Genomic DNA, 57,671 nt, shown 5'->3' on the forward strand with positions numbered 1-57,671 from the left:
AAAAGCAAATATCAAAAGAATCGCTTCCGCTGTGGGCCTGACACATATCCAGTTACACGGAGATGAAACAGCAACATTCAGTGAATCGCTTTCCTTGCCTGTCATTAAGTCAATCAGTTTTCAAGGAAATGAAAGCTTAGAGGCATTGGCTGATTTTCCAAGTGACTTTATTTTACTCGACAGTCCCAAAGGAAAATACAGAGGCGGAAATGGAACGGTGTTTAATTGGAATGAGGTCAATCCTCACTTGATTAATAGCCAAAAAGTCATCCTAGCTGGCGGGTTGCATGCAGACAATGTTGAAGAAGCGATAAAAATTATTAGGCCATATATGGTGGATGTTAGCTCAGGGGTAGAAACCGCTGGGAAAAAGGATTTAAGAAAGATTCAAACATTTATAGAAAAAGCCAAAAGCACACCTGTAGGGAGGTAAAGGGAATGAACACATATACATTGCCAAATGAGAAAGGCCACTTCGGCATTTTCGGGGGGAGATTTGTCCCGGAAACATTAATGAAAGCAGTAATTGAACTTGGTGAAGCCTATGAAAGCGCCAAAAAGGATTCTTCCTTTCAAGCGGAAATTCGAAAATTGTTAAAAGACTATGTGGGGAGAGAAACCCCATTGTATTATGCAGATAACCTGACGAAACACGCGGGCGGGGCTAAGATTTTTCTGAAAAGAGAAGATTTAAACCATACTGGCGCCCATAAAATTAACAATGCGATTGGGCAGGCTCTACTAGCGGTACGTATGGGAAAGAAAAAAATTGTAGCTGAAACTGGTGCAGGTCAGCATGGTGTAGCAACGGCAACCGTTTGTGCCTTATTAAATCTTGATTGTATCGTGTTTATGGGTGAGGAGGACATCAAAAGACAGGCATTAAATGTTTTTCGAATGGAATTGCTGGGTGCAAAGGTCGTCAGTGTCACATCTGGTAGTGCAACATTAAAAGATGCCGTAAACGAAGCCTTAAGATACTGGGTTGAAAATGTAGATGATACCCACTATCTATTAGGATCTGTAATGGGACCACATCCATTTCCGCAAATGGTTAGAGATTTTCAAAGTGTTATTGGCAAAGAAACAAAACAACAATTCCAACTTAGCGAAGGGGCGCTACCGGATGCAGTGGTTGCCTGTATTGGCGGCGGGAGCAATGCGATGGGGATGTTCCATCCATTTATCGAGGATGAGATGGTTAGTCTTTATGGCGTGGAAGCTGCTGGACAGGGTGTTGATACAGAGTATCATGCGGCTTCCTTAACAAAGGGAAGTCCAGGTGTACTACATGGTGCACTAATGTATCTATTACAAGATCAAGATGGTCAAGTTCAAGAAGCCCATTCCATCTCGGCAGGTCTTGATTATCCAGGCGTAGGACCGGAACACAGCTATTTGCATGACATTGGTCGAGCATCATATCAATCGATTACCGATAAAGAAGCGCTAGACGCATTTCAGCTCTTATCGAAGCTTGAAGGAATCATCCCCGCATTAGAGAGTGCTCATGCAATTGCCTTTGCAGTAAAACTAGCTGCAAAAATGGATGAAACAAAAAAGATTGTTGTTTGCCTATCAGGACGCGGAGATAAAGATGTGGATACCGTGAAAACACGGCTGAGAGAGGAGAGATAAGAAATGAACCGTTTTGAAAAAACTTTTACGGCTTTAAAAGAAAATAATACAAAAGCTTTTGTTCCCTACATAATGGCCGGGGATGGTGGGCTGGAATGTTTGGTTGAACGTCTAACACTGTTGGAGAAATTTGGTGCAACTGCGATTGAAGTTGGGGTTCCGTTTTCAGACCCTGTGGCAGATGGACCAACCATTCAACGAGCTGGAATTAGGGCACTGGAAAATGGAACAACTTTAAAGGGGATTATTGCAGAACTAGAAAAAGCGCGAAAGGATGTGTCAGTTCCAATCCTCCTCATGACCTACTTAAATCCCATTTATTCCTATGGGGTAGAGGAATTTGTCCGAGATATTCGTATAGCTGGTGTGGATGGGTGTATTATTCCCGATTTGCCAATAGAAGAAGAGGAAATCATTACGTCACATCTTGAGAAAGCAGAAATTGAGTTGATTCGACTCGTAACGCTGACAACACCAATGGAGCGAATCAAAACGATTTCAAGCAAGGGCAAGGGATTTTTATACACGGTTACAATTAAGGGGATTACAGGGGCAAGAAATGAATATGATTCGGAATTGAATCAATTTTTAAAATCTGTAAAAGATGTAAGTCCGATTCCCGTCTTGGCTGGCTTCGGCATTTCAAATAAAGAACAAATAACGGACCTAACAAAATACTGTGATGGAGTTATTGTCGGCAGTAAAATTGTCGATTTATTTAACAGTCAAAATTTGTCCGAAATGGAAAAGTTGATGTCAGTCTTCAAACCAAAATCAAAGATTGTATAGGTAAAAGGTCTACTCTCGACTGCGTGAGTAGACCTTTTATATTTTAGTGTCATTTATTACTGCACAGGAGTCCTCTATAATTAAAATAATTTAATTTGCGGAATTGTTTTTTTGAAACAACTGTCCTCCATTCCGCTAATACAAATTAAATTTGCATAAAAGCAGTAATTCCCGGCTTCTTGAAAGCTAGTGATATATCCTGTATAATGGTCTTTATACTTTATTTAGAAAATAAATTCCCATGATGTTTACTTTTCTGAAACTTCCCGTTGTGGAAGTTTTGTTTGTTTTCATTAGATATGTTATTTTTCAGATAATATTACTTTTACAAGGAGCGTAGATGATATGAAGGAAATGACGGTGGAAGAACTTTTTACGACAAAGAACCCAGTAATCATTGATATACGCTCACCGATCGAGTTTAAAGATGGCACAATTCCGGGAGCAATTAATGTTCCCTTATTTACAAATGAGGAACGACAAATAATCGGAACCATTTACAAACAAGAAGGGGCGGCGATTGCGAAATGGAAGGCAATGGAAATTGTCTCGCCTAAAATTCCTGAACTCCTTCAAACAATAAAAAAATGCGTTTCAGACGATATGGAACTTATTATCCATTGCTGGCGTGGTGGAATGCGAAGTAAGGCAGTGGTTACATTTTTAGAGTTTGCCGGAATTTATTCATGGCGACTCGTAGGCGGTTATAAAGCATACCGCCACTATATTCTTGAACAATTGCCTACAATGCTTCCTAACAAAGCAGTCGTCCTCCACGGACTGACCGGTGTTGGTAAAACAGAGGTCTTAAAGATATTGAAAAAGAAGGGATATCCAATCTTAGACCTTGAAGAGATGGCGGGCCATCGCGGTTCGATATTTGGAACGATTGGTCTTGGTGACGGTCATAACCAAAAAACATTTGACTCCCTTCTATTTAAAGGTCTTCAAGAAATAAAAGATGCTGATTATTTTCTGGTTGAAGCGGAAAGCAAAAGAATTGGAAAAGCTGTCCAAACTGAAGAATTAATGGATAAAAGAATGCAAGGTATTAACATCAATCTCAACACCCCCATTAATCAACGGGTAAAGCATCTTGTCGCCGAGTATGTGCAGCCGTACAAGGAAGAACCCTGGTATTTCGAAAAGATTTTTGATGGTATTGAAAAGGTGTTAAGACGTGTTAAAGATCCAGACATTAAAAAATCGCTCATCCAAACGTTAACAGATCGTAATTATCCTGATATGATTCGAATTTTACTTGAACATTATTATGATCCACGCTACGTACATGCAAAACAAGAGTATGAAGGAGAATTCTTTGAAATATCTGCAGAACACCCTGTTGATGCAGCAGACAAAATTGCTTCAAAACTTAATGGGTTAGGCTTTCGGCCTATTAGACAGTTAAATAACCAACTTTAATTTAGATTATTTCCAATCGAGATCTTGAATAAATACATGCTGAAAGCTAAATAAAGATCATTTAGTTATTGAAAAACCGCTGAATCCTTTCAGCGGTTTTTTCATTGGGTTTTTGCTAACGATTTTTAAATGGTTTTAAACCACGCCGTTTGATTTCATCCTTTAAGATCTTAATCCATTCTTTTTCCTTGTCAGACTTTAATGCATCCCGATACGAAAAAACCAATTGCTCATTACTCATAATTTTCATTTTTTATGAATGCCTCCTTGGTAATGGATTGAATATTCAGTTTTTATAATTGTAATGGTTTACATTCCTTTTGAGAACCCAAAATTAATAAAATTTGAAAAAAGTTCAAATTTCTTAAATTAATAACAGATATTTTAAATAAAAAACTAATACTTTTGTAATTGACTCATGATATGGTTGCACAGAACCGTCCCGATTGATTATACTAGAAATTGGACATTGATCGAAAGGAACGGTGGCAACAATGATTCACCTATCATGGCGTGATCGTGAAAAAGTAAAAAAAATAAAATGCGTTCACACGGATGCAAAAAAATACCTTGTCAATAACGCCTTAACGGCTGGGAAAGTCTATGATGTGAAAAATGAAACTGAAGAATTTTATTACATTATTGACAATACTGGAAAAGTAGGCGGCTTCTACAAGGAATATTTCCAAAATGTATAGATAAACATGACTGTGGAGCATAGCCCGCAGTCTTTTTATATGGAAAAAGTGGTAAAGATACGGCAAATAAAGGGGAGAATTAAATAATGGTTAAATTGTGGAACAACCTTTTTTCGTTACAAGGGGAAAATGTAAATTTGATTCCAATCAGTATGGACCATTTAGAGGGCTTATGGGAAGCGGCTAAACCAGATGAAATATGGACGTATATGGCGACCAAGGTTCGATCAAAAAATGAAATGGAACAATTGATTAAAGCAGCATTGAAAGCTAGAGAAAATGGATCAGAATACACTTTCACCGTTGTAAATAAAGAAAATCAAGTGATTGGCAGCACCCGATTCTTAGACATATCGCCGCGACATAAAAGTGCTGAAATTGGTTCGACATGGTATCACCCAGATGTATGGCGGACAAAGGTAAATACAGAATGTAAATTCCTGTTATTAAGGCATGCCTTTGAAAATTGGAACCTCACGCGTGTTCAACTAAAAACAGACTCTCGAAATGAAAGGTCCCAGCAAGCTATTGCTAGAATTGGAGCTGTAAAGGAAGGGATATTACGAAAAGATCGGATTATTTCCGATGGATACACTAGGGACACGGTCTTTTTTAGTATTCTTTGTCATGAATGGGACAATGTAAGAACTGAGCTTAGATTGAAACTGCAGTGAAAGAGTAAGATGCCTGGTCAATTTGCCAGGCAATTTACTTCCCGTCCCACTTTATATTACTTCGCATTAGGAAACACTCTGCGGATGGTATCGGAAAACTCATCGATAAAACCTGAAACCGTTCTTCCATTCCGAATATCTCTTGAATAGGTATTCATTCGATCATAAAAATCAGGATTAACAGAAATATAAACATTGTCAATGTCTCGATCAACAGATTTAACTGCTCGAGCAATCTTTTCTTTAATAGCTGAAGTCAATTCATTACGAGCTGAAACGTCCAATTTAGCCGCAACATAAGCATTATTATCGTTTACAATGACAGTTGCGTTGTCTACTTCAGTTAAGTTGATTACTTTATCAGCAGCCTTGTCCGCTACTCTAGTATTGGTTTGATTGCTTCCAACATTGTTATTATTGCGTCCATTGGTAATAGTGTTATAATTTCTGTTGCGATCTAATTCCGGATCACTAGTATCTGCACTTGAAATAGCTGGTCCGACCTGATTAGGGTTATTAAAATTCACTCTAGTTATTTCATTTGTATTTCGTTGCCGGGTTGTTACATCACCATCGATATTATTCTTTGCACAACCTGTTAAATAAAGACTCGAAACGAGGGTGGCAATGACGAATAAGCTGTTTCTCATGTTGTATTAACACTCCCTTGTCAAACTACTACAATTAGGTTGCCATTTTTGTAAAAAACTATCCTAACCGGTCTAAGTTGATAATTATAAAAAGGAAAATGTTTAGGGGTGTGTGCTTTGATTTATTTTTTAGTTGGATTGGGCGGAGTCGTTGGAAGTTTGCTCCGCTATTTATTATCAGTTTTTGCTGTAGTGGTATGGGGGAAAGAATTTCCAATAGGAACCCTTTTAATAAATTTAACAGGTTCCTTTCTATTGGGTTTTATGACAAATCATGTTGTTAGTTCCAATAAGCTTCATCCGTATTTGTTTACCGCACTTACCACTGGTGTCATTGGTTCGTATACTACCTTTTCAACTTTTTGCTTTGAGACGGTTCATTTACTCGAAACAGGAAAATACATATTTGGCTTCCTTTATTTAATTGTTAGTTTATTTGGAGGTCTATTTTTGGCTAAGGCAGGAATGTTACTTAGTGAACAAGCAAATAAATCGAGGAGAGTAATATGATTGAGATTATATTTGTTTCAATTGGTGGTTTTTTTGGAGCGATTTGCCGCTTTGCGATTAGCAGAAACCAAACTAAAACAGGGTTTCCCTCAGCTACCCTAACAGTCAATTTCATTGGTGCTTTTTTATTGGGGTTACTCCTTGGACTGAATGTAAAAGGGTCATTATATTCCTTAATAGGTATTGGATTTATGGGGTCATTTACGACTTTTTCGACATTAATACTTGAATCGGTAAAACTTAAAAGGGAAAAAAAGAAAAAGCTTTATTACAGCTATTTGCTAAGCAGTTTCACGATAGGAATCATTCTTGCCTTTTGTGGGCTATTGTTAGGAAGCAGGATCTAAAAAAGAAGCATCAAAGGATGCTTCTTTTTCAATTTGATTATTTTTGTTTGACTTGGACTTTTGGTGTTTTTTTTATCTGATAAAGACTTTTGCTAATCATAGTTTGTACAATAAGGAATGTACCGCCTACCACCCAATAAAGAGGCAGGGCTGCCGGTGCATTAAAAGAAAACATGACAATCATTAATGGAGATAGCAATCCCATGTATTTCATTTGGTCTTGCTGTGTTGTTGGCATATTGGACTGGGAAACTTTAAACTGGAAGTAGTAAATAACCCCAGCAATGATTGTAATAATAATGTCTGGATTTCCGAGACTAAACCATAAAAACTCGTGGGTTTTAATTTCTTCTGAACCGCGAATCGCATAATAGAAGCCAGTTAGAATAGGCATTTGAATGAGCAATGGCAAACAGCCCATATTTAATGGATTTACCCCGTGCTTTTTATAAAGGCCCATCATTTCCGCTTGTAGTTCTTGCTTTTTCTTAGGATCCTTTTCAGTTTTCATCTTTGCTTGAATAACGTCCATTTCGGGTTTTAATACATCCATCTTTTCCTTCATACCCATTTGATTTTTATACTGTCTGAGCATTAACGGCATTAACGCTAGTCTGATAATTATTGTAACAATAATTATGGCCAAACCATAGTTTCCGTTAAAGAATTCAGCAACGGAATGGATAGATACAGAAAAAGGATTGACAACATAATGTTGAAAAAATCCAGTATTGTTAGTTCCTTTTTGTGTTTGAGATGAACAAGCCGATAGCAATAATGTTATTAAGCCAAGCAGTGAGAATAATAGTAGTGAAGATCGTTTTGTTTTCATATTTCCTCCTAGAATGTTGTAAATAAATTGTTAAGTATAGAGGAAGGAAATAGGCTCTTCAGTATCATCCTGAGAATATTCTTTTCTACGAAAATATATAACAATTCTTTTCAGAATATAGCTTCCATTTAAACAACTTTTCTTACGGTAAAAAGCCAATGGGTGAATAATTTCTGTTCTTGCTTGATTAGATAAGGAGCCAAGAAAAGAATATTCCACACTCCAAGCCCATAAGAATTTCAAAGTAATTCCTAAATAAATACTGACGTAAAGGGCGTTTAGTGCATTGATATCTGAAATATCTATAAGCAATTGAAACAAAAATTATCACCTCACTTAATTGTCAATGATATGAGTATATAGTAGAAATGGTAAAGAATCAATTTTATAATTGCGATTATACCATATTTTGAAGACATTACTAATTGGACTAATAAGTTCTTAAAAAACACTGATTCAGAAGTGAATCAGTGTTCAATCGGTGCCTTCCAGTGTGCTGTAATCAATTTATAAGCAAACTCGACTTTTTCCTCTGTAGGTGGTTCGACAGAGTTTAGTTGATATTCAAGTCCAAGTGCTTCCCACTTATATACGCCGAGCTTGTGATACGGCAGGATTTCAATCTTTTGGACATTTTTAAGCGTTCCGATAAATTTACCGAGTTTTTCCAGATCTTCAGGATCATCCGTAACCGTAGGGACAAGCACATGACGTACCCAAACCGGAACTTGATGGTCTGATAAAAATGTTGCAAATTCAAGAATATGATCATTGGACATACCAGTTAACTGGATATGTTTTTTTCGGTTAATATGCTTCAAATCGAGAAGGATTAAGTCAGTATACTGTAAGAGTTCTTCGAGCTGTTCAATAAAAAGCTTGGAATGGGAGAAACAGCCACCAGAAGAATCGATGGTAGTATGAACCCCTTTCTTTTTGCATTCCTTAAACAATTCTATTAAAAAAGGAATTTGCAACAGTGGTTCTCCACCGCTTACTGTAATACCGCCACCCGACGATTGAATAAAGGGGAGGTATGAGATTAGATCAACCATGATATCGGAAACAGCCATTTCTTTGCCGCTGCCGATTTCCCAAGTATCAGCATTATGGCAAAACTGGCACCTTAATAGACAGCCTTGTGTGAAAATTACATATCGGATCCCTGGTCCGTCGACTGTCCCTAATGTTTCGATTGAATGAATATTTCCGTTCATGATGATGATCCCCCTTTAATTTAATAGGAGCCCGATAAAAAGGGCTCCTGATATGGAACAAGTTCTCTGATTCCAGCGCCTAGCGGCGCTTCCGCTTTATAATGATTCGTGGAAAGTACGATTAATAACGTCTAATTGCTGTTCTTTTGTTAATTTAATAAAGTTTACTGCATAACCAGATACACGGATTGTTAATTGTGGATAAAGTTTTGGGTGTTCCATTGCATCAATTAATGTTTCTCTATTAAAGACGTTAACATTTAAGTGATGACCTGATTTGATAGCATATCCATCTAGGATGGATACTAGGTTACGCACTTGGCTTTCTTCTTCTTTACCTAAAGCTTTAGGCACGATTGAGAAGGTATTTGAAATTCCATCCATTGCATAGTTGTAAGGAAGTTTTGCCACAGAAGAAAGGGAAGCTAATGTTCCTTTTGTGTCACGTCCATGCATTGGGTTAGCACCTGGTGCAAATGGTTCTCCCATACGACGGCCATCAGGTGTGTTACCAGTTTTCTTACCATATACCACATTTGATGTAATCGTTAAGATTGAAAGTGTATGAACTGAGTCACGGTAAGTCTGGTGCTTGCGAAGCTTTTTCATAAAGGTTTTAAGAACTTCAACAGCAATCGCATCCACACGGTCATCGTTGTTTCCATATTTAGGGAAGTCTCCATTCGTTTCAAAATCAACCGCAAGACCATTTTCATCACGGATTACCTTAACTTCACCATATTTAATGGCACTAAGTGAATCTGCAACAACGGAAAGACCAGCAATACCAGTTGCTATCGTACGAAGGATCTTGCTGTCATGCAACGCCATTTCAATTCTTTCATAGCTGTACTTATCATGCATATAGTGAATTACATTTAACGTGTTAATATAAAGACCAGCAAGCCATTCCATCATAAGATCAAATTTTTGCATGACTTCTTCATAATTTAATACTTCAGAAGTAATTGGCTGATATTGTGGTCCAACTTGGATTTTTAATTTTTCATCAACACCGCCGTTAATGGAGTAAAGAAGTGCTTTTGCTAGGTTTGCACGAGCTCCGAAGAATTGCATTTGCTTACCAATTTCCATAGCGGATACACAGCAGGCAATTCCATAGTCATCGCCATATTCTGGACGCATAATATCATCGTTTTCATATTGAATGGAGCTAGTTTTGATTGACATTTTTGCACAATACTTTTTAAAGTTCTCAGGTAACTGCGGTGACCATAAAACCGTTAAGTTTGGTTCCGGTGCAGCACCTAAATTATCTAATGTATGAAGGAAACGGAAAGAGTTTTTCGTTACAAGAGAACGACCATCATTTGCCATACCGCCAATTGACTCAGTTACCCATGTAGGGTCACCGCTGAATAATTCATTATAATCTGGTGTCCGTGCAAATTTAACGAGACGAAGTTTCATAATAAAATGGTCAACAATTTCTTGTATAGCTTCTTCAGTTAATGTACCGTTTTGTAAGTCTCTTTCTACGTAAATATCTAAGAACGTTGATACACGACCAAGGCTCATCGCAGCACCATTTTGTTCCTTGATCGCTGCTAAGTAACCAAAATACACAAACTGGAATGCTTCAGCAGCATTTTTAGCAGGCTGGCTGATATCAAATCCATAGCTGTTTGCCATTTCCTTCAGTTCTTTTAACGCACGAATTTGTTCAGCGAGTTCCTCGCGAAGACGCATGTTATCTTCAGTCATTACTTTGCTTGTGTTCTTTTGATCCTTTTGCTTTTCTTGGATTAAGAAATCAACACCATAAAGGGCAACCCTACGGTAATCACCGATAATACGACCGCGGCCATATGCATCAGGAAGTCCGGTTATGATTGCAGCTTTACGTGCAAGCATCATTTCATCGGTATAGGCATCGAAGACACCTTGGTTGTGAGTTTTACGGAACTCAGTAAAGATTTTTTCAATTTCAGGGTTTAATTCGTAACCATAAGCCTCACAAGCTGCTTTCGCCATGCGAATGCCGCCAAATGGCTGCATAGAACGATTAAAAGGTTTATCAGTTTGTACACCAACTATTTTTTCAAGATTTTCATTAAGATATCCAGGACCATGAGAAGTGATAGTAGAAACGGTTTCTGTGTCCATATCCAATACTCCGCCATTTTCACGCTCTTGCTTTGTTAATTCCATTACTTGATCCCAAAGTTTAGTGGTTGCTTCAGTTGAACCAGCTAAGAACGAGTCATCTCCTTCAAAAGGAGTAAAGTTTTTTAGGATAAAATCGCGAACGTTAACTTCTTTTGACCATGCACCTTTGGTAAATCCATTCCATTGTTCCATCATATTTCACCTCATATTTTTTATAAAATCTATATAACAGTTTTTGTATTTACTTTATGAATTGAGTATAACAGATATATTGTGAAAAAAGGTACGCATATTAGTAACTAATTGTTAAGGTTTTGTGAAGTCTTATTTAAAGGGATATTTTTCATTATCCTAGGCTGATTAGTTCTGACATTTAGATTGTAAAATATAAACTGTACTATAATTATTAATGATAATAGATAAACTGTTATATAGAAAAAATCCAATAATAACAAGGTGTTAATGGTATTAATTAATAAAACAGAACTACAATTGGAATAAAAAAAGCAGGAGAAAGATCTCCTGCGTTAATCTACCACAATATAAGCAATCATTGGGCCATTTCGGGAACGGTCTGAATGAACCTCACAAATCAAACGATAGGTTCCCTCTTTTTCAAACTGGAGCGGAACAATGGTTTCTTCTCCTTTTTTCACTATCCCTTTTATTTTTGTTCCTTCTATATAAAAAGGATGCTCTTCACCGTTAATTCCATTAATAAATAACCTTACTTTTTCATTTTTTTCTAAGAAAACTGTACCAGGATCCCAGCGGTAAGCCTCCATTTCTTTTCCGTTTTTCATTTTTGTACTGAATTCCGCAGTGACCATATGAATTTCACGGATATTTGCTTTTCCTTGCTGATTAAAGACAGTTGTATCTCCAGCTTTTAACATGAACCATGCCGATAGCGAAACAAGTACAACACCAATAGCTACAAAAAATAGTAGTGTTTCTTTTTTAAATACTACAAATTTCATTTGCTTCCCCCTCGTATATTTGTCCTACTTTATTCATATGCCTATTAGGTGAGTAAACTTGTCTCTTTTTTATTATTTTTGTACTCCTTTTGATAAATAAATCTCTTTACTCTTCTTCCTCTATCGTGGTTGAACATTTAAAAAAATGTCTACAATGAGTATTAATATCCAGCAATGTGATGAAATATTTCTTTGTTTTTCCTATAGAAAAGTTTATAGTAAAATCAGGAATTAAAGAGCACTTGCGGAGACTAGGTTGAATTAGCTGAAAAATTAGGTGGTTAGCTTGTTGGGGATTCGAAAAGAAAAGATTTTAAAAATCGCTAAATTTATTTTCCCGTTGTTACTGTTAATCTTTGCAATTATTGAAATAAAAAAATTCACCCAAAACTTAAATATGCAGTTATTGAAGGATGAACTAAATCATCTTAATATCGGACTTCTTCTATTAATAATAGCAATCACCTTTGTCGCAGTTTTACCAATGTTGCTATATGATGTGATATTAGTCAGGATATTAAAATTGAAAGTCCCAATTCGGGATCTTTTGGAACAATCATTCATTGCGAATTCCTTTTCAAATTTAATCGGCTTCGGTGGATTAATAGGGGGAATGTTAAGGACGTACTTCTTTCATAAGCTCGAACAGGACAAGCGAAGGCTTTTGGGGGTTATTGCTTCTGTATCCTTATTTTATTTAACTGGGGTATCAGTTTTATCATGGATCGTTATTATAAAACATCGAAATTTTCCACTATTTGTTGATACAAGATGGCTCTATTTTGCAGTTCTTGGGGTCGGTTTATACTTACCGCTTTTTATAATCATCCATATGATTAAGTCAAATAAGGGCAGTCAGTCACTATTAAGTAAAAATATTACTTTGAAGCTTATCTTGGTTTCAATTATCGAATGGCTCGCGGTATTTTTTGCAATTTTGATCTTATGCAGGATTTTAGGGATTTCAATTACTGCAGACAGTCTATTTCCTGTCTATATTGTAGCTGCTTGTGCAGGCATCATTAGTATGATTCCAGGAGGGCTAGGGTCCTTTGATTTAGTGTTTATTTGGGGGATGCAAGAGTTATTTATTCCCGAAGAAAAAGTGCTTGTTTTGCTTTTATTTTACCGGATTGGGTATTATTTTTTACCATTCCTTTTAAGCCTTGTATTCTTTGTTAAGCTTTATTGGGAAAAATGGAACCAAACCTGGAATGATCTTCCTAAAGCTGTTATCCAAGGATTTAGTCATGTCTTGTTAACGATGCTTGTTTTTTTATCAGGTTTAATCTTGCTTTTATCTGCAAGTATCCCTGGAATTATGTCCAGACTAAAGGTAGCCCAGGAGCTTTTATCGTTTCCAATCATTAACGTATCACACCAATTATCGGTGGCTGCAGGGTTTTTGTTACTAGGATTATCTCGAGGAATTGAATATAGTGTGAAGAGAGCGTATGAGTTAACAATGTTCGCTCTAATTCTAGCGGCATTATTCTCTATTTTTAAAGGGATTGATTATGAGGAAGCGATATTTTTAATTATCGTCGCCCTTTTACTTAGGATGTCAAAAGGTCAATTTTATCGTGAGAGTTATGTACTGACTTGGGGAAAAACGATCTTTGATATTACGATTATTCTAATGATTACTGCAATGTATCTCTTAATAGGGTATGCAAACCTGCCGATCTCAAAAATAGAAATCCCTTCCAAGCTTTTGCCTTATGTTATTGTCGATTATCGGGATTTATTTACGAGTGCTGTTATAGGACTTGTCATTGCTTTATTAATACTTATGTTTGGCTATTTAATCAGCTTGCCTAAAAAGTGGTCATTGGAGAGGTCCAATGGTCGAGATAAAGAAATTATTGCACATTTAACCAAGTATCATGGAAAGGTACTTTCCCATTTAATTTTTTTACATGACAAATTAATCTTTTGGAACAGTAAAAAGAATGTTTTATTATCCTATCAACAATATGCAGACAAGTTAGTTATTCTCGGCGACCCGATTGGGGAAAAAAACGAATTATCAAATGCAATTGAGGAATTTCAAGAAATAGCCGATTTACATGGTTTTACTCCTGTTTTTTATCAGGTAAGTGACGATATGCTTCCGTATCTCCACGGCCATGGCTTTGCTTTTTTTAAATTGGGTGAAGAGGCGTTTGTTGATCTGAAGAATTTTTCCCTTTCAGGAAACAAAATGAAGGGCTTACGGACATTAAGAAATAAATTTGCTCGAGCAAACTATTCTTTTGAAGTAGTTGGTCCTCCATTTTCACCAGGGCTGGTGGAAGAACTTAGAGAAATTTCTAATGAGTGGCTTCTAGGGCGAACTGAGAAGGGTTTTTCTTTGGGGTTCTTTGATGAAGAATATTTAAATAAGGCGCCGATTGCCATTTTAAAAGATGAAAATATGCAAACACTTGGCTTTATGAGCATTATGTATGTTTACGATGACTATCAGACGATATCTGTTGATTTAATGAGATTTAGACCCAAAGTATCATCCGGTACTGTTGATTATCTCTTCCTCTGTTTATTTGATTGGGCAAAGGAACAAGGGTACGGCCGCTTTAATATGGGGATGGCCCCACTTGCGAATGTAGGATTATCAAGGTTTTCTTTTCTAGGCGAGAAAATTGCTGCGCAAATTTTCCTGCACGGACACTTTATTTATCATTTCCAAGGTCTGAGAAAATTCAAGCAGAAATATACAAACATTTGGGAGCCTAAATACTTGGCTTATCGCAGAAAATCATCATTACCATTAATAATGGCTCAAATAACTTTATTGATATCAAAAAAAAGAAATTAGAACTATTACCGGTTGGAGTTACCTGCCGGATTTTCTTTTTCCTATAGTTGAACTTTAATTTATAATTTCTATTTTGAAACTATTATTTTGCAAAACTATCTGGTAATATTAATTAGGAAATAATGTAAAAGTTGGGTGTTATCTATTGAAAAAGTTTATATCGGTAATTATTTTTATCCTACTTATTTGTTCTAACCATTTGAACACCTTTGCAGCAATAAATGGTCCGATAGAACTGAAAAGTAAGGGGGCTGTTCTGTTAGATTCAGATACAGGTGCTATTCTCTTTGCGAAAAATGCCAATCAAAGAATGTACCCTGCAAGTCTAACGAAAATAGCAACTGCAATCTATGCAATTGAAAAGGGAAACTTGGACAGTATCGTAACTGTTAGTGGTAATGCAGTTAGACAAGATGGAACAAGGGTATATTTAGATGAAGGGGAAAAGATCCCTTTAAAGAAATTGATCCAAGGCATGCTAATTAATTCCGGAAATGATGCAGCTGTAGCAATTGCGGAACATTTAGATGGAAGTGTCGAACAGTTTGCTGTTCATTTGAATGGGTATTTAAAATCAACGATTGGTGTCAAGAACACCCATTTTATCAATCCCAACGGTTTGTTTGATAAAAACCACTATACGACAGCAATGGATTTAGCAATAATAACTAATTATGCAATTAAGAATCCTATTTTTGCTGACATCTTTGGAACAAAAGTCCTCAAATGGGAGGGGCAATCTTGGAAAACGAATATCCTAACCCATCACCGTATGCTTAAAGGAGAGTTAGCTTATCCAGGAATAACTGGCGGCAAAACAGGGTATACAAGTGAGGCAAAACAAACTCTAGCTACTACAGCTAGAAATGCCAAATTAGGGTTGACAGCAGTCGTTTTAAATTCTGAACTACAAAGAGAGAAATATGATGATACAGCTCGCTTGTTTGATTATGGTTTTAAGAACTTTCAGCATTCAATATTAAAGAAAGGTGAGATTTTTAAAAAGAATAATAAAGAATTTTGTCCTGAAATGGATACCTTAGTAACAGAGGCTATTAATGGATCTACTAAAGAGGTAAATAGTGAGGGAAAACTTTCGATAAAAAATAATAACGGACAAGTTGTCCAGTTAGTAACACTAAAATATATGGAGCCAATTCCTGAGAAGGTTTCCGCTAAAAGTGAAAAAATTAGTGTGAAGAAACAACAGGTTTCCCATTTTAATGCGATATTTGGGATAGTAATTATCGCATTTGCCGGAATTTTTATTGGTGTTAGGAAGAAATTTATTAAAAAGTACTAGTTCTACTATTAAAGCCATGAAAAGGATGAAACCTTTTCATGGCTATTTTTGTGTTACATTGGTAGCAAGTAACATTAAGGATGAGATAATAATCATCGATATGACAAGGAGCCAGGCTAATTTCATGTTCCCAGATTCCATGGCTATATAAATGGCGGTGGGAGCAGTTTGTGTTTTTCCGGGAATATTTCCGGCGAACATGAAGGTTGCTCCGAATTCACCTAGTGCTCTTGCAAAACTAAGAATAAGGCCCGTAATAATTGATCTTGTAGATAATGGCAGGGTTACAAGTAAAAATACATTCAGTTCGTTTGCACCATCAACTCTTGCTGCTTCTTCTATTCCCTTATCAACAGATTGAAAACCAATCTTTACCGTTTGGTACATTAAGGGAAAAGCAACAATGGTTGAAGCAATCACTGCAGCAGAAGGTGTAAACATAATGGAACTATCAAATAGTTTATTTATTATTGATCCAACCGGACTATTCCCACCAAAAAAGAATATCAGTAAAAATCCGATCACTGTAGGGGGCAATACGATAGGAAGCAAAAGAATAATTTCAATGAGCATTTTTCCCCTAAAGAGTCCTTTTGATAGTAATCTAGCAAAAAAGATTCCAAACACAAACACCAAGGTAACAGAAATAGACGCAACCTTTAGCGATAAAATAATGGGGGACCAGAATTCACTTTGCATCAAAAAGATCAATCCAATACTTTAAAACCATATTTTTTAAATATCGCTCGTGCCGTTGGAGTTTGTAAATAATCATAAAATAGGGAAACCTCTTTCTTTTTAACAGATGACTTTATTATACCTGCAGAATAAATAATTGGTTCGTGAGATTGTTCATCAGCGACAGTAACAACCTTTACTTTATCAGAACCTTTCAGATCTGTCATATAGACGATACCAGCATCAACACTATTTGTCTCTACATAGGTAAGTACTTGGCGAACATCTTTTGTTTGAATTATTTTTGATTGTAATCTGTCCCAAATATCGAGTTTCTGCAGTGTTTGTTTTGCATACATTCCTGCTGGTACAGTTGCAGGAGTCCCTATGGCCACTTTCTTTATACCGCTTTTATTCAAATCTTTAAAATTGGTTAACGGTGCTGGTTTGCTTTTATTTGTAATTAATACGATTTGGTTGCTCAATAAATCCGTTTGTTTCTGTTCATCAATTAAGCCCTTTATTACTAGTTCTTCAAAATGATCTTTAGAGGCAGAGATGAAAATATCTGCTGGGGCCCCTTGAATAATTTGTTGTTTTAAAGCACCGGATCCTCCAAGGTTATATAGTATAGCAATTTGTTTATTTGTTTTTTCAAATTGCCTCTTAATTTCCATTAAAGCACTGTCAAGACTTACCGCTGCAGAAATTGTAATTTCAATTTTCTTAGCCTGCTTGATATCTTTTTCTGGAAGTTTAGTTGAACATGCGGGTAGAAACACCAAAATTACGATAAAAAACCATATCAAACCTTTTTTTTTCATGTAATTCGTCCTTTCAAACATCTTCATTTATAATCATTATAGCAAATTGATTTAATCATTAAAGAATAGAAACAAAAAAAAGACTAAAGTAAATCCTTTAGTCTTTGAAAAATAACCTGATTATTGTAGTCTACTTTCGACTTGTTGACATACTTCATCAGCAGACAGGCCGTTTGCGTCTATAACTGATCCTTTTGTAAAGGTATCCTGCATACCCATTACATTAGAATCTAGTCCTGTAACCACACAGCAATCACAATTCTGAGCATCCGACTCTTGCTTTAATTCGATCACATCATGTCCTTTTTCACGTAAAGCCTGTTGAACTTGTGCAAGAGATTGTTCCACACCAATTTTTGCCATACAAAACACCTCCTCCTCTAAATTATCTTGCCTAACTTTACCGTAATTATTCGGAATAAGTAGCTATAATCATCCAAAAACTAATAGGGGAGGTGTACAAAAATGGGAAAACGTAAAAAGGATCCATCGACAATCGGGTTGGCTTCCCCGCAAGTAGAAGGTCAGGGAACAACTACAACCGAAACAGGTTCACGGACTGAACCATCATCAAGAAGAAAACAGAAAAAAAGCTAATAAAACAGGCACCCACGTTACAAACCGTGGGTGCCGTCTAATTATTTATTGATACATCTGTGCAACTTGCTTCTGAATATCATCATTTTCAAGGTATTCATCATAGCTCATTTGCTTATCTACTAAGCCTTTTGGCGTTAATTCGAAAATTCGATTGGCGATTGTTTGGATAAATTGATGGTCATGGGACGCAAAAAGCAACGAACCCTTAAAGTTAATTAGACCATTATTAAGAGCCGTAATCGATTCTAAGTCTAGATGGTTAGTTGGTTCATCAAGAAGGAGGACATTCGCACCATTTAACATCATTTTAGAAAGCATACAGCGAACTTTTTCTCCCCCGGAAAGAACACTTGCTTTTTTCAGTACTTCTTCACCAGAGAAAAGCATTCTACCTAAAAATCCTCTTAAAAAGCTTTCGCTGTCATCTTTAGGTGAGAACTGACGAAGCCAATCGACAAGGTTTAAATCACTGTTCTCAAAATACTCGGAGTTATCCTTAGGGAAATAAGCCTGTGAAGTGGTAATACCCCATTTAAAGGTACCATTATCAGCTTCCATTTCACCCATTAGAATTTTAAACAGCACTGTCTTAGCTGCCTCATTTGTTCCGACAAGAGCGATTTTATCACCTTTATTGACGATAAAGCTAATGTTATCAAGAACTTTTACACCATCAATAGTTTTTGTTAAACCTTCGACTCGTAACAAATCATTCCCGATTTCACGATCTGGTGTAAATCCAACAAAAGGATACCGGCGAGATGAAGGTCTAATGTCATCAAGCGTAATCTTATCAAGTAGCTTCTTACGAGAAGTAGCCTGTTTTGATTTCGAGGCATTGGCACTAAAGCGTGCAATAAAGGCTTGTAATTCCTTGATTTTTTCTTCCTTCTTTTTATTAGCATCCGAAGTTAATCTTGAAGCTAACTGGCTTGATTCATACCAAAAATCATAGTTACCAACATAAACTTGAATTTTCCCGAAATCTAAATCGGCAATATGTGTACAAACCTTATTTAGAAAGTGACGGTCATGGGATACAACAATGACAGTATTTTCAAAGTTAATTAAGAAATCCTCGAGCCATTGAATTGCTTTGATATCTAAGTGGTTTGTAGGCTCATCGAGAAGTAAAACGTCTGGTCTGCCGAATAAAGCTTGTGCAAGCAGAACTTTTACTTTTTCTGACCCCGTGATCTCTGACATTTTCTTATAATGAAGATCTTCACCTATGCCTAGGCCTTTTAGAAGAATAGCAGCTTCTGGTTCCGCTTCCCATCCATTCAATTCAGCAAATTCACCCTCAAGCTCGGCGGCTTTCATACCATCTTCATCGGTGAAGTTTTCCTTCATATAGATTGCATCTTTTTCCTGCATCACTTGATAAAGTCTTGTATGTCCCATAATAACTGTCTTTAATACTTCGTATTCTTCATATTCAAAATGGTTTTGTTTTAACACAGCCATCCGCTCATTTGGTCCGAGCTGGACAGTTCCCGTTTGTGCTTCAATTTCACCAGATAGAATTTTTAAAAAGGTTGATTTTCCAGCACCATTTGCACCAATTAATCCGTAGCAATTACCAGGTGTAAATTTAATGTTTACATCCTCGAATAACTTCCGGTCTCCATACCTTAAACCTACGTTACTTACAGTAATCATATTTAAAACATCCTCCAAGAACAAAATATCTACTGATTATACCATTAAAATAGTAGAAGAGCGAATTCTTTCAGACGAAGTTCTTTTTAAAAGAAAAATTTTCTAAAAAAATTTCTCCGATTTCACACTTTATTCATATTTTTGTTGTAGAATTGGGATATGAAGCAAGTAAAAGAAGGTGTGAGAAATATGGCGAAGAATCAACTGACTGAACTCGTTAACAAGTTAAAAAAGGCCGGTATAAAAGCGAGTTTAACAAAACCAAAGTCTAATTACCTTTTGTCTTTACAGCAAATAAAAAAATACCCTTCATCCGTGAATTAAAGAAAAAAAGTAATAAAAAGCGATTAATCCCAAGTGGACTAATCGCTTTTTTGTTTAGTCTAATTTATCCATTACTGTGTCATAAACTTCTTTTTTATTAAAGTCTTTTCCCATTAGAAACTTGTCGATGTATTTATTGTTTTCATCAACCAGAAAGGTAAAGGTTGAATGGATGAATTGACCATTGCCAGGATCTTTAAATTGAAATTGCATCGCATCCGCAACCTTTTTCATTTCTTGGCGGTCCCTTTTTATGTTTTGCTTGTCTCCTGTTAAGAATAACCATTGTTTGTTATTCTCTATCTCAAACCCCTGCATATAACTAGTTAATATCTCGGGAGTATCTCGATATGGATCGATGGTAATTGTTAAAAATTCAATATCCTTACCAAAAACGCCAATCTTTTCAAAATCTTTTTTCAAGTCAATCATTTTTTCGGTGGTTGTTGGACAAATATCAGGACAATGAGTGTAGATGAATTCAACAAGCTTTAATTTGGTATGATCCTTACCAAAATTATATGATTCCCCGTTTTGGTCTATCAAGGTAACTTCTGCAGGTATTTTCGCATTTGCATCGCGAATGAGAAAGAAAGAAATTCCTGCTGCAATCCCAATAAACACAGTAAGACTGCATATTAAATAGATCTTTTTCATATGTATCCCTCCTACCATAAAGATAATGAAGTTATTCGAAAAAAGATATGGATATTTTGTGAACAAAAGTTAGTGCAAATTAAAAGTGATTCCTTTATACTGTAGTATTATTGATTATATTTTTAAAAAATTTAGAATATTGCCGATTGTACTTTTTTATTCCAGAGAAAAGGAGGGGGATTTAGTGAAAAAAGTACTGACTTTTTCTAGTCAAATATTGATATTAATTGTGATTTATCAGATTGGAAATCAAATTGTACGAATTCTTCATTTGCAAATACCAGGAAATGTTATAGGTATACTACTCCTTTTAGTTTTACTCTGGACAGGTGTAATAAAAGTCGAACAAATAGATGTAGCGTCCACATGGTTATTAAAACATTTAAGCTTTTTTTTCATTCCTATTGCCGTAGGATTAATGACATTGGGGCCAATCTTCATACATAAGGGCGTCATTATCTTATTTGTCCTTGTAACAAGTACTTTTATTGGACTTTTATCGGCAGGTAAAGCCACCCAATCAGTGATAATGAAAAAAGAAAAGGTGAAAGTGAATTATCATGATCACAGTTTATAGTATTTTCCTAACAATTGCTGTCTATAAACTATCTCGTGGGTTTGGCCAAAAGTATTCCTCCCCTTTAACGAGCCCAGTATTCCTAAGTACATTCATCATTATTATCCTGCTAGTAGGATCACATATTACTTATCGTGAATATATTCCTGCTAAAAAAATTATGACTTACCTGCTCGGGCCAGCAACAGTAGCCTTAGCAGTGCCAATCTATAAAAATCGGAATTTGATTGCAAAGTATAGAGTTGCTGCTTGTGTTGGACTTTTAATTGGGTCATTTACAACGATTACCACTGCCCTAGTTATTGCTAAATGCTTCTATTTCTCTAAAATGCTACTTCTTTCGTTAACGATAAAGTCAGTTACGGTCCCAGTTGCAACAGAAATAGGGAAAATAATAAAAGCTAACGTATCACTCATCGTTGCTTTTGTTATTCTTACTGGAATGATTGGAGCTATGTTTGGTCCAAAGCTTCTGACTATGTTTAAAATTCATCATCCTTTTGCTCGAGGCTTATCAATCGGGACGATAGCACATGGAATTGGCACAGCTGAAGCAGTCAAAGAGGGAGAAATCCAAGGAGCTGTTGCTGGAGCAGCAATGGGAATTGCCGCCTTATTAATTTCGTTTATCGTACCATATCTAATTCCTTATTTCATATAGAAAAACTAAAGCCTTCCATTTAACAGGAAGGCTTTAGTTTTTTCATAATTCAAATAGAAAAAATCTCTACTTTTCTTTTTTATTATCATGGTACATTTCTGCAAGTAGCTTCTTGACTTCATTATAACTTAAGCCTGATTGGCTATTTAACCTCTTAACTTCTTCGATATCCGTTCCAACAATTGTGTATTGGTTTTTATTTGTAAACATTATTTTTCCAACTCCTATGGAATTTATGGAAATGAAAAGCCACTTTTTTGTGCATACTAATAAAAAAGGAGGCGGTTCCCATTTTTTACGGTAAAAGAGCTAAAGAAGAAGAAATTGAAACAATCTTGGTTGATACTGAAATCTATTCTTGTATAGATGAAGCGTGTATAGGTTGGATGAGGAAAGATTTTGTGGCAGATGACTTACTCTGCCCAATGTGTGGCAATGAAATGTTACAGGAAATGAGAGAACTTCCGCAAATTTAAGAATTTATATATTTGTAAAGACTGTCATAGATAAATGACAGTCTTTTCTTATTCACCAAAATCAAAAAAATGTGTATCATATGCCTTTTTTGCTGCATCAGAGCTGCTAAAAAGTGCATCATCCTCTTCAAGGTCAAGAAATTTCTCATTAAGATATAACGCTAAGTTATCAGGGTTATTTGGATGTTGGACAATTTCGGCGGCTTTAATATTTGCGGCAGTTAGAAAAGTAGGATTCCGATAAATAATATAAACTTCATCACCCAGTTTAGCATTAGCTATATCAATCATCCCCATATAATTTAACCGCCTTTCTAAAGATTTTCATTTTGCTGTTGAATCTCATCTCCGCTAATTAACGTGTTGGCTTCTTCAAGATTTCTAAGTTTATCCACTGAATCACCTGAAACAGTTTTCGTACGACCAGCAAAAGTTTCTTTTAGAGGGTCTCTGGTTTGTTCTGTTCGAGAATCATCCTTTTTAAACATTCAATTCAACTCCTTATCTAAAGGGTTTGCTTCTCTAAAAAGGTTTATGCCTTCCTAATTCTCTCCAAAACGGAAATAAATTGAATACAGTAGATATCATTAATGAGTTAATATCAAAAAAACTCTCCAAAAATGGAGAGTTTTTTTGAACTATTCCTCTTTTTTAGCTAAACAGCGGTCACATTCCATAAAGTAACTTTCTGCTTGTTCCTCCATGTGCTGACCACACTCTGAACATTCCTTTTTTTGCAAAGTACGAAAAAACTCAACTGGACTCATTAACATAATAAAAATCCCCCTTTATTAATACAGTTTATTTGAATCACTCTTGTTATAGTACAGTATAGCCGAAATAAATAAAAATGTGTAGACTTTTTATAAAAAAAATCTGCCATTTTAAAAAAATAAGTCTTTTATCACAAGAATTAATTTATTCCTTTTTTCTTGTTTTAATATGAAGGTTATTTTTCGGTTAAAGTAAAGGGAAATTGACAATCTTCGATATTTGCTGCTTCCATAACATTACGATTTACATTACAATCATAGTAGAAAAGCAATATAGAAGTGGGGAGATGCTGGTAAATGAATGCAATGATCGGGACTTTTCAACCTTATTACATTATTATTGCCATTGGTTTAACCATCATGGCATCATATACAGCATTAGATATGTTTACCTTAATTAAGTCGTCTGAAAAAAATAAGAGGCTCCTATTTTTGGGTGGAACATTATCTATGGGAATCGGGATTTGGATCATGAACTTTATCGGACTCATTTCAGCAGATACAAATCGGTTCGCAAGTTATCAAATTCCACTTACGATTCTTTCAATGGCTATTGGGATTGCTTTTACAGGAATGGCTTTCCTTTCATTTTATGGAAAACAAATTAAATATTATCATTTAATCGTGGGCAGTGTATTTCTAACCTTTGCAGTAATTGCAATACAGGTAATCGGATTATATGCAATGAATGTAAATATTAAATTTAATTTCCTCTTGCTTGTTTTTTCAGGACTTTTAATCTTTGGTTCCTTTTTATTTTCTTTATGGATTCTTTTTTCTTCAAAAAGTTATACCCAAAGTAATCAGGTTTGGGTAAAACCAATTAGTGCAATCATTATGTCATTAGCAATTATCGAAGGTCATTTTCTTTTAAGGAGAGCCTCATTTACGACACCAAAAGTTCTTGGGGGATCAAGCGCTGATAGTCCATTTATTATTTATTTGGTACTTTTCGTATCAGTATTAATAATCGGTGGACTTATTTTATCTAGTACATTAATTAGTAAACAATTAATGACGACGGATACAAACTTAAAAGACATCAAAGCTGCACTGGATGCTTCAACCATTGTTGCGATTACAAACCCAGTAGGAACAATAATTTTTGTAAACGATAAATTTGAAGAAATTTCTAAATATAAAAAGGAAGAGATTATCGGTCAGAACCATAGAATATTAAATTCTGGCTATCATTCTAAAGAGTTTTTCAAAGACCTATGGCGTACGATACAAGCTGGACAAATATGGCGCGGGGAAATTCGTAATAAAGCAAAGGATGGGACGTTTTATTGGGTCGATACTACAATTGTTCCTTTTTTGAATAAAAAAGGTAAACCTGTCCAATATATTGCAATACGATCAGATATTTCTGACCGCAAAAAGGCGGAAGAGCATCTTAAGGATACAATTAAAGAGAATATTGATATAAAATTTGCACTTGATCAATCCTCAATTGTCGCATTTACAGATGCGAAAGGAATCATCACCAGTGTAAATCACAAGTTCTGTGAGATATCTAAATATAATCGAGAAGAAATCCTGGGGAAAGACCACAATATTCTAAATTCTGGTTACCACTCAAAGGACTTTTTCAAAAATCTTTGGAAAACTATCGGATCTGGAAATGTCTGGAAGGGCGAGATTAGAAATAAAGCTAAGGATGGAACTTATTATTGGGTGGACACAACCATTGTTCCATTTATTAATGGTCAAGGAAAGCCATACCAATACCTTGCAATTCGCAATGATATAACAGAGCGGAAGAAAACAGAAGAGGTCCTCCATCGCCAGGATAAGCTCGCGGCTGTAGGACAATTGGCTGCAGGTGTTGCTCATGAAATCCGTAATCCACTAACATCGATGAAAGGGTACGCGGAATTCTTGCAGTTAGACGAAAAAGATCCGGAGCGAATGGAGTTTTTGAGTATCATTCTAGATGAAATTGAACGGGTTAATACGATTGTTGAGGACTTTATGGTATTGGCAAAACCAAAGGCAGTGGAGTTGGAAGAAAAAAATGTTGTTCCTGTTATTAAGAATGTCGTCTCTTTGCTAGAATTCGAAGCGAGAAAGAAAAATGTTCGTTTGACCTTTGATTGTAATCATGAAATTATTCAAATTGAATGTGATGAGAATCGCTTAAAGCAGGTATTTCTGAATTTCATTAAAAACGGAATTGAAGCTATGCCTAATGGTGGCGAATTACATGTTAAAACAAACATACATGATAATAATGTCCAAATATCTATTCAAGACACAGGAGTAGGAATATCCAAAGAAAAATTAAAGAAACTAGGGGAACCTTTTTACACAACCAAGAAGAATGGTAACGGCCTAGGCTTAATGGTTAGTTTCAAAATTATTGAAAGCCATAATGGTGAGGTGTTTGTGGAAAGTGAACTTAATAAAGGAACAACCTTTAATATCTTATTACCGGCAAAAATTGCCTGAATGCGGGGGATCTGATCTCTCGTTTTTTTATTTCCAAAATTTTCATTCAAGAAAAAGACAAATATTCTTTGAAAAAGAAATCCACATTCTTTTTAAATAGATTAATATGGTAATAGAGGTATTAATGTTTTTATAGAGGAGTGAAAATGGTGGGAGAAGCAAATTTTGTAAAAACGATCTGCGGTTACTGTGGTACTGGATGTGGCTTAGTCCTTGAAGTAAAAGACAACAAAATCATGAAAATTCGCGGTGACAAGGAAGCTCCAGTGAACAAAGGGCAAACATGTGTAAAAGGCGCATTTGCCTATGAATACGTACATGCAAAAAATAGATTAACATCTCCACTAATCCGAAAAGCAGGAAAGCTAGTTGAAACCACTTGGGATGAAGCATATCAATTCATTGCTAGTCAATTAACCAACATAAAAACTACGTGGGGTCCAGACTCGATATCCATGTTCGCTTGCGCGAGAAATACAAACGAATCCAATTTTGTAACTCAAAAATTTATGAGGGCGGTCATTAATAGTAACAATATTGATGGCTGTAACCGTACTTGACACGCCTCTAGCGTTGCCGGTCTGGCAACTGTTTTTGGAAGCGGTTCACCGACTAATACACTAGATGATATTGATCGAGCAGAAGTGTTACTTTTGATGGGTTCAAATACAACAGAGGCACACCCCATTATTGCAAATCGTATGAAAAAAGCTGCAAAATCTGGTTTGAAAATAATTGTCATAGATCCAAGGAAAATAGATATGGTAAAATCCACACATCGCCATTTGCAATTAAATGTGGGCTCAGATATTGCTCTTATCAATGCTTTCATTAGAGTCATCTTAAAAGAAGGTTTATACAGTCCGGAGTTTGTCCAACAGGTTACGCTTGATTTCGAGAAGTTAGAAAAGCAAGTCGAGCCTTTTACGCTGGAATACGCTGCATCGATTACCGGTTTAAATGCAGAAGACATTGCTGCAACTGCAAGAGAGTACGCCACCTCAAATGGTTCAATGATTGCGTACACGCTCGGGATTACGGAGCATCACTGTGGTGTAAATAATGTATTTGATATAGCAAACCTTGCGTTATTAACTGGGAATATCGGTAAACCAGGCTCTGGTGTCATGCCGCTTCGAGGTCAGAATAATGTTCAAGGTGCGGGTGATATGGGCTGTTTGCCAAACCAATTAACAGGTGGAATGAGCATAGCAAATAGTGATTCCCGGGCGCGGTTTGAAAAGGAATGGAATGTTGAACTAAACCCAAGAGTGGGTGACACACAAACGAGAACTTTTGATCGGATCGAGACGGGTGAATTAAAGGCACTTTATGTCATTGGTGAAAACCCGCTCCTTGCTGATGTTCATATGAATCATACACAAACATTGTTTGAAAAGCTTGATTTATTAATTGTTCAAGATATTTTCTTAACGGAAACAGCAAAAATGGCTGATGTTGTATTACCAGCACGTTCATGGGGCGAGGTGGATGGGACATATACCAACACCGACCGGAGAGTTCAAAGGGTTCGCAAAGCGGTAGAACCACACCCTAATGTGAAAGAAGACTGGGAAATCCTATGTGATCTTTCTACGATTATGGGCTATCCTATTCACTATAACAACAGCGAAGAAATCTGGGATGAAGTTAGAAAACTAGCTTGGGAGATGTACGGGGGCATATCGTATGAAAGACTTGAAAAAGAGTATGGTATTCATTATCCTTGCCCAGATGAAAACCATCCAGGAACACTTATTTTACACGAGAGGTTCCACCAAATGGAGTCGACATCAACAAAGTCAGCATTTGTACCGGTAGATTATACTGCACCATTGGAACTCCCTGATGCTGAATATCCATTTACACTAACAACAGGAAGACGTTATGAATCTTACAATACACATTCTCAGACGCGTCATTATGCTGCTGGAGTTAAATTAAAACAAACAGAAGAGACTGTTGATATTCATCCAAACGATGCTGCAGCTTTAGGTATAACAGATGGTGAAGTGGTACAGGTTCGCTCGAGAAGAGGAGAACTACTAGTAAAGGCGAAGATTACCGAACAAGTAGTCCCAGGGCTCGTTTTTATGAGCTTCCACTGGAGTGAAACACCGACCAATGTCTTAACCTTAAATGAGTTTGATCCTATTTCAGGAACAGCCGAATATAAGGCTTGTGCGGTTGCGATATCTAGGATATAGAGAATTTTTAAATCAACGCAGTTTAATGACTGCGTTTTTTTAATTGGCTAAGTTAAAGCTCATTGTTAATTTTGGCACATGTTGATTGGAGTGGAAAGCTGCGCGCCTGGAGCGCAAATCAACAGCCAAGTTTAATATCGCCTTTTAAAAAACAAGTCGGAATTATCCGACTTGTTGTGTAAATGATTTAGCTGCTGTAGCTTTTCTTTGATAGAAATACCAGTTGAGTCCAAATGCCACTACATAAAAAGCAATAAAGAAGTAAAAAGCTGTAACAGGAGTGCCCGTCGCCTTAACTGACCACCCGAAAAGTTTAGGAATAAAGAATGAACCATAGGCTGCAAATGCCGCTGAAAACCCAATTACAGGTGCTGCTTCTTTAGGAATAAAAAGGTTCGGAATCATTTGGAAAGTCGAGCCTGAACCAATACCAGATGCAACGAACAGAATTAAGAAGGATAATAAGAATCCAGCAAATTGTTTTCCATTTAGGAAATAAATAACCCCTGCAGCGCCAATTCCCATGATGACTAAAACATAGGAAGTTACCTTTGCACCCCCAAGTTTGTCTCCCATCCAACCACCAACAGGTCTTGAAGCTGCGGCCACTAATGCACCAAGAAAGGCAAGTGATATATGTTCAGGGAATTGTGATCTTAATAAAAGCGGAAATGCCGCTGAATAACCAATGAATGAACCAAAAGTCGCTACATATAGGGCTGTCATAATCCAAGTATGTTTCCGTTTTACAATCACAAATTGTTCCGAAACTGATTGCTTTGCACCTGGTACATTATCCATTTTAAACATTGCTAAAACTGTCAAGATGACAATAGGAATCACCCAAATAAATGCGGCGTTTTGTAACCAAACTTCCTGACCATTTGCCAAAACTTGTTTACCGCCTACTAATGCAAAAGTTCCTGAGGTAACTATTAATGGTGTAACGAATTGAACGACAGATACACCCATGTTTCCTAAACCGCCATTAATACCAAGTACTGTCCCTTTTTCCTTTTTCGGAAAGAAGAAGCTAATATTTGCTGACGAAGATGAGAAGTTACCGCCGCCAAGTCCGCAAAGGGCTGCAAGCAATAACATGATAGAAAATGGTGTTTCCGGATTTTGAACCGCAAAGCCAATACCAATCGCTGGAATTGCTAAGATTGCTGTTGAAATTACCGTCCAGTTTTTTCCGCCAATGGAGCCGACAGCAAATGTGTAAACAAAACGAAGTGTCGCACCAACAAGGCCAGGAACTGCTGCAAGTGTAAATAATTGTTCTTCGGTGAAATGGAAACCGATGTCGTTAAGTCTAACGGCAACGACTGACCATATCTGCCAAACGATAAATGCGATCATCAATGATGGTACTGATATCCACAGATTTCGTCGTGCATGTTTTTTTCCTTCTGCGTTCCAGAATTTTTCGTCTTCTGGATTCCAATAATTAATTCTGGCCATAATATTTCCTCCTAATTAGTGATCAAATTTTAATTTTTATAAAGTAAGAGTTGTTTGTGTAATTACTATAAAACAGATGGTAACATGAATTTTGTGACGTACGTCACAAAAACAGTGAACGAACTGTGAACTCAAGGAAGTTGACAAAAAGTTGTAATAAATTGCCCAAGATTATAAAACAAAAGAGACCTTCCTCCGGGAAGATCTCCTTTTGTTCTGCCTTTTTTAGGATTTTTCGTTATCTTCATAGAACATACCTACAAAGTTTTTTGTTTCACCTGCGTCATCTCTAATGGCTGTAATAGTTAGCCATTCTCTGTAAATTTCATTGTTTTTGCGTTTGTTCCAAATATAACCTTCCCAAACCCCGTCTGTTTTTAAACTAAACCACATTTTTTTGTAAAACTCGTTGTCATGTTCACCGGATTGAAGAACACTTGGGGTTTTACCGATTACCTCTGCTTGACTATAGCCAGTGATTTTTGTGAATGCGGGATTAACGCTTTGAATAATGCCATTAACATCGGTTACACAAATACCATCTAAGGCATGGTTTACAATCTTTGCAGAAATATCCAACTTATCTTGATAATATAGCCATACTACGATAACCAGACTTGCTAAGGAAAATTCAGATAGGGACATAAACCCAATCGCATAATGACCAGTCCAATCAAAGAGAATCGTGAGAATGATTGGCGGGAAAAAACCACCCAGTCCTCCCATGGCAGAAACAATTCCATTCACAATACCCGCTTGATTGGAAAAATATAAAGGGACTAGTTTAAAGATAGCGCCATTTCCAATTCCCGCAAAGAAAGCAACTAATAAGCAACCAAAGGAATATATCGGCAGTGATGGAGTAAATGACAAAAGAAATCCTGCAAAAGTTAGGCTAAAGAAAACAGCCATTAAAATAAGAAAAGGATTAACTTTATCGCCTAACCATCCACCTATGGGTCTAAAAAAGGTTGCCAAAGCAATAAAACCTGCTGTCCGGAGTCCTGCATCGACTTTATCTAATTCAAAGTGATTAACTAAAAACGATGGTAAATAAATGGTGAAAGCAACGAAGGAACCAAACGTGATAAAATAAAATAAACTTAGAAACCAAAGTTTTGGATTTTTATATACCCCTTTGATTTGTTCGAGTAAGGAAATGTTAACTTTTCGTTCCTTTTTGTCCCCAAATATAAAGTTTAAAATAGCAAAGATTAATACAACTATCAGGAAGATTTTAATGGTGTTTCTCCATCCATAGGTGGTAGCAAGTACGGGTGCGGAAAAGGAAGTGATTGCCGTACCAATATTTCCAGCCCCGTAAATTCCGTTAATAAACCCATGCTTTGTTTTTTCATAATACTTGGGAAGAGTGGTAACACCGATGGAAAAGACAGCACCGCCAATCCCTAGTAAAAATCCTCCTAAGATTAATGTTAATAAGGAATTAGCATAGCTTAACAACGCAATTGGAATGAGCAGTATAATAAAGCTGATTGTAAATAAAATTCGAGCGCCATAGCGATTGGTCCAGTAGCCAATCGGAATTCGAAGAAGTGAACCGAGGATAACAGGGACCGCCGTAGTCCAAGCAATTTGAGATGAAGTAAGTTGGATATCTACTTTAATAAACGGCATTAGTGATGATATCAGTACCCAAACCATAAAACCTGCTACCAGACTTCCAGTTTGTATAATTAGTTGTTTTGACCCTTGTTTCATAACAATCCCCCTTCAATTCCCATGCTAATTAATTATTTCCTCCAAAAAGTCGTTATATATTTAGAAAGAGTGTTTATGAACATGGAAAATTTTACTTCTTGTATTATAGAACAACATATAGTCAATCAACAGTGAGTTATGACACACATTTGACACACTCATGGTAAAAAATTTTTTAAGGTGTACCAATTCACATTTTTAATTTACATGTTTTGTTCGTAATTGTATATTTTTCCTGTATTATAGATTTACAATATTTAAAAATAGAGGCATGAACAAGGAGAAAAAAATTAAGATCAAAGATAACACATGATTATTAATTGTTTGTTAAAAATAACATTAAAGTAGTAAGGGAGAAAACTATGCTGCGCAAAAAAATATATCTAGATCCTCCAAAAATTCTTGTTCTAGGTTTTGGTTTGATCATATTACTAGGAACCTTTCTACTAACCATGCCTGTTTCGACTACAAATGGGCAAGGTTTGTCATTTTTAAACGCCCTGTTCACTGCAACCTCTGCAACATGCGTAACAGGTTTAGTTGTCGTAGATACCGGGACCACATTTTCGATATTCGGTCAAGTGGTTATTTTATGTATGATTCAAGTCGGTGGACTTGGATTTATGACGTTTGCAACGTTTTTTGCCTTCCTATTAGGGAAAAAAATATCTTTAAAAGAAAGGCTTCTACTTCAAGAATCATTAAATAATTTATCAATGGAGGGGATTGTACGGCTAGTAAGACGAATTTTAATTTTTACAGCGGTGATTGAAATACTTGGTGCTGTGCTTTTATCTATCCGTTTTTCCTTTGACATGCCGATAGGAAAAGCGATTTATTATGGGATTTTCCATTCGATTTCCAACTTTAACAATGCGGGATTTGACTTAATGGGGGAGTTTCATAGTTTAACGAGTTATGTTGACGATCCAACCGTTACGTTGACCGTTAGTGTATTAATTATCTTAGGTGGTCTTGGCTTTATCGTTATGAACGAACTATTTGAATATCGTGTTTCAAAACGGCTATCATTACATACAAAGATTGTCTTAATGGCGAGCAGCGTTTTAATAGTAGTAGGTACAGCTGGTATATTCCTGCTTGAATATTCCAATGGATTAACCCTAAAACCATTGTCGTTTTCAGGGAAAATCCTTGGGTCATTATTCCAATCTGTTACGGCAAGAACAGCAGGGGCTAACACATTAAGTATTGGTGATCTAACGCAATCATCATTATTATTAATTGTGTTACTCATGTTTGTTGGTGCATCGCCTGGGTCGACAGGCGGGGGGATCAAAACAACCACTTTTACAACGCTCATTGGAGCTGTTTGGTCACAAATTCGAGGGAAAGAGGATGTTATTTTTTACCGTCAGCGGATTGAATATGAAACGATTTATAAAGCATTAACCGTCACATTTAGCGGGTTATTTCTCGTCATGCTAATGACGCTCATTCTAACCATTTCCGAACACGGACAAGATTTTTTAACAATAGTATTTGAGGTAACTTCTGCCTTTGCAACAGTCGGGCTATCGATGGGATTGACACCTGAATTATCACCACTTGGCAAGGTATTGATAATTTTTACTATGTTTGCTGGCAGGGTAGGACCATTAACTATTGCTTATGCGGTGACAATTCGCAGAAAACCTGATGCATTCCGGTATCCGAAGGGAAAAATCACGATTGGGTAGTTTTTTACACCAAGGAGGTACAAGGAAACAATGGCTAATCAATATGCAGTGATTGGATTAGGTAGGTTTGGACTAAGTATTGCCAATAAGTTATATGAATCTGGGCAGGAAGTGCTTGGAGTCGATGTGAATGAGGAACGAGTTGAAGAATCCCATCCATTCGTTACTCATTCCGTGATTGCCGATTCAACAGAAGCTGAGGCATTAAAATCGATTGGGATCCGTAATTTTGATACAGTTATTGTAGCAATCGGAAACGATATTCAGGCAAGTATCCTATCTGTTTTATTATTGAAGGAACTTGGTGTAAAAAAGGTGATTGCCAAAGCATTAAATAAACTACATGGTCAAGTATTAAAAAAGGTTGGGGCAGACTGGGTCGTCTTTCCTGAGCGAGATATGGGAATTCGAGTCGCCCATCAGCTGTTATCACCTAATGTCTTAAATTTTATTGAGATATCGAAGGATTATAGTGTAGAGGAAGTAAAAATCCCCGATAGGATGATTGAGAAAACCTTAAGGGAACTAGATTTAAGGGCAAAGTTTAATTTGAGCGTCATCGCGATTCGGCATGAAGATGAAATTAACATTTCACCATCTCCTGATGAAAAAATTAATTACGGTGATGTACTAGTAGTAATCGGTGAAAACCGAGATTTGGAAAAATTCGCTAATTTAGAATAAGAAACAAACCCCTGGTTAATAAGACTAGGGGTTTGAATGATTTTTTGTTAATGGGATAGGAGAGATGAGAGATGAACTTTCAAGAAAAAGATACATTAGATGAACGAATAGAGTTTATGAGAATACTTTCAAAACAATTCCTATTACGAGCACCTCAGGTAGATATAGAAGGTAGTTTCCCGTATGCAAATATTCAGGATCTGAAAAATACAGGTTACACGGCATTAACTGTTCCTTCAAGGCATGGTGGAGAGGATATCTCGCTTTATGAACTAATTCGACTCCAAGAAACGATTGCACAAGGTGACGGGGCAACAGCACTTTCGATTGGATGGCATATGGGAATTATTATGAATCTAAATGAAAAAAGCTCTTGGGATGAGTCGATCTTGAAGTATCTTTGTAAACAAGTGAAAAATGGAGCATTAATAAATAGTGCTCAAAGTGAACCGAAGACTGGAAGTCCTACACGAGGCGGCAGACCGGAAACCACAGCAGAAAAAAGTCAGAATGGCTGGGTTATTAAAGGGAGAAAAACATTTACTACCATGTCCCCCGTCCTAGATTACTTTATAGTTAGTGCAACAATCAAAGAAACCAATGATGTGGCCAATTTTCTACTCCCACGATCCACAAAAGGATTGGTTATTGAGGAAACTTGGGACAGTATCGCGTTAAGAGGAACAGGGAGTCATGACTTAATTTTGGATAATTGTTTGGTAGATGATTTTTATCTTGTGGAAAAGTTTAGTTCGAACGGAAAAAGAGCGAATGGATGGCTACTTCATATTCCAGCATGTTATCTGGGCATAGCAAAAGCGGCCCAAAGATATGCTATTCAATTTGCTAAAGAATATTCTCCGAATAGTATTGTCGGTCCAATTATCGATTTACCAAATGTTCAGCAAAAACTTGGAGAGATTGAGTTGAAATTAATGCAGTCCGAGCATTTCTTATATGGGGTTGCAAAACAGTGGGATCATTCAAACGATCAAGCTAGGGAAAAAATGGGGGCTGCTTTAGGTGCAGCAAAATTAACAGTTACCAATAATGCAATCGAAGTTGTTGATTTAGCAATGAGAATCGTAGGTGCAAAAAGTCTTTCATTGAAAAATCCGTTACAGCGGTATTATCGAGATGTAAGGGCAGGCCTTCATAATCCACCAATGGATGACATGACGATACAATTACTCGCCAGGGATAGTATTTTAAATCACTAACAAAATTTAGAACTTATTTTTTTATGTTATTTTTCCGCCATATTGGAAACCTTAACATAAAGGAGTGAGGAATAATGCCTAGAGGTAAAGAATTAGAACAACTTCCAATGTCGAATATCGCACCAGGTGCAGGAAAAGATGCAAGTCTGAACAATAGAGAAAGTCTTGGGGGTATTGTCCAAGGAGAACAGCCAGAACCAAGTGATATAGAAAAAGAGAATGAAGATATGATGTAAGGCAGGAATTCAATCCTGCCTTTTAAGTTGTAAAAAAAGACGATCTTTTCAATGAAAAGATCGTCTGAAAAAATTATTCCTCGATAAGTTCTCCAATTTCAACAACTGAACGTTCTTCCAAAGGGCCTCGTAAATGTACTGTTGCTGTATGTCCATCTTCATTTAATTGGTCAATCCAAACCGATGTACCATTATATTTTACTTCTATATCAGCAGATGATGACAAAATTTGTTTTACACGGTTAATATTCATTATATTCACTCCTATAAAAATAGTCATTTAATGATCTTCATTTCATTCCAATAAAATACATTCGCAACCGTTTTCTTCTATTATATAATTGGCATTAAAAATTCTTAAGGGTAGTTGATATGTATACCATTGGTAGTTCCTGGCTCGTCATCATCACCCAAGCTATTAAGATAATTTTCAAGCTCGACTTGGAGATCTTTTGGAGCACCAGGCTTTAAATGCCAATTTCCTGGTTCATCAACAAAATATGGGCTTTTTGTAAATTCAGGCCTAATTCTGGGCATCGTATTCTCCTTTTAAATTTTTTCTACATTCCTCTGTGTATATGCTATCCAATCTTTAAGGAGTTCATTCAAGTAATCTTTCTCCTTACCGTCTGTTAAAGATAAGTCCATATTCATATTGCTCCTTCATACGTTCAGGTTTATGATATGTAGAAATGATGTCTCGAGGATTGTTCTGACTAAGATATAATTTATGGAAGAATAGAAAATCTAACAAAAAAAAATTTGAAACTAATTAAAACTTCTTTCGTCTTATATTATTGAAGATTGAAAACAGTCATGTCCCAAAGAGAACGGACATAAAAATAAAAGGTATATCTCAATTTTTAAGAACTGACCAAGCTGTTGAAGGCAATGATTTTGCTTGCCCAAGATGGCGGGGGAAAGTGTAGAATGTTGTAGAAAAGTATAGATAATAATAGCAAGATTTATGTTTTTATTTTTTAAAGAAATGTGATATAGTGAGTGAGGTTCGTTTACCGAAGCTTAATTGGTAAGTGAGAGGAGAATTTAAAGATGAATAAAATTAGACTACCAAAAACATTAACCAATAGTCATATTACATTCTTTATAGCAGCTGTTTTATTATTTTGGATCAAAACCTATGCTGCATATCAAATTGAATTTAACTTAGGTATTGAAAATAGCCTACAGAAGTTTTTGCTTTTAATAAATCCATTAAGTTCAGCACTTTTCTTCTTTGGATTTGCCATGCTTTTTAAAAAGCATTCAAAATTGATAATGATATTAACCAATTTTTTATTATCATTCTTATTGTATGCAAATATTGCCTATTATCGCTTTTTTAATGATTTCATTACGGTTCCGGTTCTAATGCAAACCAAAACAAACGCTGGTCAACTTGGTGACAGTGCACTTTCATTAATGTCTCCGTTTGACATTTTTTATTTTACAGATATGTTTATTTTAATCGCGTTAGCATTAACCGTGTTCAAAAAAGTTACGGTAACGAATAGAAAGACCTTTAAGATTGTTCTATTATTTTCAATTACTACTTTTCTATTTAATTTAGGTTTAGCAGAAAAGGATCGTCCGCAGTTACTTTCACGGTCATTTGACCGCAATTATTTAGTAAAATACCTTGGAGCGTATAACTTTACCATTTATGACGTCATCCAAAATATAAAATCATCGAGTCAGCGGGCTTTAGCGGATAGCAGTGATATTACAGATGTTGAGAACTATCGTAAAGCAAACTATGCTGCACCAAATCCAAAATATTTTGGTAAAGCAAAAGGTATGAACGTAGTTTATATTTCGATGGAATCCTTTCAAAGCTTTATGATTGATTATAAAATGCCTAACGGACAAGAAGTAACACCATTTTTGAATTCATTAGCACATGACAATAATACCTTCTATTTTGATAATTTCTATCATCAAACAGGACAAGGGAAAACATCGGATGCCGAATTTCTAATGGAAAATTCTTTATATCCAATGGCACAAGGTGCTGTTTTTGTTAACAAAGCCCAAAACACATATCAAGCTATGCCTTCTATTCTAAAAGGACAGGGATATAGTTCTGCTGTGTTTCACGGGAACTATAAGACGTTCTGGAATCGAAATGTTATCTATAAAGCATTTGGATACGATCAATTCTTTGATGCAGAATACTACAGCATGTCAGATGAAAATACAAAAAACTATGGTATGAAAGATAAACCTTTCTTTAAAGAATCTATTCCATTACTTGAAAGCTTAAAGCAGCCGTTCTATACAAAGTTCATTTCACTATCTAATCATTTTCCATTTGAAATGGATCCAGAAGATACTGATTTTCCTGCTGGGGATTATGGTGATACAGTTGTAAACCAATATTTCCAATCAGCAAACTATATGGATCAGGCATTTGAGCAATTCTTTAATGATTTAAAAGCTAATGGTATGTATGACAATACAATAATTGTAATGTATGGTGACCATTACGGAATATCTGAGAACCATAATGATGCAATGGCGAAGGTTATGGGTGTGGACGAAATTACACCTGCAATCAATGCAAAATTACAGCGTGTACCATTATTTATTCACGTACCTGGTGTAAAGGGTGGAATTCAACACCAAGTTGGCGGGGAAGTCGATGTCCGTCCAACAGTTCTCCATTTATTAGGTATTGATACGAAAGATTATATGGAATTTGGTTCAGATTTACTTTCTAAACAACACCGTAATTGGGCATTATTCAGAAACGGTGACTTTGTAACATCTGAGGCTATCCAAATAAATGAAAAATGTTACTCATCTTTAACAGGTGAGTTATTAGAAGACAGTACTATATGTAAGGATGTAGATAGCAAAGTTAATACAGAGCTAAATATGTCCGACGAAATAGTTTACAAAGATCTGCTGCGGTTCTATAAGCCAGAAGGATATACACCGATCAATCCTAACGATTATGAATATCTAGGACCAAAAGTTGACAAAGTAACAGAGGAAAAGTAACAAGGTCAAAGAGAGAGGAGCATTAACTTCTCTCTTTTTATTTTGTTACAATAGATAAAGTAAATAATTTAAAGGGGCACTATCTATGAACAACAGAATTCTCCAATTGATAATATCGTTTATCGTAATTATTCCTTTCATGCTCTCAGGGTGTTCTAGTAGCGAACCGTCTAAGCAGAAAAGTGACTCTAAAACTTCCTCTGTTGTAAAAAACAATGAAGTTCATACGAATGAAACAAGCGATTCAAAGACACCTTCACTCTCTCAAACAGAAGTACCTCAATCGAAAACCGGTAATAAGAAATTACTTCCCGCAACTATCGTCAAGAATGTCGATGGTGATACTATTAATGTTAACCTTAATGGGAAGCTAGAAAAGGTAAGAATGCTCTGTGTGGATACACCTGAGACACATCATCCCCGCTTAGGGGTACAGCCATTTGGACCAGAAGCCTCCGAGTATACAAAGGAAATTCTCTCCGTTGGTACTAAAGTTGAAATTGAACCTGGAATTGGAGACGGACGTGATAAATATGGGCGCCTACTTGCCTATATTTATGTTAATGGAAAAATGTTTAATGAAATGCTGTTGGAAAAAGGCCTTGCTCGTGTGGCCTATATTTATGCTCCGAACACCCAATATGTTGATGAATTTTATGCGATTCAAAAGAAAGCACAAGAAAAAGGTGTAGGAATCTGGTCGATTGAAAATTATGCTCAAGAGGATGGGTATAATACTGAAAATGTCAAAGAAACGGAAGAAAAAGGTACAAATTCAAAAGCATCTTCAGGGAACAACTATCAAAATAACCCAAGTGATGATCAAGAATCAAACTTAGATTGCAAAGGGAAGATCAAAGGGAATGCAAATTCTCATATCTATCATGTACCCGGCGGTAGTTTTTACGACTCCACCACCGACAACATTGTTTGGTTTTGTTCAGAAAAAGAAGCGCAGGATGAAGGGTACAGAAAGTCAAAACGCTAATATCATATGTTTAAAAGAAGCGGCGGGCCTTCAAATGCCTTCTGTTTTTTTTTATAAAAGGCTCTGTTAAAGGTAAATGTTGATATTTGAAACTTTTCCGAGATGTTAGTATAATCAATATAAGAACAAACATTCGGGAGGTGGAAAGTATGAGCAAAGCATTTAGCAACCTATTAAGATACATAGACAAACTACCACATACGCAAAAAGAACAAGTGTATCAATGGGTTAAACGCTATGTTCAGCCTTCTTCCTCTGTTGGTGGTCGGCTCATCAATGAAATGCGAGAAACCCGCTTTAAAGAGGGATTTGAATGCCCTCATTGTGCATCTGAACACGTTGTTAGGTTCGGAAAGTATAATGGTCGCCAACGCTACCGTTGTAAATGCTGTAATAAGACCTTTACTGAAACAACAAATACTGTATTGTATCGTACTCGAAAAGGAGACGAATGGATTACATTTGTTGACTGTATGTTTAAATGCTACTCCCTACGAAAATCGGCTGAAATCGTAGGGGTTACTTGGGTTACACTTTATTATTGGAGGCACAAATTGTTGAGTGCCTTAAAACAAATGGACTTTGAGCAATTTGAAGGTATCGTAGAGGTTTACGAGACCTATTTCCTATACTCTGAAAAAGGTAAGCGTGGAGGCAAGTCTAAACACAGGGGTATTAGCCACGGTGGTTCTTGTTTGTAGATAGTCGTTGTAACGAAAGCACAAAACACAATATAAAAGATTTTCTATTTTCGTCATTTGTATTTGAAATGACCGATACTTATGACAGTTTACGCTTATCTGTTTTCAACAATAAATAAATGAAAGGTAAATTAAATATGCCTATAATTAAACACGATATTTTTATTAATGCACCTATCAATGTTTGTTTTGACCTTGCGAGAAACGTAGATGTACACACAAAAACAACAAGTAAAACAAAGGAAAGAGCGATTGATGGTGTTACAGTTGGACTGATGGAAAATGGCGATACAGTCACTTGGGAAGCCACCCATCTTGGAGTAAAACAAAAATTAACTGCTAAGATAATAGAGATGGAAAAACCATATAAATTTAAAGATGTCATGGTAAAGGGAGCATTCCACTCATTTACACATACACACGAATTTATAGAAAGTGGCACAGGGACTATTATGAAAGATACCTTTTCTTATAAATCTCCTTTTGGAATTCTTGGAGTAATTGCTGATAGATTATTTTTAGAAAAATATATGAGAAATTTCATTGTAAATCGTGCAAAAGAGTTAAAAAGGATAGCTGAAAAAAAGTAATGGAACCACTTCATTATTTTTTTGAGAAAAATCAACATTAAAATTTAACAGAGCTTTATAAAAAAATAGCCATGTACCATTTGTTATCATATAATAAATGAAAAATATTATTATGAAAAAGTTGGGAGAGATCGCATGAGAGACGTTACCTTATTGAATATATTTGAACATCATATTGCCCAAAAATATTTGAACCGTTCTGGTCTTGCCCATGCGATTGCTGTAGCCTACCATGCCTTTCAATTAGGGAAGGAGCATCAACTGGATGTTGACATTGCTGCAAAAGCGGGGCTCCTCCATGACATGGGGCATTATACATGGTATAAAAATGGAAAATGGGATTATGACTTATACAAGCAAAATGACATTCACCCAATTAAAGGGGCTGAGAGGGCTCACAAGCTCCTGATTCGTCTTGGTGAAAATCCAATCAAAGCTAAGACGATAGCACTCGCCATTTTATTTCATACTGACTCCTTTCTACCATCAAACGATATTGTCCGGACACCATTACAACAAATTGTTAAATGGGCCGATGAAAAGGATGAGGAAGAAGGCGGCATGCACCATTACAGAACCATTGAATATGAACGTGCAAAACAAAGCATAATCCGCCTAGACGAATGGATCGACAAAAAAGGTGAATAAAGATAAGGCGGTGCAAATGCACCGCCTTTGTTTAATTAAATTACTTCCTAGTAAAGCCTTCTTCTTGCAAAAACGCCTCTGCTTCCTCATAGGTATCAAAGGTAGCATCAAGATTTAACCCAAAATAGATATTCCAGGATTCATTTTCTTCAACTAGAATCAGGACATTATTTTCACTATCCACCCAACGCTCCTCTTTTGAATTTCCAATAATAGCTTCTTCAGCAGCCGTTTTTTCGACTGATGATAGGGATTGAATCGATTGTTTTAACAATTTACGGAGTTGGTCTTCGGAGAAATCACGGATATTGACCATTCCTTTTTCATCCGTATCATAATTGTCCAGCTGTCCAGCATAAACAAATCCATTCCCATTTGGGTGTAAATGATAAACAATGTTTTTCTTATCAGAGATACTGCCTTCGAACTGAAAATTGACTCGTCCAAGTGAAACATTCTTTCGTTCCAACTCTGAAAATGATTCGATAATTGTTAATTTTTCATTATATGTAAGCATAGTTTCCTCCGTCTATTTAAGTAAATCCTCTTACATCATACAGATATTTTACCCAAACGTAAAATCTTTAAAAAAAGTGTTGCAGAGTTCATGTTTTTTTGAGAATATATTGAAAATATTGTGTAATGGTGTAAAATTACACTATAGAGGAAAATTTTGTATGATTGCCATTTTGGTATGATTGTGGGGAGATTTCATGGATTCGAATATGAGAGAAGAACAGAGGAAAATTTTTAGAAAAGAGTTATTCACTTTACGTGAAGAAGGGTACCTTTCTGAGGCAATTGTCGACACCGTAGCAAGGGCACATTCTCAATATCATATGGAATTATTAGAAATGGAGGCAAAACCCCCATCCACTGAAAATAATACGCCAATTAAAAAAGCTGCACCGCCAAAACCGCAAAAAGTGAAAAAAACGTTAACACCAGAAGAAATCCGTGAAAGGAATATTACCTGGTTATTAAACATTGGGGTAATCTTTTTATTAATAGGTGGATTGTTTGTTGCGACGAGCAATTGGGAATCATTGACAAGTTTCATGAAAAGTGGATCAATAGCAATTGTTGCCCTATTATTTTACGGTATTGCTTTTTTAACGAAGAAAATATTAAAAATTGAAAAGACGGCCTTTGCCTTCATTGTTCTTGGAAGTTTGTTTTTGCCAATTTTTATCCTATCGCTTGGATGGTTTGGGTTATTAGGACCATATTTATCAATATCAGGGGAGGGAAGTTATCTACTCGGAACGCTCGGGAGTTTGCTGCCAATTATTGTTTACTATTTATTTGCAAAGAACTTAGTTTCTAGATTATTTGTTTGGTTTACCTATGTCTCAATAAGCATAGGATCTGCCTTTCTCTTAGCCAGCTTCCATCTAAAAAATGATTTCTTTTACCTAGGTTTAATGGTTTTTAATGCTATTTTTATTTTTGTATATCATCAGTTAAAACAAAAGGATTCATTCAAATTATTTACGAATGAATTTATTTCGTACGTCCAAGTAAATCTTGTTCTTTGTACCTTATTTATGCTTTTTTTATACGATAATGAGGTCTTATACAGCTTCAACCTGCTGTTAACAGCGATTATTTATTTATCAATGATGTATGTGAGCGGTCGAAAAGAATATCATTTCATTTTTAGCGTCATGATCGTTTATGGTGCCTATCAGTTAATTGAGCATAGCTTCCTCGATAGTTTTGGGGAGATTGTATATGCTTTAATCGGATTTGGGATTGTATTCGTTCCAAAGGCTTTGGATGATAAATTCACATTAAATAAAGCCTTCCGATATACAAGTGCTGTTATCTCAGGTTTAGCGTTTATTTACATTAGCCTGGAGGGAATTCTCCTTCGTGCAGGCAATCCATCGATTGTGCTTATGCTTGCTTATTTTATCATTGCAGTTAACTTTATCTATTTATCCTCTCAGGGTTCTGGTCGATTATTTCCGTATTTAAGCGCAGTTTTTGCAGCTTCTGGCATTTATGAAACGATTGCATTAGTAAGCCAGCCTTTCGATAGGGTCAATTTTTCTCTTCAGTTGTCTTTATCAGGTTTTATCCTATATTTTGGGTTAGGCATTGCGCTACTTTCAAAGTACGTAAAGGTCATTCAGACTGCCTCCAGAGATGTCGGCTTATCGATAATGGTGCTGGCAATTTTGTCTGCAATTTCTTGGTTATTATGGTGGGAACTAGGCGTTATGTTATTACTATTGGTGGTTGCTGCCTTTCTACTGTATAAGAAGGAAACACGGATTTATCTTCAGGGGGCCGCTTTATGGAGTATTCCTAGTTTACTTGGTCTTTCCATCGTAGCTTTTGGAGAAGAAATTAATACAAATTTTTCTGTTTATCTTAATGAATATGGTTATGCAATAAATTTTGCGGCTGGGGCAATCATGGTTTTATTATTTAGTTTTGTATGGAAAAAAGTTGGGGAAAAGGAATTAGGTATTATATCGTTATACACCTCACAAGTACTCTATACATTTGCCATTTTCCATGCTTTGCTAAGTCCGATTAACCATTTATGGGTTCAGCCGCTTGTTTTGTTGGTTGGAATCGGTATGTATTTTTATTTATATAAAAAAGTTGGTACAAAGTGGGTCCCTTTTATTGTAAGTATCTCAGTACTGCTTACGTATTTTTCGGTTATTCAAGCTACTACGCTTAAATTTTCTTTAAGTTATACAATTAATTCACTAATTGCTTCAACAAGTGCAGTGGTTATGCTTCTAATCGCTTATCTCAGTCAGAAAAATGACTTGAATCTTTCCATTGCCTTTGCCTGGGTTGGACACAGCATTTATCCACTAGCGCTATTCTTCACATGGTTTGCATATCAGTCAGACTCGATTTATAGCTTTATCTTGGCAGTGTTTGTATATGCTTTTAGTACAAAGTTTACTAAGGTAGAATGGAAGATAAAAGTTTTTCTTTATGGGAGCTTTACGTCCTTCTACTTTATTGTTTCAACTGGGTTAGATCAATTAATCAATCGATATTTTGGAAACTATGAATTCCCAATCACTAGCGGTTTCATTCTTCTATTTGCATTTTTCGCTAAGGATGAATTTAAGAAACGGACAGCTTATTATTTCGTCCCATTTTCAACAATCGGAATTGTGTTTACATTAATTACCTATCCGTTTGATTTGCTGCCGTATCTTGTTACGCTTGCCTATATTGTTGGGACACTTTTTTATATGCATAAAATCAAATGGGATCTTCTAGGGGTCATCCCATTATTCTTAGCATTTATTGCAACGATTGAATACTCTTCTCTTAGTGAATTAGATGAACTTGATAAAATGCTTCTGTCTGGTGGCTTAGGGATTGTTCTGTTGATTATTGGCCAATTCGTTTATAAAAAGCTAGTTGAATATGGACCGAATATTCAGCAAACAAAATTCGATGGATTTACGCAAGTTTCAGTCATGTTTTTCGTTCTTATGTACAGTTTCGAGAATCAATACATCTGGTGTCAGGCACTGCCAGGATTGCTTATTTCAGCTTCCTTTTTGCTGCAAAGGAAAAGGGTGCCTGCAAGGTTCTCTGTCCTTTTGACAATACTTGGTGGAGCCTATTTGTTACAACCATACTATTCCATAATGGCTATGCTTCATATTCCGTCATTATGGGAACGTGAAGTGATTGTCCTTCCGTTTATAATTCTAATCATTTTCATTCGACGTTGTTTAAAGAGAAGATATTCTGATATAACGAAGGCTGTTCAATGGGGAGTCCTAATAATCGTATCCCTATTATTGATCCAAGATGGCTTAGCAAGCAACACGATTTATGACGCAATTATTTTAGGAACACTCTCATTGTTAGCGATGATGGCAGGTATGTTCCTGCAAATTAAATCCTATTTCTTTGTTGGGGCAGGTGTATTATTATTAAATGTCTTCCTGCAAACTAGACCATACTGGGGGAATATGCCATGGTGGTTCTATTTATTAATTGCTGGTCTTATCTTGATAACCGTAGCAAGCTTTAATGAATGGAATAAGCAAAAAGTAAATAAAGGTGAATCGACCTTTATCACCAGTTTCAAGGATAAAGTAATTGATAAAATGAAAAAGTGGGACTAACCGTGGAAAGACCGCCTGCAATTAATTCTCATTGAATAAAAACATAAAGTTTGTTATAATAGTAATAATTAAATAAATCATTTATTGTTTTTGGAGGAGCCTGTCACCAAGGGATATCTATGTCCCGTGGTTGACAGGCTTTTTTTGTTTTCTACCAAAAAGGGTCTGATTTTTATAAAGCAGACCCTTTAATTTTTTACAAGGAAAGGTGATTGGATGGAATTAATTTTTGAATTAGCGATTATTTTATTTGCATCTAAAATTGCTGGGGATATTTGCGTTAAATTGGGTCAGCCCTCGGTTCTAGGGAAGTTGTTAATAGGGGTCATTTTAGGTCCAGCTGTATTAGGCCTCGTTTCAGATACGAAAACATTGGCGGACCTAAGCCAAATTGGTGTCATCTTGTTAATGTTTATAGCAGGTATGGAGACTGATTTAAATGAATTTAAACGAACGTGGAAGGCATCAACCTTTGTTGGAATCAGTGGAATCATTGTTCCTTTAGTTTCAGGTTACTTAGCAGGAATTTTGATGAATATGACAACATTTGAAGCCTTATTTTTAGGATTATTACTTTCTGCAACAAGTGTAAGTATTTCCGTTCAAGCACTTAAAGAGTTAAATAAGATGAAATCTAAAGAAGGGACCGCGATTTTAGGGGCTGCCGTCATTGATGATGTTCTTGTGATTATCGCCCTGGCCTTTTTAATGAGTATGGCCGGTGGAGAAGTTAATTTAAGCATGATGATTATTAAAAAGGTCCTCTTTTTCTTGAGTGCTATTTTAGTAGCTTGGAAGGTGGTTCCATGGGTTTTAAAGAAATTTGCCCCATTAAAAGTCACAGAGCCGCTCGTCACGGGTGCATTGATCATTTGCTTCATGTTTGCCTATGTAGCCGAGATAACAGGTGTTGCGGCGATTATAGGGGCGTACATCGCTGGGGTAGCTATTAGTCAAACAGAATATAAATTTAAAATATTTGAGAAAGTGGAAACAATCAGCTATTCCATTTTTGTACCTATATTTTTTACCTCGATAGGGGTAGCAGTTAGCTTTGACGGAATATCGAAAAATTTCGGGCTAATTATCGGTTTTAGCATCCTAGCCATTTTAACCAAGTTAATCGGTGCTGCAATGGGAGCAAAAATAGCTCATTTTTCCTGGAAGAGTTCACTTGGAATTGGAGCTGCTATGGTTTCACGTGGAGAGGTTGCCTTAATTATTGCCTCGATTGGTATGGAGTCAAAATTAATCAGTCAGGAATTATTTGCTGTTTTAGTGGTAGTAGTACTAGTTACTACCATCGTTACACCCCCAATGATGAAGTATTTTTTCAGTGAAGGTAATAAACAAACAGAAATCAAAAAAACAGTATTTAGTAAAGTGGAAATTTAGTTAATAAAATCCAGCCAAATCATATTGGCTGGATTTTTGGGGTATTATGAAACTTATTTTAATGTTTTTTCATTCAATTGCTTCCCCACATTTTTATGCCAATGATTCCTTTTTATGAAAAATTAGTGAAATATATCATACTTTCACAATTTATCAACAAATAAGTACTAGTACTTTTCATATTTTTTTGATTGATTGAGAAAGTACCCCCATTATTTTGATGGAATAGTCGAATAATCTTTCAAACAAAAAACTTACTAAATTCAGGAGGTTAGAAATGGGAACCGTGATCATTGATATCGACAAATTACTAGAAGCAACGTCAAATCTAACATCTGAGAAAAGCAACAATAAAATGAAAAAGGTTGAAATTGACCTCTTACTTGAAAATACCCGTGATTGGTAAAAATAATATTATCAAGATAGTTTTCTAGAATGCCTTCCATTAAAAAGAAGGCATTTTTTGTTGTTTAAATAGAAAATGAAGGTTTTTAATAATGTCAAGATTTCCTATTAAATTATGCTGCTTTAAAGCGAAAAAATATTTTACGCATTTCTATTGCTTTTCGTGCAAAAAAATACTAGAATAATTTTTAATATATTAAATTTTATGAAAATTAGTATTTTATTATTTAAGGGGGATTTAGCTAGATGAAAAAAAAAGTTAAAGTATTGTCGATTGCCTTAGCAGGGATGATGTTGCTTGCAGGCTGCGGAAGTAAAGACAAAGCAGGGGGGGCTGAAAAAGAAGGAGCGGATAAGGAGTTCAAAGTTGGAATTACCCAGTTTGCCCCACACCCATCTCTAGACGCTGCGACAGAAGGCTTTAAAAAAGCCTTAAAGGATAAAGGGATTAAGGTAAGCTATGATGAACAAAATGCTCAGGCAGATATGAACAACACTCAAACAATTGCTAATAATTTTGTCGGTGACAAAGTGGATTTAATTTTTGCTAATGCCACTCCAAGTGCAACGGCAGCATTGAATGCAACAAAGGATATTCCGATTATCTTTACATCGGTGACAGATCCTGTGGGAGCAGGTTTGGTAGAGGCTTTTGATAAACCAGGGAAAAACATTACAGGTACAACCGATAACCATCCAGAAGCAACGAAAAAAACAATTAGCTTTATTACAGACGAAGTGAAAGCAAAAAATATTGGTGTGATCTATAACTCTGGTGAACAAAATTCAGTGGTTCAGGTGAAAGAAGTTAAGAAAATTGCTGAAGAGAAGGGTGCTAAACTTGTTGAAGTATCTGTTTCAACTACAGCAGAAGTGAAGCAGGCAGCTGAATCATTAGTTGGACGTGTTGATGCGATTTATGTTCCAACTGACAATACCGTAGTTACTGCTCTTGATACGGTTATTGCCGTTGCAAACAGCAAAAAAATTCCACTTTTCGTTGGTGAACTTGATTCCATGAAAAAAGGAGCCGTTGCTGCCAGCGGGTTCAGCTATTTCGATCTTGGCTATCAATCTGGTTTAATGGCTGCTGATATTTTAAGCGGGAAGAAGAAGGTATCTGAAATTCCAGTAGAACTTCCAAACAGCTTAAAGCTTGTCATTAATACCAAGGCTGCTGAAGCTCAAGGCTTAACAGTAAATGATGCTTGGAAAAGTTTAGGCGAGTTTTTCGAAGGTAAATAAAATTATATTTTTCATGAATGGAGCCTTCATTTGAAGGCTCCATCCATGAACCAAACATTAGCTTGAAATAGGTTATTGCATCTTAGAGCAGGCTTAATGATTTAAAGAAAGGATGATCTCAATGTTTACAGCCATATTTGGATCATTTGAAGCAGGTATTATCTATGCGATTATGGCACTTGGCGTCTATCTTTCCTTTCGTATTCTGGATTTTCCAGATTTAACGGTGGATGGGAGTTTTGTGACGGGGGCAGCAATTTCTGCTGTAATGATTGCGAATGGAACCGATCCATTTTTAGCAACAATCATGGCGTTATTCGCCGGTTTTGCAGCTGGATGTATGACAGGTCTTCTCCATACATTTGGAAAGATTAATAACTTGCTTTCCGGAATTTTAATGATGATTGCACTTTATTCAATAAATCTTCGAATCATGGGACGCTCAAATATCCCATTATTAAATACAGATACAGCTTTTACGAAAATTAGTGGATTTTTTGAAAAGACAGGAATTGATTCATTTTTCAATAACATTCTCTCCATGGTGGGGCTTGGCGACAGCTTGCCGGAAACATGGGGAATTCTTATTTTTATGATTATCGTAACATTTGTGATTAAATTCTTTACCGATCTATTTTTGAAAACCGAAATTGGGCTTGCCGTCAGGGCTACGGGAGATAATAAACGGATGATTCGCAGCCTTTCTGCTAATACCAACCTCCTTGTTGTGCTTGGCTTAGGTCTTTCAAATGCTCTTGTAGCTTTCTCAGGTGCTCTGATTGCCCAGCAAGGTGGATTTGCAGATGTGGGTATGGGGATTGGGATGATTGTGATTGGTCTAGCCTCCGTTATTATTGGTGAAGCCTTATTTGGTACAAAAACGATTGCTAGGACCACTCTCGCTGTTATTGGCGGATCGATTATTTATCGAATTGTTGTTACTTTAGCATTACGGGTAGATTTCTTGGACCCTGGTGATATGAAGCTGATTACTGCTCTCATTGTTATTCTTGCTCTTACGACTCCAAAGATTATTGAAAGTTCCAAAGAGAGAAAGCGGAAAGCCCGCAGAAGATCTGAAAGATCAAACATCATGCAGACTTCTGGCCATGCGAAGGGGGACAATCATGTTACAATTAAATCAGATTCATAAAATATTTAATGAAGGGACACCTGATGAAAAAATCGCCATTGATCATGTGAACCTAACCCTTCAGCCTGGTGATTTCGTAACGGTAATTGGCAGTAACGGGGCGGGGAAATCAACCTTAATGAATATCATTTCAGGTGTGTTAATCCCGGATATAGGGGAAGTACAGATAGGCGGAAAAAATGTCACAAATATGTCAGAGTTTAAACGGTCAAAAATGATCGGACGTGTTTTTCAGGATCCAATGGCCGGTACGGCTCCAAGTATGACGATTGAGGAAAATCTTGCCATGGCTTATTCTCGGAATAAAATGAGAACACTTCGACAAGGAGTTACAAAAAAGCGACGTGATTATTTTCGTGAGGTATTGGAATCCCTGCATCTGGGCCTCGAGAACCGCCTAAGTGCAAAGGTAGGCTTGTTATCCGGGGGAGAACGTCAAGCACTATCCCTGTTAATGGCTACCTTCACAGAGCCTTCCATCCTCCTTCTTGATGAACATACGGCAGCACTTGATCCATCAAGAGCGGAATTAATTACGAACTTAACGAGAGAAATTGTAGACAAATATAAACTGACCACATTAATGGTTACTCATAACATGCAGCAAGCCATTGACTTAGGCAATCGATTAATCATGATGGATAAGGGCCAAATTATTTTAGAGGTCAATGAGGAAAATAAGAAGCAATTAACAATTGAAGGTTTACTGATGGAGTTTAAAAGGATACGTGGGGTACAAATGTCAAGTGACCGTGCCATTCTTTCCTAATAGGAAAAAATTTTTTTTGAGTGTCTATTGTAGATTTGCTTTTATAAAAAGTATTTCCAATATCATTAAAGGAGAAACTGCCTGTTTTGGGTAAGTTTCTTTTTGTATTTTGGGAAATAATTCGAGGATATCTAAATTACTTTAGTACAAAAAAGCGTTATTGCTTTACCTCCCATCCTTGAAAGGACAAGATTCTTTCATTTAGAATTAATTCAGAATATTATTACTTTTAAACTAATGGGGGTTTCTAAATGAAAGAAAATAGAGTAAGGGCAGACCAATTAGTTGATGATTTTTTCCCCGTTCGAGATGTTGATTATATTGAAATTTACACAGGGAATGCCAAGCAAGCATGTCACTTTTTTTGCACTGCCTTTGGTTTTCACCCAGTAGCTTACGCTGGTCTTGAAACTGGTAATCGTGAAACCGCTTCCTATTGTTTAAAGCAACGGAATATTCGCCTCGTCCTAACAGGCTCCTATACCGAAGACAGTGAAGTTTCCCAATTTGTAAAAAAACACGGTGACGGTGTGAAGGACATAGCCCTGTTAGTCGATAATGTCGAGAAAGCTTTTGAGGAGGCAGTGAAAAGAGGAGCCATTGTGATTGCTGCCCCATCTGAAATCAAGGATGAAACAGGTGTGATTAAAAAAGCCGTTCTTGGTACATATGGGGATACCATCCATACGTTAATTGAACGGAAAAATTATCAAGGGGCATTTTTACCCGGGTATGTCGCATACTCGGCGCCACTTCCTATTAAAGATGCCGGGTTAATTGGGATCGATCATGTAGTGGGTAACGTGGAGAGGATGGAGGAGTGGGTCGAATATTACGCTAAGGTAATGGGCTTTAAGGAAATGAAACATTTCTCTGACAAGGACATCACGACGGAATACTCAGCTCTAATGTCAAAGGTTATGCATAACGGAGGGCGGATTAAATTCCCAATCAATGAACCGGCAGTCGGAAAACGTAAATCACAAATACAGGAATATCTAGAATTCTACAATGGTCCGGGTGTCCAGCATTTGGCGATATTAACGGAAGATATTGTATCAACCGTCGCTATTTTAAAGGAGAATGGGGTAGAATTCCTGAATACTCCACCAGCATATTATGAATCCTTAGGTGAACGCATCGGTAAAATTGATGAAGAAATTGAAAAGCTTCGAGAACTAAATATTTTAGTAGACCGTGATGATGAGGGGTATTTACTGCAAATTTTTACAAAACCAATTGTAGACCGTCCGACATTATTTGTTGAAATTATTCAACGAAAAGGGGCACGTGGTTTTGGTGAAGGAAACTTTAAAGCTTTATTTGAGTCAATTGAACGGGAGCAGGAAAGACGAGGAAATCTCTAATATAAAGAGCAAGGTTTTAAAGGACAAAAGTATAGAGCGGAGTAGGAAAAGGGAGAGGTAATTACTCCCTTTTTTTAAAAGTTAACCTGTAAGGGGTGAATATGTTATGGAGATCTCGCCGAAAACACTGGAATGGAGAGAGGCATATAAACTATTAGTTGGTTCGATCCTTCCCCGTCCAATTGCTTTTGTTTCGACCATAGATGGAAATGGGGTAGCTAATGCAGCACCATTTAGTTTTTTTACTGCGATTAGTGCGGACCCCATGCTTATCTGTTTTTCACCGATGAGAAGAGGAACGGATGGGGCTAAGAAAGATACACTTGTAAATATTGAAAGCACAGGTCAATTTGTCATTAATATTGTAAGTAATAGCATGGCTGAGCAAATGAATGACTGTGCGATCGAATTCAACCCGGATATCGACGAAATAGCAGAGGTGGGTTTAACGAAGGAACCAAGTTTAAAGGTGGGTGTACCGCGTATTAAGGAATCACTCGTTCATTTAGAATGTGAATTAGAGCAAGTATTACATTTTGGTAATAAGCCCGGTGCAGGGAGCCTTGTAATAGGAAAAGTAGTTCATGTCCATGTGACCGATGAACTATTTGATAAAGGGAGAATAGATACGGCCAAGCTGAACCCAATTGGACGGATGGCTGGGAACATCTTTACTGACCCGTTAGCTAAAATGTTTGAAATGGATCGAAAAAAGTAGAAAAGGTGAGTGTCGTGAAATTTGTAACTTTTGAAAAAAAGGATGGGACAATCCGAGCAGGCTGGTTACTTGACCAACACTATGCCGTTGATATGTATGAGGCATCAGGCGGGGTGCTGCCAAGTAATCTATTAGCTTTTCTTGAAAATAGTGACGCCCATCTGGAAACAGTGGCTAGTTTAATCCCATTTACAAAGGGACAAAAAGGCGTTTATCCATTGAGTCAACTTTGTTTAAAGGCACCACTACCTATTCCTAGGAGTTTTCGTGATTTTTATGCATTTGAGCAGCATGTGAAAACAGCGAGGGAGAATAGGGGCCTCGAGATGGTTCCAGAATGGTACGATATCCCTGTCTTTTACTTTTCCAATCATCTTGCAATTAAGGGACCAGGAGAGGAAATAATCCAGCCTGTAAATTGTAACTGGCTTGATTATGAGCTGGAGATCGCATGCATTATTGGCAAAGAAGGCAGAAATATTTCCGCAGATGAGGCAGATGAGTATATTTTTGGCTATTGTATTTTAAATGATTGGAGCGCAAGAGACCTACAAAGGAAGGAAATGAAGGTTGGACTGGGGCCCGCAAAAGGGAAGGATTTCTCGACATCGATTGGACCGTGGATTGTCACAAAAGACGAGTTAGAACCATTTAAATTAGGGAAGGGCTTCAATCTTTCGATGAAAGCCCGTGTTAATGGGGCTCTCCTTTCCAAGGGGAATATGAAAGACTTATATTATTCATTTGCTGAAATGATTGAGAGGGCTTCTGCTGGCGTGACTTTATACCCTGGAGAGATGATTGGTTCAGGTACAGTTGGTTCTGGATGTATTCTTGAGCTTGGAGAGAAGGTTCATCGCTGGCTAATACCAGGTGATCAAGTCGAACTAGAGATTGATTATCTTGGAGTGTTACAGAATGGGATAATCGCTGAAGAGAGGTGAGAAGATGTATTACCGTCAAATGGGTAAGATTCCGCACAAACGGCATACGATGTTTAAAAAGGAAGATGGGAGTCTTTATAGGGAGCAAGTTATGGGCACTCGTGGTTTCTCAGGAACACAATCGATTTTATATCATCAATATATGCCGACAGAAGTGGTGAGGGCAGAAGTGGTAGGAAATTACTTGCCCGTATATGAAGACCAACAGGAGCTCAAACATCGTCATTTTTTTACAAGTAAAGTACCAACCAAAGGAGATGCCCTGAAATCGCGGGAATATATCTTGGGAAATCAGGATTTATTAATTGGAACAGCCAATGTGACAATGCCGATGCCAAGTTTTTATCGGAACGGTGATGGAGATGAAATGCTTTTTATCCACTACGGCTCAGGAAAATTAGAAACGATGTTCGGGACTCTGTCATATCGGCCGGGCGATTATGTGATTATTCCGATTGGTACCATATACCGTGTCATACCGAATATAAATGAGGAGACAAAAATGCTTTTTATTGAATCCTTCAGCCAAATAACAACTCCTAGACGGTACCGAAATGAATATGGTCAACTTTTAGAGCATAGCCCATTTTGTGAAAGAGACCTTCGTGGACCGGAAGAATTGACGACATTTGATGAAAAGGGTGAATTTGAGGTTTTAACGAAATCAAGAGGGAAGTTATCCTCACATATCATTGGACATCATCCACTTGATGTAGTTGGCTGGGATGGGTATTTATATCCATGGGCCTTTAACATCGAGGATTTTGAACCAATCACAGGAAGAGTTCATCAGCCGCCTCCCGTCCATCAAACCTTTGAAGGTAATAATTTTGTCATTTGCTCATTCGTCCCGAGGCTGTATGATTATCATCCAGAATCGATTCCTGCTCCCTATTATCATAGTAACGTTAACAGTGACGAACTCCTTTATTATGTGGAAGGAAATTTTATGAGTCGTAAAGGAGTACAGGAGGGCTCGATCACGCTTCATCCAGGCGGGATCCCACATGGACCTCATCCTGGGAAAACGGAAGCGAGTATTGGAAAAAAGGAAACACTTGAACTGGCCGTTATGATCGATACCTTTCATCCACTAAAAATCGTAAAAACCGCACAAAAAATAGAAGATGCTAACTATATGTATTCTTGGTATGAAAAGAAGGATTAATGATTTTTCCAGAACAATCCAACGTATTTCTAGTTGGATTGTTTTTTCAATCTAAGGTAAAAAGTGGTATGGTAGTAATAAGAAAAAACTGTAAATGAATAGAGGTGAAATCATGGAACTGGAATCAATAGTAACTAAATTAAAAAGTCATACTCCTAAAATTCTTGGAAGTGAGAAATTTTCAAAATATGCTGTCATGGTACCACTCATAGAAAAAGAGGATGGGATTCACGTGTTGTTAGAGGTTCGTTCCCTAGAACTAAGGAGGCAGCCTGGAGAAATATGTTTTCCAGGGGGGAGAATTGACGCACAGGATATCGATGAAAAAGATGCAGCTATCCGAGAAACGGTTGAGGAATTAGGAATTAACAAAGAGCAACTTGCAGACATTAACCCACTAGATTATATGATTTCACCATTTGGAATGATTATCTATCCTTTTGTTGGATACATTAAACATCCGAATAGGATCGTTCCAAATCCATCGGAAGTCGGGGAGATTTTTACTGTACCACTATCTTTTTTTATAAATAATGAGCCAGAGATATATTATATTGAATTTAGGCCAGAACCTGAAGCGAATTTTCCCTTTGACCTAATTGCCGGCGGGGAGAATTATAATTGGCGGACTCGAGGGGTCGAGGAATATTTCTACCGGTATCAAGGAAAAGTAATTTGGGGATTAACCGCTAAGATTCTTTCCCATTTTATTGAACTTATTCGTTAGTATCTATAAGAGCATATCCTTGGTTATTTTAAGAAACAATGATTATAGTTATATTGCAGCTTGAAATTCAAGGATAAGGAGTTTTTTTTATGAAAATCGTAGCAATCGTTGGCAGTAATAGAAAGCAATCAATTAATAGAAAGCTGGTAGAATTACTGAAGGAACGTTATCTCGAAAAAGTTGAAATTGAGATATTACCGATCGAAGACCTTCCAATGTACAACCAGGATGATGAGTTAACACCAGCAGAAGTTGTGATCCAAATCAAAAAAATAGTGGCAGCAAGTGATGGTGTATTAATTGCCACTCCAGAATATAATCATGCCATTCCTGCATTTTTGAAAAATGCACTTGATTGGTTTTCGCGAGTGGATAAAGTAATGATGAAAAAACCAGTAATGATTGTTGGCGCCACACCAGGTGTTCTTGGAACGGTAAGAGCACAGGTTAATCTTAGACAAATATTAGCTGCTATGGGAGCATTAACGCTTCCTGGAAATGAAGTATTTATCAATGCTGTCCATGAAAAAGTGGATGAAGCCGGGAAATTAACACATGAACCTACACTTGGATTCCTAGATACTGTGATGAATAACTTTATCGATTGGGTAGAAAAAACAAAACATTTGTAAACGAACATCTAAAACAGTGGATTTCAAGCCGGAATTCACTGTTTTTTATCTTTTTGTCCACATGTAGAGGACAAATGTCTTTCTCTAAAAGAAAAAACTTGATTATTTTCTGAATATCGTTAAAATTAAAATTATATTTTTAGATATTAGGGAGATGTAGGGATGAAGGTCGTAAAGTTTGGCGGGTCCTCGTTAGCATCCGGAAAACAAATTGAGAAGGTATTTAAGATAGTTGTTTCAGATTCCGAGCGGAAGGTAGTTGTAGTATCTGCGCCAGGAAAAAGGTTTTCGGAAGATAACAAGGTAACTGATTTATTAATTGAATGTGGAGAGTTATGTTTGCAAAATAAAAATCCAAGGGAAAAGTTTGATGCAGTCATCGATAGATATTCCACTATCGCCGAAGAATTATCCCTACCTTTAGAAATTATTAACGAAATTCATGACGATTTAACAAAGAGGTTGAGTAGCGACAAAACAAAACCGGATCGTTTTCTGGATTTATTAAAAGCGAGCGGTGAGGATAATCACGCCAAATTGGTAGCGGCTTATTTCCAGGAGCAGGGGGTTGAGGCCTATTATGTTGACCCTAAAGAAGCCGGTCTCCTCGTCAGTGATGAGCCTGGCAATGCTCAAGCACTACCAGAAGCCTATAGTCAGTTATATTCGCTGCACGAGCGTTCTGGGATTTTAATTTTCCCTGGATTCTTTGGATATAGCAAACAAGGAGAGGTTTTTACCTTTTCGCGAAGTGGATCCGATATTACTGGATCAATCCTTGCAAATGCTCTGAAAGCCGACTTATATGAGAACTTTACGGATGTAGATGCTGTTTATTCCGTGAACCCTTCTATTGTAAAGGAGCCGAAGGAAATAAAGGAATTAACCTACCGGGAAATGCGCGAGCTTTCATATGCAGGATTTACTGTTTTACATGATGAAGCACTTGTTCCAGCATTCAGAGCGGGAATACCTGTTCAAATCAAAAATACCAACAATCCAAGTGCACCAGGAACAAGGATTGTTTATGAGCGCGACAATACGAATGGGCCTGTTATTGGAATTGCAAGTGATCAAGGTTTTTGTAGTATTTATGTAAGCAAATACTTAATGAATAGAGAGATAGGTTTTGGCCGCAAGCTTTTAAGTATCTTAGAGGACTTCGGACTATCCTATGAACATACGCCGTCTGGAATTGATGATGTTTCCGTTATCCTGCGTGAAAATCAAATGGATGCGGAAACGGAGAAGGCGATTAAAGAACGGATTGAAACTGAATTACACGCCGATCAAGTAAAATTTGAACATAGTCTAGCTCTCATTATGGTTGTCGGTGAGGGCATGCGCCACAATGTAGGAACAATGGCAAGAGCCTCCAAAGCATTGGCGAAAGCTCGTATTAATATCGAGATGATTAACCAAGGTTCATCTGAGGTCAGCATGATGTTTGGGGTTAAAGTAGTAGATGAAAAAAGAGCGGTTCAAGCTCTTTATGAGGAATTTTTTGTCGCAGTTACGGTTTAATTTTAAGTGTAGAAAAAGGTACGTCAAAAACGACGTACCTTTTTTAACTTAATCCTTGTTCGAATCCCAGCCCACATTGCAATAACCAGTCCGCCAATTGTATCAGCAATTAAATCCGTCATCGTATCTTTATTTCCGCCGCCTTGTAAGGTCATATCAAAAATTTGGTCAGAGCTAAATTCATAAATTTCCCATAATACTCCACCGAGTGCTGCGAAGGATAACGTAAATAAAAACACAAACCATGGCGATATTTTATCCCCCGCATTTCTATGGATCAATCGTTCATATAAAGCAATTCCAGAAAAAGCGAGAATGGCTCCACTGACCACATGCATAAAGGTGTCCCACCAACCGAGTCCATACCAGCCTAATATGGAACCGAGATATTGTGAACCGACTAAGAAAATTAAATAAGAAATGACAATAGGCAAATTGAATTGGAGCTTAGTAAATAAGGCCAATAATAACGGGACTGCTCCACAAACAATTCCTCCAATGGCAACTGTTCCTTTAAAGGTTACATCGTTTGAAAAGTAGTAGACGGCTAATGCTGCCATAAAAATGACATAGATTAAACTGAAAATGATGACAAGCTTTCGATTCATAAATTTCCTCCTCTCATACTTTAGGCTTTCGCACAAAG

60 protein-coding genes and 1 pseudogene (2 of these 61 running past the window's edge) are annotated in these 57,671 nt (G+C 36.6%); 38 read left to right on the forward strand and 23 right to left on the reverse strand.

The features are described from left to right. From ACSU6B_RS13090 to mnmH, 4 genes are all read left to right on the forward strand, one after another. Positions 1 to 433 carry the 3' portion of a phosphoribosylanthranilate isomerase gene (locus tag ACSU6B_RS13090; RefSeq protein ID WP_410885786.1) on the forward strand. It extends 185 nt beyond the left edge of the window, so the window shows 433 of its 618 coding nt (coding positions 186-618); its start codon lies off the left edge, out of view; it ends in the stop codon at positions 431 to 433. A 5-nt stretch (positions 434 to 438) separates the two neighbouring features. Next, positions 439 to 1,638, forward strand: coding sequence for a tryptophan synthase subunit beta (gene trpB, locus ACSU6B_RS13095; protein WP_214998348.1), 1,200 nt, complete (start codon positions 439 to 441; stop codon positions 1,636 to 1,638). A 3-nt stretch (positions 1,639 to 1,641) separates the two neighbouring features. Next, complete coding sequence (gene trpA / locus ACSU6B_RS13100; protein ID WP_410885788.1) at positions 1,642 to 2,427, forward strand: tryptophan synthase subunit alpha; 786 nt, start codon at positions 1,642 to 1,644, stop codon at positions 2,425 to 2,427. A gap of 345 nt (positions 2,428 to 2,772) precedes the next feature. Next, positions 2,773 to 3,852, forward strand: a complete 1,080-nt coding sequence (gene mnmH, locus ACSU6B_RS13105) for a tRNA 2-selenouridine(34) synthase MnmH (protein WP_410885790.1) — start codon at positions 2,773 to 2,775, stop codon at positions 3,850 to 3,852. A gap of 115 nt (positions 3,853 to 3,967) precedes the next feature. Here mnmH and sda read toward each other — a convergent pair whose 3' ends face one another. Beyond that, the gene (gene sda, locus ACSU6B_RS13110; RefSeq protein WP_066256632.1) at positions 3,968 to 4,102 is read right to left on the reverse strand and encodes a sporulation histidine kinase inhibitor Sda; all 135 of its coding nucleotides are present in this window, start codon (positions 4,100 to 4,102) and stop codon (positions 3,968 to 3,970) included. A 244-nt stretch (positions 4,103 to 4,346) separates the two neighbouring features. Here sda and ACSU6B_RS13115 point away from each other — a divergent pair, with 244 nt between their 5' ends. Both ACSU6B_RS13115 and ACSU6B_RS13120 read left to right on the forward strand, forming a co-directional pair. Then, positions 4,347 to 4,550 carry a DUF6501 family protein gene (locus ACSU6B_RS13115; RefSeq protein ID WP_410885792.1) on the forward strand — a complete coding sequence of 68 codons (204 nt, stop codon included), beginning with the start codon at positions 4,347 to 4,349 and terminating at the stop codon, positions 4,548 to 4,550. 86 nt (positions 4,551 to 4,636) lie between these two features. Then, the gene (locus tag ACSU6B_RS13120) at positions 4,637 to 5,224 is read left to right on the forward strand and encodes a GNAT family N-acetyltransferase (RefSeq protein ID WP_410885794.1); all 588 of its coding nucleotides are present in this window, start codon (positions 4,637 to 4,639) and stop codon (positions 5,222 to 5,224) included. 56 nt (positions 5,225 to 5,280) lie between these two features. On the opposite strand, the gene ACSU6B_RS13125 is transcribed toward ACSU6B_RS13120, so the two are convergent. Further along, positions 5,281 to 5,874 (reverse strand): YhcN/YlaJ family sporulation lipoprotein, encoded by a 594-nt coding sequence (locus tag ACSU6B_RS13125; protein ID WP_410885796.1) that lies wholly within the window; start codon positions 5,872 to 5,874, stop codon positions 5,281 to 5,283. A gap of 117 nt (positions 5,875 to 5,991) precedes the next feature. Here ACSU6B_RS13125 and crcB point away from each other — a divergent pair, with 117 nt between their 5' ends. Both crcB and ACSU6B_RS13135 read left to right on the forward strand, forming a co-directional pair. Further along, the gene (gene crcB, locus ACSU6B_RS13130) at positions 5,992 to 6,384 is read left to right on the forward strand and encodes a fluoride efflux transporter CrcB (protein ID WP_168244774.1); all 393 of its coding nucleotides are present in this window, start codon (positions 5,992 to 5,994) and stop codon (positions 6,382 to 6,384) included. Beyond that, positions 6,381 to 6,731 carry a fluoride efflux transporter FluC gene (locus tag ACSU6B_RS13135; RefSeq protein ID WP_410885798.1) on the forward strand — a complete coding sequence of 117 codons (351 nt, stop codon included), beginning with the start codon at positions 6,381 to 6,383 and terminating at the stop codon, positions 6,729 to 6,731. The genes crcB and ACSU6B_RS13135 overlap by 4 nt, the downstream gene beginning before the upstream one ends. Before the next feature lie 37 nt (positions 6,732 to 6,768). Here the strand turns inward: ACSU6B_RS13135 and yidC are convergent, their stop codons facing one another. The 5 genes from yidC to ACSU6B_RS13160 all read right to left on the reverse strand — a co-directional run bounded on the left by yidC (position 6,769) and on the right by ACSU6B_RS13160 (position 11,890). Then, entirely contained in the window at positions 6,769 to 7,563 is a 795-nt protein-coding gene (gene yidC, locus ACSU6B_RS13140; protein WP_410885800.1) for a membrane protein insertase YidC, read from the reverse strand. Between the two features lie 30 nt (positions 7,564 to 7,593). Beyond that, positions 7,594 to 7,884, reverse strand: coding sequence for a hypothetical protein (locus ACSU6B_RS13145; RefSeq protein ID WP_088088624.1), 291 nt, complete (start codon positions 7,882 to 7,884; stop codon positions 7,594 to 7,596). A 146-nt stretch (positions 7,885 to 8,030) separates the two neighbouring features. Then, positions 8,031 to 8,780, reverse strand: a complete 750-nt coding sequence (pflA, locus tag ACSU6B_RS13150) for a pyruvate formate-lyase-activating protein (protein WP_410885802.1) — start codon at positions 8,778 to 8,780, stop codon at positions 8,031 to 8,033. 96 nt (positions 8,781 to 8,876) lie between these two features. Beyond that, a complete protein-coding gene (gene pflB, locus ACSU6B_RS13155) occupies positions 8,877 to 11,102 on the reverse strand; it encodes a formate C-acetyltransferase (protein ID WP_410885941.1) in 2,226 nt (741 codons plus the stop codon). 335 nt (positions 11,103 to 11,437) lie between these two features. Further along, complete coding sequence (locus ACSU6B_RS13160) at positions 11,438 to 11,890, reverse strand: cupredoxin domain-containing protein (RefSeq protein ID WP_214998357.1); 453 nt, start codon at positions 11,888 to 11,890, stop codon at positions 11,438 to 11,440. Positions 11,891 to 12,179: 289 nt separating this feature from the next. Between ACSU6B_RS13160 and mprF the strand changes: the two genes are divergently transcribed. Both mprF and ACSU6B_RS13170 read left to right on the forward strand, forming a co-directional pair. Next, the gene (gene mprF, locus ACSU6B_RS13165) at positions 12,180 to 14,708 is read left to right on the forward strand and encodes a bifunctional lysylphosphatidylglycerol flippase/synthetase MprF (RefSeq protein ID WP_410885804.1); all 2,529 of its coding nucleotides are present in this window, start codon (positions 12,180 to 12,182) and stop codon (positions 14,706 to 14,708) included. Positions 14,709 to 14,853: 145 nt separating this feature from the next. Continuing rightward, positions 14,854 to 16,011, forward strand: a complete 1,158-nt coding sequence (locus ACSU6B_RS13170; RefSeq protein ID WP_410885807.1) for a D-alanyl-D-alanine carboxypeptidase family protein — start codon at positions 14,854 to 14,856, stop codon at positions 16,009 to 16,011. A gap of 42 nt (positions 16,012 to 16,053) precedes the next feature. Here ACSU6B_RS13170 and modB read toward each other — a convergent pair whose 3' ends face one another. The 3 genes from modB to ACSU6B_RS13185 form a co-directional block, all read right to left on the reverse strand. Then, positions 16,054 to 16,710, reverse strand: coding sequence for a molybdate ABC transporter permease subunit (gene modB, locus ACSU6B_RS13175; protein WP_410885943.1), 657 nt, complete (start codon positions 16,708 to 16,710; stop codon positions 16,054 to 16,056). An 8-nt stretch (positions 16,711 to 16,718) separates the two neighbouring features. After that, the gene (modA, locus tag ACSU6B_RS13180) at positions 16,719 to 17,513 is read right to left on the reverse strand and encodes a molybdate ABC transporter substrate-binding protein (protein WP_410885809.1); all 795 of its coding nucleotides are present in this window, start codon (positions 17,511 to 17,513) and stop codon (positions 16,719 to 16,721) included. A gap of 120 nt (positions 17,514 to 17,633) precedes the next feature. Next, on the reverse strand, positions 17,634 to 17,876 hold the full coding sequence (locus ACSU6B_RS13185; protein ID WP_026563751.1) for a YkuS family protein: 243 nt from the start codon (positions 17,874 to 17,876) through the stop codon (positions 17,634 to 17,636). A gap of 102 nt (positions 17,877 to 17,978) precedes the next feature. Between ACSU6B_RS13185 and ACSU6B_RS13190 the strand changes: the two genes are divergently transcribed. Next, complete coding sequence (locus tag ACSU6B_RS13190) at positions 17,979 to 18,110, forward strand: YuzL family protein (protein WP_168244763.1); 132 nt, start codon at positions 17,979 to 17,981, stop codon at positions 18,108 to 18,110. Positions 18,111 to 18,155: 45 nt separating this feature from the next. Here the strand turns inward: ACSU6B_RS13190 and ACSU6B_RS13195 are convergent, their stop codons facing one another. Both ACSU6B_RS13195 and ACSU6B_RS13200 read right to left on the reverse strand, forming a co-directional pair. Continuing rightward, entirely contained in the window at positions 18,156 to 19,775 is a 1,620-nt protein-coding gene (locus tag ACSU6B_RS13195) for an ABC-F family ATP-binding cassette domain-containing protein (protein ID WP_410885811.1), read from the reverse strand. Between the two features lie 378 nt (positions 19,776 to 20,153). Further along, positions 20,154 to 20,756, reverse strand: coding sequence for an SCO family protein (locus tag ACSU6B_RS13200; protein WP_410885813.1), 603 nt, complete (start codon positions 20,754 to 20,756; stop codon positions 20,154 to 20,156). A gap of 184 nt (positions 20,757 to 20,940) precedes the next feature. On the opposite strand from ACSU6B_RS13200, the gene ACSU6B_RS13205 reads away from it, so the two are divergent. Together ACSU6B_RS13205 and ACSU6B_RS13210 are read left to right on the forward strand one after the other, a co-directional pair. Next, positions 20,941 to 21,333, forward strand: a complete 393-nt coding sequence (locus ACSU6B_RS13205) for a CidA/LrgA family protein (protein WP_214998365.1) — start codon at positions 20,941 to 20,943, stop codon at positions 21,331 to 21,333. Next, positions 21,317 to 21,994 carry an LrgB family protein gene (locus tag ACSU6B_RS13210; protein WP_214712620.1) on the forward strand — a complete coding sequence of 226 codons (678 nt, stop codon included), beginning with the start codon at positions 21,317 to 21,319 and terminating at the stop codon, positions 21,992 to 21,994. Before ACSU6B_RS13205 ends, ACSU6B_RS13210 begins: the two co-directional genes overlap by 17 nt. Before the next feature lie 66 nt (positions 21,995 to 22,060). Here ACSU6B_RS13210 and ACSU6B_RS13215 read toward each other — a convergent pair whose 3' ends face one another. Then, complete coding sequence (locus tag ACSU6B_RS13215) at positions 22,061 to 22,204, reverse strand: hypothetical protein (protein ID WP_410885815.1); 144 nt, start codon at positions 22,202 to 22,204, stop codon at positions 22,061 to 22,063. A gap of 47 nt (positions 22,205 to 22,251) precedes the next feature. Here ACSU6B_RS13215 and ACSU6B_RS13220 point away from each other — a divergent pair, with 47 nt between their 5' ends. Then, positions 22,252 to 22,470, forward strand: a complete 219-nt coding sequence (locus tag ACSU6B_RS13220) for a cold-inducible protein YdjO-related protein (protein WP_251032777.1) — start codon at positions 22,252 to 22,254, stop codon at positions 22,468 to 22,470. 48 nt (positions 22,471 to 22,518) lie between these two features. Here the strand turns inward: ACSU6B_RS13220 and ACSU6B_RS13225 are convergent, their stop codons facing one another. From ACSU6B_RS13225 to yhfH, 3 genes are all read right to left on the reverse strand, one after another. Next, complete coding sequence (locus ACSU6B_RS13225; protein ID WP_410885818.1) at positions 22,519 to 22,767, reverse strand: transcriptional regulator SplA domain-containing protein; 249 nt, start codon at positions 22,765 to 22,767, stop codon at positions 22,519 to 22,521. 17 nt (positions 22,768 to 22,784) lie between these two features. Next, positions 22,785 to 22,958: a hypothetical protein gene (locus ACSU6B_RS13230; protein WP_214998369.1), complete on the reverse strand. Its 174-nt coding sequence runs from the start codon at positions 22,956 to 22,958 to the stop codon at positions 22,785 to 22,787. Between the two features lie 150 nt (positions 22,959 to 23,108). Continuing rightward, complete coding sequence (yhfH, locus tag ACSU6B_RS13235; protein WP_088088609.1) at positions 23,109 to 23,243, reverse strand: protein YhfH; 135 nt, start codon at positions 23,241 to 23,243, stop codon at positions 23,109 to 23,111. 297 nt (positions 23,244 to 23,540) lie between these two features. On the opposite strand from yhfH, the gene ACSU6B_RS13240 reads away from it, so the two are divergent. Both ACSU6B_RS13240 and fdhF read left to right on the forward strand, forming a co-directional pair. Next, entirely contained in the window at positions 23,541 to 25,694 is a 2,154-nt protein-coding gene (locus tag ACSU6B_RS13240; RefSeq protein ID WP_410885820.1) for a PAS domain S-box protein, read from the forward strand. Positions 25,695 to 25,840: 146 nt separating this feature from the next. Next, positions 25,841 to 27,901: a formate dehydrogenase subunit alpha gene (gene fdhF / locus ACSU6B_RS13245; RefSeq protein WP_410885822.1), complete on the forward strand. Its 2,061-nt coding sequence runs from the start codon at positions 25,841 to 25,843 to the stop codon at positions 27,899 to 27,901. A gap of 162 nt (positions 27,902 to 28,063) precedes the next feature. Here fdhF and ACSU6B_RS13250 read toward each other — a convergent pair whose 3' ends face one another. Continuing rightward, a complete protein-coding gene (locus ACSU6B_RS13250; protein ID WP_410885824.1) occupies positions 28,064 to 29,365 on the reverse strand; it encodes an MFS transporter in 1,302 nt (433 codons plus the stop codon). Positions 29,366 to 29,590: 225 nt separating this feature from the next. After that, positions 29,591 to 31,087 carry an MFS transporter gene (locus ACSU6B_RS13255; protein WP_410885826.1) on the reverse strand — a complete coding sequence of 499 codons (1,497 nt, stop codon included), beginning with the start codon at positions 31,085 to 31,087 and terminating at the stop codon, positions 29,591 to 29,593. A gap of 362 nt (positions 31,088 to 31,449) precedes the next feature. Here ACSU6B_RS13255 and ACSU6B_RS13260 point away from each other — a divergent pair, with 362 nt between their 5' ends. The 4 genes from ACSU6B_RS13260 to ACSU6B_RS13275 all read left to right on the forward strand — a co-directional run bounded on the left by ACSU6B_RS13260 (position 31,450) and on the right by ACSU6B_RS13275 (position 34,927). Beyond that, positions 31,450 to 32,787 (forward strand): TrkH family potassium uptake protein, encoded by a 1,338-nt coding sequence (locus ACSU6B_RS13260; protein ID WP_410885828.1) that lies wholly within the window; start codon positions 31,450 to 31,452, stop codon positions 32,785 to 32,787. Between the two features lie 30 nt (positions 32,788 to 32,817). Next, positions 32,818 to 33,471, forward strand: coding sequence for a potassium channel family protein (locus ACSU6B_RS13265; protein WP_214998375.1), 654 nt, complete (start codon positions 32,818 to 32,820; stop codon positions 33,469 to 33,471). Between the two features lie 71 nt (positions 33,472 to 33,542). Continuing rightward, positions 33,543 to 34,691: an acyl-CoA dehydrogenase family protein gene (locus ACSU6B_RS13270; RefSeq protein WP_410885830.1), complete on the forward strand. Its 1,149-nt coding sequence runs from the start codon at positions 33,543 to 33,545 to the stop codon at positions 34,689 to 34,691. A gap of 74 nt (positions 34,692 to 34,765) precedes the next feature. After that, entirely contained in the window at positions 34,766 to 34,927 is a 162-nt protein-coding gene (locus tag ACSU6B_RS13275; RefSeq protein WP_410885832.1) for a hypothetical protein, read from the forward strand. Positions 34,928 to 35,000: 73 nt separating this feature from the next. Here the strand turns inward: ACSU6B_RS13275 and ACSU6B_RS13280 are convergent, their stop codons facing one another. Then, the gene (locus ACSU6B_RS13280; RefSeq protein WP_214712142.1) at positions 35,001 to 35,180 is read right to left on the reverse strand and encodes an H-type small acid-soluble spore protein; all 180 of its coding nucleotides are present in this window, start codon (positions 35,178 to 35,180) and stop codon (positions 35,001 to 35,003) included. A gap of 104 nt (positions 35,181 to 35,284) precedes the next feature. Beyond that, a complete protein-coding gene (locus ACSU6B_RS13285) occupies positions 35,285 to 35,464 on the reverse strand; it encodes a hypothetical protein (protein WP_410885834.1) in 180 nt (59 codons plus the stop codon). 516 nt (positions 35,465 to 35,980) lie between these two features. On the opposite strand from ACSU6B_RS13285, the gene ACSU6B_RS13290 reads away from it, so the two are divergent. From ACSU6B_RS13290 to ACSU6B_RS13310, 5 genes and pseudogenes are all read left to right on the forward strand, one after another. Further along, entirely contained in the window at positions 35,981 to 37,930 is a 1,950-nt protein-coding gene (locus tag ACSU6B_RS13290) for an LTA synthase family protein (RefSeq protein ID WP_410885836.1), read from the forward strand. An 85-nt stretch (positions 37,931 to 38,015) separates the two neighbouring features. Further along, entirely contained in the window at positions 38,016 to 38,918 is a 903-nt protein-coding gene (locus ACSU6B_RS13295; RefSeq protein WP_410885838.1) for a thermonuclease family protein, read from the forward strand. 149 nt (positions 38,919 to 39,067) lie between these two features. Beyond that, positions 39,068 to 39,738 (forward strand): annotated as a pseudogene (locus ACSU6B_RS13300) (transposase). 18 nt (positions 39,739 to 39,756) lie between these two features. After that, entirely contained in the window at positions 39,757 to 40,209 is a 453-nt protein-coding gene (locus ACSU6B_RS13305) for an SRPBCC family protein (RefSeq protein WP_410885840.1), read from the forward strand. 135 nt (positions 40,210 to 40,344) lie between these two features. Further along, complete coding sequence (locus tag ACSU6B_RS13310) at positions 40,345 to 40,857, forward strand: HD domain-containing protein (RefSeq protein WP_088088594.1); 513 nt, start codon at positions 40,345 to 40,347, stop codon at positions 40,855 to 40,857. A 40-nt stretch (positions 40,858 to 40,897) separates the two neighbouring features. On the opposite strand, the gene ACSU6B_RS13315 is transcribed toward ACSU6B_RS13310, so the two are convergent. Continuing rightward, complete coding sequence (locus ACSU6B_RS13315; RefSeq protein ID WP_410885842.1) at positions 40,898 to 41,374, reverse strand: hypothetical protein; 477 nt, start codon at positions 41,372 to 41,374, stop codon at positions 40,898 to 40,900. Between the two features lie 196 nt (positions 41,375 to 41,570). On the opposite strand from ACSU6B_RS13315, the gene ACSU6B_RS13320 reads away from it, so the two are divergent. The 13 genes from ACSU6B_RS13320 (at position 41,571) to ACSU6B_RS13380 (ending at position 57,025) form a co-directional block, all read left to right on the forward strand. Then, positions 41,571 to 44,978, forward strand: a complete 3,408-nt coding sequence (locus tag ACSU6B_RS13320) for a hypothetical protein (RefSeq protein WP_410885844.1) — start codon at positions 41,571 to 41,573, stop codon at positions 44,976 to 44,978. Between the two features lie 216 nt (positions 44,979 to 45,194). After that, a complete protein-coding gene (locus tag ACSU6B_RS13325) occupies positions 45,195 to 46,373 on the forward strand; it encodes a cation:proton antiporter (protein ID WP_410885846.1) in 1,179 nt (392 codons plus the stop codon). Positions 46,374 to 46,650: 277 nt separating this feature from the next. Further along, positions 46,651 to 46,779, forward strand: a complete 129-nt coding sequence (locus tag ACSU6B_RS13330) for a hypothetical protein (RefSeq protein ID WP_256942446.1) — start codon at positions 46,651 to 46,653, stop codon at positions 46,777 to 46,779. Between the two features lie 245 nt (positions 46,780 to 47,024). Continuing rightward, entirely contained in the window at positions 47,025 to 48,023 is a 999-nt protein-coding gene (locus ACSU6B_RS13335) for an ABC transporter substrate-binding protein (protein WP_410885848.1), read from the forward strand. A gap of 121 nt (positions 48,024 to 48,144) precedes the next feature. Then, on the forward strand, positions 48,145 to 49,176 hold the full coding sequence (locus ACSU6B_RS13340; protein ID WP_168244739.1) for an ABC transporter permease: 1,032 nt from the start codon (positions 48,145 to 48,147) through the stop codon (positions 49,174 to 49,176). Further along, the gene (locus tag ACSU6B_RS13345) at positions 49,151 to 49,945 is read left to right on the forward strand and encodes an ABC transporter ATP-binding protein (RefSeq protein WP_214998386.1); all 795 of its coding nucleotides are present in this window, start codon (positions 49,151 to 49,153) and stop codon (positions 49,943 to 49,945) included. Before ACSU6B_RS13340 ends, ACSU6B_RS13345 begins: the two co-directional genes overlap by 26 nt. Positions 49,946 to 50,196: 251 nt before the next feature. Next, a complete protein-coding gene (gene hppD, locus ACSU6B_RS13350; RefSeq protein WP_410885851.1) occupies positions 50,197 to 51,312 on the forward strand; it encodes a 4-hydroxyphenylpyruvate dioxygenase in 1,116 nt (371 codons plus the stop codon). A 106-nt stretch (positions 51,313 to 51,418) separates the two neighbouring features. Next, positions 51,419 to 52,030 carry a flavin reductase family protein gene (locus ACSU6B_RS13355; protein WP_410885853.1) on the forward strand — a complete coding sequence of 204 codons (612 nt, stop codon included), beginning with the start codon at positions 51,419 to 51,421 and terminating at the stop codon, positions 52,028 to 52,030. A 14-nt stretch (positions 52,031 to 52,044) separates the two neighbouring features. After that, positions 52,045 to 52,974, forward strand: a complete 930-nt coding sequence (locus ACSU6B_RS13360; RefSeq protein WP_410885855.1) for a fumarylacetoacetate hydrolase family protein — start codon at positions 52,045 to 52,047, stop codon at positions 52,972 to 52,974. Positions 52,975 to 52,978: 4 nt separating this feature from the next. Continuing rightward, on the forward strand, positions 52,979 to 54,142 hold the full coding sequence (locus tag ACSU6B_RS13365) for a homogentisate 1,2-dioxygenase (RefSeq protein WP_410885857.1): 1,164 nt from the start codon (positions 52,979 to 52,981) through the stop codon (positions 54,140 to 54,142). Positions 54,143 to 54,254: 112 nt separating this feature from the next. Continuing rightward, complete coding sequence (locus ACSU6B_RS13370; protein WP_410885859.1) at positions 54,255 to 54,869, forward strand: NUDIX hydrolase; 615 nt, start codon at positions 54,255 to 54,257, stop codon at positions 54,867 to 54,869. 89 nt (positions 54,870 to 54,958) lie between these two features. Then, positions 54,959 to 55,501 carry an NADPH-dependent FMN reductase gene (locus tag ACSU6B_RS13375; protein WP_410885861.1) on the forward strand — a complete coding sequence of 181 codons (543 nt, stop codon included), beginning with the start codon at positions 54,959 to 54,961 and terminating at the stop codon, positions 55,499 to 55,501. Positions 55,502 to 55,663: 162 nt separating this feature from the next. Further along, positions 55,664 to 57,025 carry an aspartate kinase gene (locus ACSU6B_RS13380; RefSeq protein ID WP_410885863.1) on the forward strand — a complete coding sequence of 454 codons (1,362 nt, stop codon included), beginning with the start codon at positions 55,664 to 55,666 and terminating at the stop codon, positions 57,023 to 57,025. A gap of 23 nt (positions 57,026 to 57,048) precedes the next feature. On the opposite strand, the gene ACSU6B_RS13385 is transcribed toward ACSU6B_RS13380, so the two are convergent. Both ACSU6B_RS13385 and ACSU6B_RS13390 read right to left on the reverse strand, forming a co-directional pair. Continuing rightward, the gene (locus ACSU6B_RS13385; protein ID WP_214998393.1) at positions 57,049 to 57,633 is read right to left on the reverse strand and encodes a hypothetical protein; all 585 of its coding nucleotides are present in this window, start codon (positions 57,631 to 57,633) and stop codon (positions 57,049 to 57,051) included. Positions 57,634 to 57,646: 13 nt separating this feature from the next. Beyond that, positions 57,647 to 57,671, reverse strand: the 3' portion of a protein-coding gene (locus ACSU6B_RS13390; protein ID WP_410885865.1) for a membrane-spanning protein. Its footprint extends 542 nt past the window's final position; only the last 25 of its 567 coding nucleotides appear in the window; its start codon lies beyond the right edge, outside the window; it ends in the stop codon at positions 57,647 to 57,649.

It is taken from the genome of Neobacillus sp. C211 (genome assembly GCF_051842875.1).
Taxonomy (GTDB): domain Bacteria; phylum Bacillota; class Bacilli; order Bacillales; family Cytobacillaceae; genus Neobacillus.

Bases quoted from the DNA above. Each gene is read 5' to 3' on its own strand.
- pflA (WP_410885802.1), bottom strand. From the start codon at position 8,780: ATGAACGGAAATATTCATTCAATCGAAACATTAGGGACAGTCGACGGA.
- ACSU6B_RS13200 (WP_410885813.1), bottom strand. From the start codon at position 20,756: ATGAAAAAGATCTATTTAATATGCAGTCTTACTGTGTTTATTGGGATT.
- ACSU6B_RS13370 (WP_410885859.1), top strand. From the start codon at position 54,255: ATGGAACTGGAATCAATAGTAACTAAATTAAAAAGTCATACTCCTAAA.
- yidC (WP_410885800.1), bottom strand. From the start codon at position 7,563: ATGAAAACAAAACGATCTTCACTACTATTATTCTCACTGCTTGGCTTA.
- ACSU6B_RS13195 (WP_410885811.1), bottom strand. From the start codon at position 19,775: ATGATTACTGTAAGTAACGTAGGTTTAAGGTATGGAGACCGGAAGTTA.
- ACSU6B_RS13250 (WP_410885824.1), bottom strand. From the start codon at position 29,365: ATGGCCAGAATTAATTATTGGAATCCAGAAGACGAAAAATTCTGGAAC.
- ACSU6B_RS13380 (WP_410885863.1), top strand. From the start codon at position 55,664: ATGAAGGTCGTAAAGTTTGGCGGGTCCTCGTTAGCATCCGGAAAACAA.
- modA (WP_410885809.1), bottom strand. From the start codon at position 17,513: ATGAAAAAAAAAGGTTTGATATGGTTTTTTATCGTAATTTTGGTGTTT.
- ACSU6B_RS13275 (WP_410885832.1), top strand. From the start codon at position 34,766: ATGCCTAGAGGTAAAGAATTAGAACAACTTCCAATGTCGAATATCGCA.
- ACSU6B_RS13325 (WP_410885846.1), top strand. From the start codon at position 45,195: ATGGAATTAATTTTTGAATTAGCGATTATTTTATTTGCATCTAAAATT.
- trpA (WP_410885788.1), top strand. From the start codon at position 1,642: ATGAACCGTTTTGAAAAAACTTTTACGGCTTTAAAAGAAAATAATACA.
- ACSU6B_RS13185 (WP_026563751.1), bottom strand. From the start codon at position 17,876: ATGGCAAAAATTGGTGTGGAACAATCTCTTGCACAAGTTCAACAGGCT.
- ACSU6B_RS13305 (WP_410885840.1), top strand. From the start codon at position 39,757: ATGCCTATAATTAAACACGATATTTTTATTAATGCACCTATCAATGTT.
- ACSU6B_RS13225 (WP_410885818.1), bottom strand. From the start codon at position 22,767: ATGGGGATGATTGATATAGCTAATGCTAAACTGGGTGATGAAGTTTAT.
- ACSU6B_RS13385 (WP_214998393.1), bottom strand. From the start codon at position 57,633: ATGAATCGAAAGCTTGTCATCATTTTCAGTTTAATCTATGTCATTTTT.
- ACSU6B_RS13125 (WP_410885796.1), bottom strand. From the start codon at position 5,874: ATGAGAAACAGCTTATTCGTCATTGCCACCCTCGTTTCGAGTCTTTAT.
- mnmH (WP_410885790.1), top strand. From the start codon at position 2,773: ATGAAGGAAATGACGGTGGAAGAACTTTTTACGACAAAGAACCCAGTA.
- ACSU6B_RS13240 (WP_410885820.1), top strand. From the start codon at position 23,541: ATGAATGCAATGATCGGGACTTTTCAACCTTATTACATTATTATTGCC.
- ACSU6B_RS13230 (WP_214998369.1), bottom strand. From the start codon at position 22,958: ATGTTTAAAAAGGATGATTCTCGAACAGAACAAACCAGAGACCCTCTA.
- ACSU6B_RS13345 (WP_214998386.1), top strand. From the start codon at position 49,151: ATGTTACAATTAAATCAGATTCATAAAATATTTAATGAAGGGACACCT.
- ACSU6B_RS13335 (WP_410885848.1), top strand. From the start codon at position 47,025: ATGAAAAAAAAAGTTAAAGTATTGTCGATTGCCTTAGCAGGGATGATG.
- ACSU6B_RS13255 (WP_410885826.1), bottom strand. From the start codon at position 31,087: ATGAAACAAGGGTCAAAACAACTAATTATACAAACTGGAAGTCTGGTA.
- ACSU6B_RS13210 (WP_214712620.1), top strand. From the start codon at position 21,317: ATGATCACAGTTTATAGTATTTTCCTAACAATTGCTGTCTATAAACTA.
- hppD (WP_410885851.1), top strand. From the start codon at position 50,197: ATGAAAGAAAATAGAGTAAGGGCAGACCAATTAGTTGATGATTTTTTC.
- ACSU6B_RS13285 (WP_410885834.1), bottom strand. From the start codon at position 35,464: ATGCCCAGAATTAGGCCTGAATTTACAAAAAGCCCATATTTTGTTGAT.
- ACSU6B_RS13160 (WP_214998357.1), bottom strand. From the start codon at position 11,890: ATGAAATTTGTAGTATTTAAAAAAGAAACACTACTATTTTTTGTAGCT.
- ACSU6B_RS13320 (WP_410885844.1), top strand. From the start codon at position 41,571: ATGGATTCGAATATGAGAGAAGAACAGAGGAAAATTTTTAGAAAAGAG.
- ACSU6B_RS13120 (WP_410885794.1), top strand. From the start codon at position 4,637: ATGGTTAAATTGTGGAACAACCTTTTTTCGTTACAAGGGGAAAATGTA.
- ACSU6B_RS13330 (WP_256942446.1), top strand. From the start codon at position 46,651: ATGGGAACCGTGATCATTGATATCGACAAATTACTAGAAGCAACGTCA.
- ACSU6B_RS13290 (WP_410885836.1), top strand. From the start codon at position 35,981: ATGAATAAAATTAGACTACCAAAAACATTAACCAATAGTCATATTACA.
- ACSU6B_RS13265 (WP_214998375.1), top strand. From the start codon at position 32,818: ATGGCTAATCAATATGCAGTGATTGGATTAGGTAGGTTTGGACTAAGT.
- ACSU6B_RS13295 (WP_410885838.1), top strand. From the start codon at position 38,016: ATGAACAACAGAATTCTCCAATTGATAATATCGTTTATCGTAATTATT.
- trpB (WP_214998348.1), top strand. From the start codon at position 439: ATGAACACATATACATTGCCAAATGAGAAAGGCCACTTCGGCATTTTC.
- ACSU6B_RS13355 (WP_410885853.1), top strand. From the start codon at position 51,419: ATGGAGATCTCGCCGAAAACACTGGAATGGAGAGAGGCATATAAACTA.
- ACSU6B_RS13365 (WP_410885857.1), top strand. From the start codon at position 52,979: ATGTATTACCGTCAAATGGGTAAGATTCCGCACAAACGGCATACGATG.
- modB (WP_410885943.1), bottom strand. From the start codon at position 16,710: ATGCAAAGTGAATTCTGGTCCCCCATTATTTTATCGCTAAAGGTTGCG.
- ACSU6B_RS13115 (WP_410885792.1), top strand. From the start codon at position 4,347: ATGATTCACCTATCATGGCGTGATCGTGAAAAAGTAAAAAAAATAAAA.
- ACSU6B_RS13280 (WP_214712142.1), bottom strand. From the start codon at position 35,180: ATGAATATTAACCGTGTAAAACAAATTTTGTCATCATCTGCTGATATA.
- ACSU6B_RS13310 (WP_088088594.1), top strand. From the start codon at position 40,345: ATGAGAGACGTTACCTTATTGAATATATTTGAACATCATATTGCCCAA.
- ACSU6B_RS13135 (WP_410885798.1), top strand. From the start codon at position 6,381: ATGATTGAGATTATATTTGTTTCAATTGGTGGTTTTTTTGGAGCGATT.
- sda (WP_066256632.1), bottom strand. From the start codon at position 4,102: ATGAAAATTATGAGTAATGAGCAATTGGTTTTTTCGTATCGGGATGCA.
- ACSU6B_RS13260 (WP_410885828.1), top strand. From the start codon at position 31,450: ATGCTGCGCAAAAAAATATATCTAGATCCTCCAAAAATTCTTGTTCTA.
- yhfH (WP_088088609.1), bottom strand. From the start codon at position 23,243: ATGTTAATGAGTCCAGTTGAGTTTTTTCGTACTTTGCAAAAAAAGGAA.
- ACSU6B_RS13270 (WP_410885830.1), top strand. From the start codon at position 33,543: ATGAACTTTCAAGAAAAAGATACATTAGATGAACGAATAGAGTTTATG.
- ACSU6B_RS13190 (WP_168244763.1), top strand. From the start codon at position 17,979: ATGGGAAAACGTAAAAAGGATCCATCGACAATCGGGTTGGCTTCCCCG.
- ACSU6B_RS13215 (WP_410885815.1), bottom strand. From the start codon at position 22,204: ATGTTTACAAATAAAAACCAATACACAATTGTTGGAACGGATATCGAA.
- ACSU6B_RS13340 (WP_168244739.1), top strand. From the start codon at position 48,145: ATGTTTACAGCCATATTTGGATCATTTGAAGCAGGTATTATCTATGCG.
- ACSU6B_RS13315 (WP_410885842.1), bottom strand. From the start codon at position 41,374: ATGCTTACATATAATGAAAAATTAACAATTATCGAATCATTTTCAGAG.
- pflB (WP_410885941.1), bottom strand. From the start codon at position 11,102: ATGGAACAATGGAATGGATTTACCAAAGGTGCATGGTCAAAAGAAGTT.
- ACSU6B_RS13375 (WP_410885861.1), top strand. From the start codon at position 54,959: ATGAAAATCGTAGCAATCGTTGGCAGTAATAGAAAGCAATCAATTAAT.